At 70.0% G+C, this 57,545-nt stretch carries 49 protein-coding genes, 1 tRNA gene and 2 pseudogenes (2 of these 52 cut by a window edge); 15 read left to right on the plus strand and 37 right to left on the minus strand.

Going from position 1 to position 57,545, the window contains the following annotated elements:
* Together FB157_RS09695 and FB157_RS09700 are read left to right on the plus strand one after the other, a co-directional pair.
* Window positions 1–29, plus strand: partial view of a hypothetical protein gene (locus tag FB157_RS09695; protein ID WP_145878013.1) — the 3' portion only. 1,099 nt of this gene lie to the left of the window's left edge; only the last 29 of its 1,128 coding nucleotides appear in the window; its start codon lies off the left edge, out of view; it ends in the stop codon at window positions 27–29.
* A 204-nt stretch (window positions 30–233) separates the two neighbouring features.
* Window positions 234–3,662, plus strand: a complete 3,429-nt coding sequence (locus FB157_RS09700; protein WP_186581429.1) for an ATP-binding protein — start codon at window positions 234–236, stop codon at window positions 3,660–3,662.
* A gap of 245 nt (window positions 3,663–3,907) precedes the next feature.
* On the opposite strand, the gene FB157_RS09705 is transcribed toward FB157_RS09700, so the two are convergent.
* Together FB157_RS09705 and FB157_RS09710 are read right to left on the minus strand one after the other, a co-directional pair.
* A complete protein-coding gene (locus tag FB157_RS09705) occupies window positions 3,908–4,447 on the minus strand; it encodes a SigE family RNA polymerase sigma factor (protein ID WP_261386235.1) in 540 nt (179 codons plus the stop codon).
* 252 nt (window positions 4,448–4,699) lie between these two features.
* Window positions 4,700–5,179 carry a peptidoglycan-binding protein gene (locus tag FB157_RS09710; protein WP_261386236.1) on the minus strand — a complete coding sequence of 160 codons (480 nt, stop codon included), beginning with the start codon at window positions 5,177–5,179 and terminating at the stop codon, window positions 4,700–4,702.
* Window positions 5,180–5,659: 480 nt separating this feature from the next.
* On the opposite strand from FB157_RS09710, the gene FB157_RS09715 reads away from it, so the two are divergent.
* Entirely contained in the window at window positions 5,660–9,352 is a 3,693-nt protein-coding gene (locus FB157_RS09715; RefSeq protein WP_261386237.1) for a WD40 repeat domain-containing protein, read from the plus strand.
* Between the two features lie 345 nt (window positions 9,353–9,697).
* On the opposite strand, the gene FB157_RS09720 is transcribed toward FB157_RS09715, so the two are convergent.
* The 9 genes and pseudogenes from FB157_RS09720 to FB157_RS09770 form a co-directional block, all read right to left on the minus strand.
* Entirely contained in the window at window positions 9,698–10,447 is a 750-nt protein-coding gene (locus FB157_RS09720) for a hypothetical protein (protein WP_145878023.1), read from the minus strand.
* Between the two features lie 615 nt (window positions 10,448–11,062).
* Window positions 11,063–11,413 carry a hypothetical protein gene (locus FB157_RS09725; protein ID WP_186581463.1) on the minus strand — a complete coding sequence of 117 codons (351 nt, stop codon included), beginning with the start codon at window positions 11,411–11,413 and terminating at the stop codon, window positions 11,063–11,065.
* Between the two features lie 63 nt (window positions 11,414–11,476).
* Window positions 11,477–11,995, minus strand: a complete 519-nt coding sequence (locus FB157_RS09730; RefSeq protein ID WP_145878027.1) for a hypothetical protein — start codon at window positions 11,993–11,995, stop codon at window positions 11,477–11,479.
* Between the two features lie 221 nt (window positions 11,996–12,216).
* Entirely contained in the window at window positions 12,217–12,582 is a 366-nt protein-coding gene (locus FB157_RS49610) for a transposase family protein (protein WP_145878030.1), read from the minus strand.
* A 6-nt stretch (window positions 12,583–12,588) separates the two neighbouring features.
* Window positions 12,589–13,394, minus strand: a pseudogene (locus tag FB157_RS09745) (IS5 family transposase); the annotation flags it as partial.
* Window positions 13,395–13,681: 287 nt separating this feature from the next.
* The gene (locus tag FB157_RS09755) at window positions 13,682–15,109 is read right to left on the minus strand and encodes a GH1 family beta-glucosidase (protein ID WP_145878034.1); all 1,428 of its coding nucleotides are present in this window, start codon (window positions 15,107–15,109) and stop codon (window positions 13,682–13,684) included.
* Between the two features lie 120 nt (window positions 15,110–15,229).
* Window positions 15,230–16,114 (minus strand): carbohydrate ABC transporter permease, encoded by an 885-nt coding sequence (locus FB157_RS09760; RefSeq protein ID WP_145878036.1) that lies wholly within the window; start codon window positions 16,112–16,114, stop codon window positions 15,230–15,232.
* Window positions 16,111–17,136, minus strand: a complete 1,026-nt coding sequence (locus FB157_RS09765; protein ID WP_145878037.1) for a carbohydrate ABC transporter permease — start codon at window positions 17,134–17,136, stop codon at window positions 16,111–16,113. The genes FB157_RS09760 and FB157_RS09765 overlap by 4 nt, the downstream gene beginning before the upstream one ends.
* Entirely contained in the window at window positions 17,133–18,461 is a 1,329-nt protein-coding gene (locus FB157_RS09770; RefSeq protein WP_145878040.1) for an ABC transporter substrate-binding protein, read from the minus strand. Before FB157_RS09770 ends, FB157_RS09765 begins: the two co-directional genes overlap by 4 nt.
* Before the next feature lie 311 nt (window positions 18,462–18,772).
* Between FB157_RS09770 and FB157_RS09775 the strand changes: the two genes are divergently transcribed.
* Complete coding sequence (locus FB157_RS09775) at window positions 18,773–19,828, plus strand: LacI family DNA-binding transcriptional regulator (RefSeq protein ID WP_145878041.1); 1,056 nt, start codon at window positions 18,773–18,775, stop codon at window positions 19,826–19,828.
* A 104-nt stretch (window positions 19,829–19,932) separates the two neighbouring features.
* Here FB157_RS09775 and FB157_RS09780 read toward each other — a convergent pair.
* The 4 genes from FB157_RS09780 to FB157_RS09795 all read right to left on the minus strand — a co-directional run bounded on the left by FB157_RS09780 (window position 19,933) and on the right by FB157_RS09795 (window position 22,719).
* Window positions 19,933–20,005 (minus strand) — tRNA-His (locus FB157_RS09780).
* Between the two features lie 107 nt (window positions 20,006–20,112).
* Window positions 20,113–20,715 carry an oligoribonuclease gene (orn, locus tag FB157_RS09785; RefSeq protein ID WP_145878042.1) on the minus strand — a complete coding sequence of 201 codons (603 nt, stop codon included), beginning with the start codon at window positions 20,713–20,715 and terminating at the stop codon, window positions 20,113–20,115.
* Between the two features lie 147 nt (window positions 20,716–20,862).
* Window positions 20,863–22,083 carry a helix-turn-helix domain-containing protein gene (locus FB157_RS09790; protein ID WP_145878043.1) on the minus strand — a complete coding sequence of 407 codons (1,221 nt, stop codon included), beginning with the start codon at window positions 22,081–22,083 and terminating at the stop codon, window positions 20,863–20,865.
* 378 nt (window positions 22,084–22,461) lie between these two features.
* The gene (locus FB157_RS09795) at window positions 22,462–22,719 is read right to left on the minus strand and encodes a hypothetical protein (protein ID WP_186581432.1); all 258 of its coding nucleotides are present in this window, start codon (window positions 22,717–22,719) and stop codon (window positions 22,462–22,464) included.
* A gap of 315 nt (window positions 22,720–23,034) precedes the next feature.
* Here FB157_RS09795 and FB157_RS09800 point away from each other — a divergent pair, with 315 nt between their 5' ends.
* On the plus strand, window positions 23,035–23,562 hold the full coding sequence (locus FB157_RS09800) for a universal stress protein (RefSeq protein WP_145878045.1): 528 nt from the start codon (window positions 23,035–23,037) through the stop codon (window positions 23,560–23,562).
* A gap of 125 nt (window positions 23,563–23,687) precedes the next feature.
* A complete protein-coding gene (locus FB157_RS09805) occupies window positions 23,688–24,248 on the plus strand; it encodes a GPR1/FUN34/YaaH family transporter (RefSeq protein WP_145878047.1) in 561 nt (186 codons plus the stop codon).
* 146 nt (window positions 24,249–24,394) lie between these two features.
* On the opposite strand, the gene glmS is transcribed toward FB157_RS09805, so the two are convergent.
* Both glmS and FB157_RS09815 read right to left on the minus strand, forming a co-directional pair.
* A complete protein-coding gene (gene glmS / locus FB157_RS09810) occupies window positions 24,395–26,212 on the minus strand; it encodes a glutamine--fructose-6-phosphate transaminase (isomerizing) (RefSeq protein WP_145878049.1) in 1,818 nt (605 codons plus the stop codon).
* A gap of 38 nt (window positions 26,213–26,250) precedes the next feature.
* The gene (locus tag FB157_RS09815; RefSeq protein ID WP_145878051.1) at window positions 26,251–26,508 is read right to left on the minus strand and encodes a hypothetical protein; all 258 of its coding nucleotides are present in this window, start codon (window positions 26,506–26,508) and stop codon (window positions 26,251–26,253) included.
* Between the two features lie 165 nt (window positions 26,509–26,673).
* Here FB157_RS09815 and FB157_RS09820 point away from each other — a divergent pair, with 165 nt between their 5' ends.
* On the plus strand, window positions 26,674–28,242 hold the full coding sequence (locus FB157_RS09820; RefSeq protein ID WP_145878053.1) for a metallophosphoesterase family protein: 1,569 nt from the start codon (window positions 26,674–26,676) through the stop codon (window positions 28,240–28,242).
* A gap of 55 nt (window positions 28,243–28,297) precedes the next feature.
* Here FB157_RS09820 and FB157_RS09825 read toward each other — a convergent pair whose 3' ends face one another.
* Entirely contained in the window at window positions 28,298–29,179 is an 882-nt protein-coding gene (locus tag FB157_RS09825; RefSeq protein WP_145878055.1) for a DUF4429 domain-containing protein, read from the minus strand.
* Window positions 29,180–29,241: 62 nt separating this feature from the next.
* Between FB157_RS09825 and FB157_RS09830 the strand changes: the two genes are divergently transcribed.
* Window positions 29,242–30,843 (plus strand): beta-N-acetylhexosaminidase, encoded by a 1,602-nt coding sequence (locus tag FB157_RS09830; protein ID WP_145878056.1) that lies wholly within the window; start codon window positions 29,242–29,244, stop codon window positions 30,841–30,843.
* 84 nt (window positions 30,844–30,927) lie between these two features.
* Here the strand turns inward: FB157_RS09830 and FB157_RS09835 are convergent, their stop codons facing one another.
* The 13 genes and pseudogenes from FB157_RS09835 to FB157_RS09895 all read right to left on the minus strand — a co-directional run bounded on the left by FB157_RS09835 (window position 30,928) and on the right by FB157_RS09895 (window position 42,571).
* The gene (locus tag FB157_RS09835; protein ID WP_145878058.1) at window positions 30,928–32,697 is read right to left on the minus strand and encodes an IucA/IucC family siderophore biosynthesis protein; all 1,770 of its coding nucleotides are present in this window, start codon (window positions 32,695–32,697) and stop codon (window positions 30,928–30,930) included.
* Window positions 32,694–33,233 (minus strand): GNAT family N-acetyltransferase, encoded by a 540-nt coding sequence (locus FB157_RS09840; RefSeq protein WP_145878060.1) that lies wholly within the window; start codon window positions 33,231–33,233, stop codon window positions 32,694–32,696. Before FB157_RS09840 ends, FB157_RS09835 begins: the two co-directional genes overlap by 4 nt.
* The gene (locus tag FB157_RS09845) at window positions 33,230–34,516 is read right to left on the minus strand and encodes a lysine N(6)-hydroxylase/L-ornithine N(5)-oxygenase family protein (RefSeq protein WP_145878062.1); all 1,287 of its coding nucleotides are present in this window, start codon (window positions 34,514–34,516) and stop codon (window positions 33,230–33,232) included. The genes FB157_RS09840 and FB157_RS09845 overlap by 4 nt, the downstream gene beginning before the upstream one ends.
* Entirely contained in the window at window positions 34,500–35,942 is a 1,443-nt protein-coding gene (gene desA / locus FB157_RS09850; protein WP_145878063.1) for a lysine decarboxylase DesA, read from the minus strand. Before desA ends, FB157_RS09845 begins: the two co-directional genes overlap by 17 nt.
* 114 nt (window positions 35,943–36,056) lie before the next feature.
* Window positions 36,057–36,911, minus strand: a complete 855-nt coding sequence (locus tag FB157_RS09855) for a siderophore-interacting protein (protein WP_145878065.1) — start codon at window positions 36,909–36,911, stop codon at window positions 36,057–36,059.
* Window positions 36,912–36,956: 45 nt separating this feature from the next.
* Window positions 36,957–38,003 (minus strand): ABC transporter substrate-binding protein, encoded by a 1,047-nt coding sequence (locus FB157_RS09860; RefSeq protein WP_145878067.1) that lies wholly within the window; start codon window positions 38,001–38,003, stop codon window positions 36,957–36,959.
* Window positions 38,004–38,142: 139 nt separating this feature from the next.
* Window positions 38,143–38,451 (minus strand): annotated as a pseudogene (locus FB157_RS09865) (acyl-CoA dehydrogenase family protein); the annotation flags it as partial.
* A 50-nt stretch (window positions 38,452–38,501) separates the two neighbouring features.
* Entirely contained in the window at window positions 38,502–38,954 is a 453-nt protein-coding gene (locus FB157_RS09870; RefSeq protein ID WP_145878069.1) for an NUDIX hydrolase, read from the minus strand.
* A complete protein-coding gene (locus tag FB157_RS09875) occupies window positions 38,920–39,768 on the minus strand; it encodes an STM4013/SEN3800 family hydrolase (RefSeq protein WP_145878071.1) in 849 nt (282 codons plus the stop codon). The genes FB157_RS09870 and FB157_RS09875 overlap by 35 nt, the downstream gene beginning before the upstream one ends.
* Entirely contained in the window at window positions 39,765–40,262 is a 498-nt protein-coding gene (locus FB157_RS09880) for a hypothetical protein (protein ID WP_145878072.1), read from the minus strand. The genes FB157_RS09875 and FB157_RS09880 overlap by 4 nt, the downstream gene beginning before the upstream one ends.
* Window positions 40,255–40,893, minus strand: coding sequence for a thymidylate kinase (locus FB157_RS09885; RefSeq protein WP_261386238.1), 639 nt, complete (start codon window positions 40,891–40,893; stop codon window positions 40,255–40,257). Before FB157_RS09885 ends, FB157_RS09880 begins: the two co-directional genes overlap by 8 nt.
* Window positions 40,890–41,906 (minus strand): radical SAM protein, encoded by a 1,017-nt coding sequence (locus tag FB157_RS09890; RefSeq protein ID WP_145878074.1) that lies wholly within the window; start codon window positions 41,904–41,906, stop codon window positions 40,890–40,892. The genes FB157_RS09885 and FB157_RS09890 overlap by 4 nt, the downstream gene beginning before the upstream one ends.
* Window positions 41,907–42,124: 218 nt before the next feature.
* Window positions 42,125–42,571, minus strand: a complete 447-nt coding sequence (locus FB157_RS09895; RefSeq protein WP_145878075.1) for an ATP-binding protein — start codon at window positions 42,569–42,571, stop codon at window positions 42,125–42,127.
* A 235-nt stretch (window positions 42,572–42,806) separates the two neighbouring features.
* Between FB157_RS09895 and FB157_RS09900 the strand changes: the two genes are divergently transcribed.
* Both FB157_RS09900 and FB157_RS09905 read left to right on the plus strand, forming a co-directional pair.
* Window positions 42,807–44,090, plus strand: a complete 1,284-nt coding sequence (locus FB157_RS09900; RefSeq protein ID WP_186581433.1) for an XRE family transcriptional regulator — start codon at window positions 42,807–42,809, stop codon at window positions 44,088–44,090.
* Entirely contained in the window at window positions 44,087–44,626 is a 540-nt protein-coding gene (locus tag FB157_RS09905) for a GNAT family N-acetyltransferase (RefSeq protein ID WP_186581434.1), read from the plus strand. The genes FB157_RS09900 and FB157_RS09905 overlap by 4 nt, the downstream gene beginning before the upstream one ends.
* A gap of 101 nt (window positions 44,627–44,727) precedes the next feature.
* Here the strand turns inward: FB157_RS09905 and FB157_RS09910 are convergent, their stop codons facing one another.
* The 4 genes from FB157_RS09910 to FB157_RS09925 are packed head-to-tail and all read right to left on the minus strand — an operon-like array spanning window position 44,728 to window position 50,400.
* Entirely contained in the window at window positions 44,728–45,888 is a 1,161-nt protein-coding gene (locus tag FB157_RS09910) for an acyl-CoA dehydrogenase family protein (protein WP_145878651.1), read from the minus strand.
* Window positions 45,889–45,893: 5 nt separating this feature from the next.
* Complete coding sequence (locus tag FB157_RS09915; protein WP_145878078.1) at window positions 45,894–46,835, minus strand: hydroxymethylglutaryl-CoA lyase; 942 nt, start codon at window positions 46,833–46,835, stop codon at window positions 45,894–45,896.
* Window positions 46,832–48,772 (minus strand): acetyl/propionyl/methylcrotonyl-CoA carboxylase subunit alpha, encoded by a 1,941-nt coding sequence (locus FB157_RS09920; RefSeq protein ID WP_145878080.1) that lies wholly within the window; start codon window positions 48,770–48,772, stop codon window positions 46,832–46,834. The genes FB157_RS09915 and FB157_RS09920 overlap by 4 nt, the downstream gene beginning before the upstream one ends.
* 11 nt (window positions 48,773–48,783) lie before the next feature.
* Window positions 48,784–50,400, minus strand: coding sequence for a carboxyl transferase domain-containing protein (locus FB157_RS09925; protein ID WP_145878082.1), 1,617 nt, complete (start codon window positions 50,398–50,400; stop codon window positions 48,784–48,786).
* Window positions 50,401–50,497: 97 nt separating this feature from the next.
* On the opposite strand from FB157_RS09925, the gene FB157_RS09930 reads away from it, so the two are divergent.
* From FB157_RS09930 to FB157_RS47210, 4 genes are all read left to right on the plus strand, one after another.
* Window positions 50,498–51,097, plus strand: a complete 600-nt coding sequence (locus FB157_RS09930; RefSeq protein ID WP_145878084.1) for a TetR/AcrR family transcriptional regulator — start codon at window positions 50,498–50,500, stop codon at window positions 51,095–51,097.
* Window positions 51,098–51,288: 191 nt separating this feature from the next.
* Complete coding sequence (locus FB157_RS09935; protein ID WP_145878085.1) at window positions 51,289–52,446, plus strand: acyl-CoA dehydrogenase family protein; 1,158 nt, start codon at window positions 51,289–51,291, stop codon at window positions 52,444–52,446.
* A 35-nt stretch (window positions 52,447–52,481) separates the two neighbouring features.
* Entirely contained in the window at window positions 52,482–53,348 is an 867-nt protein-coding gene (gene tesB / locus FB157_RS09940) for an acyl-CoA thioesterase II (RefSeq protein ID WP_145878087.1), read from the plus strand.
* Between the two features lie 428 nt (window positions 53,349–53,776).
* On the plus strand, window positions 53,777–54,133 hold the full coding sequence (locus tag FB157_RS47210; protein ID WP_186581435.1) for a hypothetical protein: 357 nt from the start codon (window positions 53,777–53,779) through the stop codon (window positions 54,131–54,133).
* 73 nt (window positions 54,134–54,206) lie between these two features.
* Here FB157_RS47210 and FB157_RS09950 read toward each other — a convergent pair whose 3' ends face one another.
* Window positions 54,207–54,995, minus strand: a complete 789-nt coding sequence (locus FB157_RS09950; RefSeq protein WP_145878088.1) for a phosphatase — start codon at window positions 54,993–54,995, stop codon at window positions 54,207–54,209.
* A 67-nt stretch (window positions 54,996–55,062) separates the two neighbouring features.
* Window positions 55,063–56,835 carry a PucR family transcriptional regulator gene (locus tag FB157_RS09955; protein ID WP_145878090.1) on the minus strand — a complete coding sequence of 591 codons (1,773 nt, stop codon included), beginning with the start codon at window positions 56,833–56,835 and terminating at the stop codon, window positions 55,063–55,065.
* A gap of 195 nt (window positions 56,836–57,030) precedes the next feature.
* Here FB157_RS09955 and FB157_RS09960 point away from each other — a divergent pair, with 195 nt between their 5' ends.
* Window positions 57,031–57,545, plus strand: the start of a protein-coding gene (locus FB157_RS09960; RefSeq protein ID WP_145878092.1) for a sodium:solute symporter. 946 nt of this gene lie beyond the right edge of the window; only the first 515 of its 1,461 coding nucleotides appear in the window; the start codon lies at window positions 57,031–57,033; its stop codon lies beyond the right edge, outside the window.

The following is a 57,545-nucleotide window of genomic DNA, read 5'->3' on the forward strand; positions in this document are numbered from 1 at the left end:
GCTGGTCCGCCTCACCGGAGTCCCCGTGACCATTCCCTGCCGCGCGCCCGCATCCGCGCAGCGCATCGGCCCGGCGGTCCAGCGAGCCACGGGCGAAGCCCGCCGTCGCGGAAGGCCACTGATCCGCCGCGATGGTGACCGGCCATGGCGGACCGGCTCCTTCGTCCGCCCGCCGACACGCCGGTCCCGCACCCGCGGCAGCCATTGACGACCCCACGCATGCCGGAGCCACGATGACGTCCAAGCCCCCAGCCGTCCCCGGACCGCTGCCTCAGCCTCCCGTTCAGCTCGCTGGGCCCGGCGGACACGAGAGCCCGACCGCAACCGCCGGCCCGCTGGTGGGGTCGGCCGGCTTCGCCGAGGCCATGCCGCACCTGCTGCTCGGCCTGCTGGAACGCCGCTACCTCACCGACTTCGATCCCACCCGATGGACCGTCAGACCGCCATCGGGAGACGGGCCCCGACCACTGCTGCACGAGATCCGCGCCCTGGGCCGCCCGTCGTCCGAGTCGGGCTGGGCTGCCGCTGTCCCCCACGTCCTCACCGCCTGCCACAGCGGTGGCCATCTGCTCAGTGTCGCGGTCCACGGTGACGGCAGCAGGCACCGCATCCACTGGGGCGGGCGCCGCCTCGCAGGCATTTCCAGGGGCTCCACCGAGGACTTCCTGCAGGGCCAGGCCGGGGTGCTGCGCGCCCACGTCCCGGGACTCGAACTCGGGCCCCCCGACTCATTCGAGGAGGGTTCCCACGCCGAGCTGGCCGCGTTCGTCCGCAGCGCTCCGGCCCTCGCCCTGATCACCGGTATTCCCGCCCCCGTCCACGGCCGCAGTCCCGCCGCGTTCCAGTCACTCGACCGCCTTGCCGCAGCCGTCGGCGACCGCCGCTACGCCGTGCTGGTCGCAGCCGAACCCCTATCCGCCGGGGAGCTCGACCGCACCCTCGAGCACTGTCGTCGCCTGCGCAGCGAAATCCACGCGCTGGTCCGGCACACCGTCGGCAGCCAGCAGGGAGAGAGCAGTACCACCTCCACCACCGAGACCGCCGGAGCCGAACCGGGCCTGCCGGCCTGCCTCACCGCCATCGCGGTCTTCTGCTCCATGGCCGGCGTCTTCCCGTCCGTGCGCCCGCTGGCAACCGCTGCCCCCTCGGTCCTCCAGCTCGCTTCGCTCACCGGCGGCCCGCGCAACACCTCCCAGTCCAAGGGAGTCTCGACCCTCCGCAGCCACAACGCGGAGCTGCTCGACGCCACCGCCGAGGCCTGCGAGAAACTGCTCCAGCAGCACATCGACCGGCTGGAGACCGCGCGCGCCCAGGGCTGGTGGCGCACCGCCGTCTATCTGGCGGCCGAAAGCGAGGGCACCCTGGAGTCACTGGCGGGGGCGCTGCGCGGCACCTGCAGCGGCGAGGCCACCGCCCTCGACCCACTGCGGGTGCTACGGCTCCCGCCGGCCACCCTCCGCAACGCGGCCCTGCACGGCCGCGTCCTTCCCCTGGCGCCCGCGTCCGGCGGCGTCGGTCATCCCCTGGGTCCCGCATTCGACGCCCTGGCGACCTGCCTCACCTCCGCCGAACTCGCCGTCCTGGTGAGCCTTCCTAGCGGGCCGATGGCCGGACTGCCGATGCACGAGGTCGCCGAGTTCTCCCTCTCCGCCCCGCCACCGGAGCCGAAGGCCGTGACCGTCGGCCGTGTCACCGACGCCCAGGGCGGTGAACACCAGCAGGTCACCGTCTCCGACCGGGCGCTGAACCGGCATGTCTTCATCACCGGCATGACCGGTTACGGCAAGACCACCACCGCCAAGAACCTGCTGGTCGAGGCGTACACCGAGCTGGGTGTGCCGTTCCTGGTCATCGAGCCTGCCAAGGCCGAGTACCGTCGGCTCGCCCAGCATCCGGCCCTCAAGGGCAGACTGCGTGTCTACGGCATCGGCCCGGACGCCCCGCTGCCGCTGCGGCTCAACCCGTTCGCGCCGGTCCCCTCCGTGCCCCTCTCGCGCCACATCGACCTGCTCAAGGCCGTGTTCAACGCGTCCTTCCCCATGTTCGCCGGCATGTCCTACGTCCTCGAGGACGCGATGCTCGAGGTCTACACCGAGCGCGGCTGGGATCTGCACACCTCCGCCAACGAGCTGCTCGGCGCGCGCCCCTCCGCACCGGACGTCGCCGCGCTCACCCCGACCATCAGGGAACTCCAGGACAAGATCGAGGAAGTCCTGGAGCGGCGCGCCTACGGACGCGAGGTCCATCAGAACCTCGGCGCCGCACTGCGCTCCCGGTTGGGCAGCCTGGTGGTGGGCACCAAGGGCATGGCCCTGGACACCCGTCGCTCGGTGCCCGTGGACGAGCTCTTCGCCCGGCCGGCACTGATCGAGCTGCGGAACCTCGGCGACGACGAGGAGAAGTCCTTCGTCATGGCCCTGCTGCTGTGCCGCCTGTACGAGTACGCCGAGTCACGCGCGGGGGCGTCCGCGCCGGAAGGCGAGGAGCTGCGCCACCTGACACTGATCGAGGAGGCCCACCGGCTGCTGCGCGCCGCCCGGCCGCCGTCCGGTGCCGAGACCCCCGATGCGCAGGCCAAGGCGGTGGCGATGTTCACCGACATGATGGCCGAGATGCGGGCGTACGGTGAGGGCTTCATCGTCGCCGACCAGGTGCCCACCAAGCTCGCGCCGGAGATCGTCAAGAACTCGAACGTCAAGATCCTGCACCGGCTGGTCGCCGCCGACGACCGCGCGGTCGTCGCCGCGACGGTCAATCTCACCGAGCAGCAGAGCCGCCATCTGGCCACTCTGCCGCCCGGTGAGGCCGTCGTCCACGACGAGCGGATCGGCTCTGCCGTGCTGGCCAGGATGCGGCCGCCCGAGCCCGTGGCCGTGCGGGTGCAAGGGGCACTGGGCGCACCGGCCGAGGCCGACCGGGCGTATCTGCACCGTCACGGCGGCTGCCGCCGCTGTCCTGCACCCTGCACGGTGCTGCACCTCGCCGACCGGGACAGCGCACGAGCCGCCGCGGACCAGGCGCTGTCCCCCTTCTTCGACCGTCTGCTGCTGGGCACGGCGGAGCAGTTGTGGGATGCCTGGACGGCCTGGCGCTCGTCCGTGCCCGGGGGTGGCCTGGCGTACTGCACCTATACGCAGGCCGCCAGGCGCCGACTGGAGGGCGTCGGCGGACCGTACGGCGGCGCGGAGTTGCTCGAGCGTGACCGTGCCGCGCGGATCCTGGCGCGACTGGCGGAGGGCTGGCTGAAGGCGGAGCACCTGGACGGACCGGCACGTGAGCTGCTCTCCGAGATCCGTGGGGACCTGAACCGGACCATGGGCTCCCGCCCGCCACGTGAGCTGCCAGGGTGCGCCACCTGCCCGAGCCGCTGCCGGGTGCTTCCGCTGGTCGCCCCGGCCGTCCCGGCCCTCGCCGCTCCCGTTAGCGCCTGCGCCGACCGCCCGGTCCCTCTCGACACCCGACTTCGCCAGCTGGATGCCCTGGCCGAGGAACACCTCCCCGACGCCTGCCAGATACTCTCCGAAGGCCAGAGTCGACGATCCCTCCTCTACTGCATGATCGTCAACGCCACCGCCGCAATCTCCCGTTCCCGGCGGCCGACCCCGGCCACGGACGCCGTTGTCGCCGAAACCCTCGCGGCGCTGCGCGGTGAAACCCCGTGAACGGACCGTTCCTTACACGGCAAGTGCCGCCGGTCCCGCTTGTGCGGGCCTACTACGCGAGCGGGCGGCAGGCAGAGGCCCTCCCCCTGGCTGGATGAGGCCGGCGGCGACCATGTCGCGCCCGCGCCAAATCCCGTCGTCTGAGGACCGGTGGGCCGATCTCGCTTCGCTGGGGCTTCGTTACGGGCGGCACCTGGGCGAGGAAGCGGTAGCCGGTCCTGGGCCGGGTCATTTGTTAGGAGCTCTTATCGCGCCCGGATGCTGGCCGCTGCGCTCCCGTGATCGGCGAGTGACGCCGTGGCTGCGTGGAAGCCACGGCGCTCCAGCTCCTGACGGAGCCGGGCGAGGGACCGGTGCAGTGTGCTCTTGACTGTTCCGGCCGCCATGCCGAGGGCGGCGGCCGTCTCCTCAGTGGACATCTGCTCGAAGTGGCGTAGCACCACAACGCTGCGCTGCTGGGGCGCCAGTGTCTTCATGAGGTCCAACAGCAGGGCGCGGTCGTCATGCTGGGCCGCAAAGTCCTCGATGCCCACGTCCGGCAATTGCTCGGTGGGCAGTTCCTGCAGCCGCCGGGCCCGCCACCACTCCGTGCGGGTGTTGATCATGACGCGGCGTAGGTAGGCGTCCGCGAGCCGCTTGTCCGCGATTCCCTCCCAACGAAGGTACGTCCGTACCAGCGCGGTCTGCAGCAGGTCCTGGGCGTCGAGCGGGTCGCAGACCAGGCGCCGGGCGGTGTGCAGCAGTGTGTCATGATTCGTCCGGACGTACTCGTCGAAGTCCAGCACCGGGTCAGGGTGTGTACGCGCATGCACGGTTGGATGCCTTTCGTGGATGGCCGTGAACGGTAGGAGAACCGCGGCGCGGCCGATGCATACCCCCGTAAGACATCGGCCGCGCGTCGTGCGGTCTGGTGGAGAGGAACTCGTCGCCCGGCTCGCCGATGCCCCTTGCATCGGCGAGCCGAGGCTCAGACCGGCACTTGCCTGCCTGTCACCCCTCGTGCGGCCGCGAGGCCGCACGAGGGGTGCGTGCAGGGTTCAGCTGCAGGTCCGGTAGTCGTAGCCGGCGATCCGTCCGTTGCCGTCACCGTCGTAGAAGTGATACCGGCCTTGGTCGTCTCGGCTGACGCTGATCGAATGGGCGGTGCCGATGTACGTGTCGACGGCTCCGTCGCCGTCTGTGTCCCGCAGCCAGTCGCCCGCCTTCCCGAAGGTCTCCTTTCCGACCACCCCGTCGGGGTTGGCCTCCCAGTCGCTCTGCCACGCCTTGGTGGCGGCCTTGGTCTGGGAGCCGAAGACGCCGTCGATGTCCGAGGCGGAGGTGAGGTTGCCGTCCGCCCACAGGATCTTCTGCCACAGGCAGGTGGCGTTGGAGGCCGTGTTGGTGCCCGTCGACAGGATGCCTTCGTCGTCCCAGTCGTTCGAGAAGGCACCGGCACCGTAGACGTAGGCTTGACCGCTGTAGGTACCGCTTGCGGAGGCCGGGGAGGCGCTCAGCGCCAAGGTTGCGGCGGTCAACGCTCCGATCGAGCATCCGATCAACTTGGCCCGCGTCGCACGTGAAGTCACAGTGCTGCTCCTTTGTCGTAGTTCCGATTGCCTCGAGCGGGCGCGGTGCCGGGCCGGCCGACTCGGCGTCGAACCGGGCCTACGGTCGCCGCGCTGCTCGCTGCGAGGCTTTACGTCATCGAGTTCAGCGGGCCGGGAATTGAATGGGCAGCCGCCTCTGCCGCCCTGATCAATGGCGCCATTGCAGGTCACGTCCCCGGCTCTGCGACGGTGACCAAAGAAGGCGCCTCTCGTTTGCCCTCCTGTCACAGGCGTCGTAGCGTGCCGGCGATCGCGCCGCGTCCACGGGGGACGGGCGGGCAGTTGGGGGTGCTATCGATGGCGGGGCGTCCGGAAGGCCCACTGGACCCGAGCGCGGGGCCGGTTGCGCGGTTTGCCGCCGAGTTGCGCAAACTCCGAGCGGAGGCAGGGAGTCCGACCTACCGAGTGATGGCGCAGCGCTCGGGTCAGGGGGCGAGCACCCTGTCGCAGGCCGCCGCGGGTGAGCGGCTGTCGACGTTGCCGGTCGCGCTTGCCTATGCGCGTGCCTGTGGTGGCGATGAGACGGAGTGGGAGGAGCGGTGGCGTGAGACGGCCGCCGAGTTAGCGGCCGAGCCTCGTCCCCAGAACGAGGACGACGAGCCCCCGTACCGGGGGCTCGTCCGATTCGAGCCCGGCGACGCCGACTTGTTCTTCGGCCGCGACCAGCTCACCAACCGCCTGCTCGAGCTGACCCGCTCCCGCCGGTTCACTGCTGTGTTCGGTCCGTCGGGCAGTGGCAAGTCCTCTCTGCTGCGCGCCGGCCTCATCCCGCGCTTGCGCAGCCCGGAGACGACCGGTCCACAGCCGGCCGCCGTACGCATCCTCACCCCCGGCGAGCACCCTCTGCGCATCCACGAGCAACGGCTGATACCCAAGGACGCCGACGGTGACACGTGGCTGATCGTCGACCAGTTCGAAGAGCTCTACACCCTCTGCACCGACCCTGCCGAACGCAATCAGTTCATCGACCGACTCATGGCCGCGGCCGATGCCGCGAGTCGTCTGCGCGTCGTCATCGCCGTGCGGGCCGATTTCCTCGGCCGCTGCGCCGAGCACCCCGCCCTGACCACAGCGTTACAGGACGCGACCGTGCTGGTCGGCCCGATGAACCGTGACGAGTTGCGCGAGGCCATCACCAAGCCCGCCCAGGCAGCAGGGGTGATCGTGGAACGCGGACTGACCGCGCGCATCCTCGACGAGGTGCAGGGCGAACCTGGCGCCCTGCCGCTGATGTCCCACGCCCTGCTCGAGACCTGGCGCCGCCGCAAAGGCCGCGCGCTGACCACCCGGGCATACGAGGCGAGTGGCGGTCTCCACGGTGCCATCGCCCGCACCGCCGAAGACGTTCACGCTCATCTGACCCCGTCGCAGGCTGACCTCGCCCGCCGTATTCTGCTGCGCCTCATCACCCCGGGTGAGGGAACCCCGGACACCAGAAGGCCCGCTCCACGTAAGGAATTCGACTTCAGCAAACCTGCCGACACGGTCACCGTCCTCGAACACCTCGCCCGCGCCCGCCTGCTCACCCTGGAGCACGACGCCGTCGACCTGGCCCACGAAGCGTTGATCACCGCCTGGCCCCGCCTGCGCGCCTGGATCGACACCGACCGGGAACGCCTGCGCATCCACCGCAGCCTGACCGAGGCCGCACGCACCTGGGACGATCTCAAGCGTGACCCAGGAGCCCTTTACCGGGGTACACGCCTGGCCGTCGCCGAAGAGCACTTCGCCGCGCCTGAACCATTCGCCACGCTCACCGGGCTGGAACAGACGTTCCTGACCGCCGGCCGTGCCGCTCGCACTGGAGAACACCGCCGGCGACGTGGCTTCGTCGCCGGCTTGGCCGTACTGGTCACGTGCGCCCTCATCGCGGGAGTCGTCGCCTGGCAGCAAACTCGCACCAGCGGCCGCCGCCACCTGGAGGCCGAGTCCCGCCGCCTTGCCGCGGTCGCCACGAGCATGCGCTTCTCCGACCCGGTCACAGCGATGCAGCTCAGCCTGGCCGCTTGGCGTCTGAATGATTCGACCGAGACCCGGTCTGCCCTTCTCGGGGCCGTGACACAGCGCGAGGAAGACGTCTTCTCCGTGCCCGGCACGAAGTTCGACTACAACGGCGGCATCCCGACCGTATTACGCGCCATGACTGCGGAGGGACGGTCACTCGTATCCGTTACAGCGGACCGGGTCAACACCTGGGACCTGCACACCCATCGCCTCTCGCACTCCTTTCCGGGGCTCGGCAAGCTGCTGGACGGCGACACCTCGGTCGTCGTCGCTCCGAACGGTCTCACGCTCGCCCTGGTGACGCTCGAGGGCACAGTCAAACTGTGGGACGTGCGCACTGCACGTGTGACGGCGACGCTCAACCTGGACACACCCCACACGGCGTCGTTCAGCCCCGACGGTGGGATGCTCGTCGTGGAAGACGACGGCCCGGACGGATCAGACCCCTCCCTCCAGGTGTGGAACCTGCGCCACCACCGGGTTCAGTTGCGAATACCCGAACATGAGGGTGAGTCCCTGCAGTTGGCATCCATCAGCAGCGACAACCAGTGGCTCGCCCTGTGCACGGACGCCCGCCCGCTGCAGGTCTGGGACATCTCGGCCGGCCGGAAGGCGCTGCAGGCACCATGGGAGTCAAGCGGCCATCACGCGTGCTCGGCGACGGCACTCACCATCGCTCCGGACAACATGACCCTCACAGTCCTCGCTCAGAACAAGATCCGTCGGTGGGACATCTCCACGGGACACAGCCTGCCCTCCCTGGAAGCCGACGGGATGACCAAGATGCAGTTCGACTCACACGGCTCGTTCCTTGTTGCCGTCGGCGCCCGCCAACTGCTCGTCTGGCGTATGGCATACCCAGATGCTCCCGTGCTGAGCCAAAAACTGACCACCGACACCCAGGTCGGCCTTGCCTTTGACAGCGCGGCAGGAGCCGTGCGCTACCTCAACCAGGGCGGCACGATCGTCCGGACACTGAGCCTGGGGCGCACCACGACCAGCCAGTGGGACACCAAGCAGCCCGACAAAGCCACGCTGTCCCAAGACGGCCGGACCCTGGCCCGCCTGCGTTCCGCCGATGGCACGGAGAAGCTCCAAATACTCGACACCCGCACCGGCCGGGTCGTCTTCGAACCGACCACAGAGCACTGCCCCGAGGGGGGCCGACCGGACACACCCGAATGCGCCGACCTCATGGCACTCAGCCCCGACGGCCGGTACGTCGCCAGTGGTGTCGTCCGGGAAGCAGACCAGTCAGGAACGCCGAGTCGACCACACCTCACCGTGTGGGACATCGCCACCCACCGCCCGTACGCGACCATCACGCTCCGCCCCAAGTCGGCGGACATCTTCGGGCTCACCGGGCTCGCCTTGGACGCCCATGCCCGCACCCTGCTGGCCTACCGGGACACCACACCACCGTCCGTGGAGGTATGGGACCTGCACCACAAAGAGCTCATCACCTCGGTCCGCAGCGATCAGCACACGCTCACAGGCCCTACCACCGAGGGTGGAATGGACATGGCCCTACGCCCTGATGGCCGCATGCTGGTGACCCAGCCCGGCCTGGTCGTGGACGTTGCCTCACGAAGGATGGAACCCCGTGAGCTTGGTGAGGGCCTGATCACCGCAGCAGCGTTCGGACCGCACCGCACCTACCTGGCGGTGGGCGACGACCTGGGGCGCGTCACCCTCTGGGACGGTGCAGCGCGCCACCGCCTCGGCGTGCTGACCGGCACCACCGCCGACAGCGAGGCGGCCGAGAGCGGGGAGGTGACGGCCCTCGCCTTCTCCCACGACGGCAGCACGCTTGTCGTCGGCGGCGAGGGCGGCACCGTGCAGTTGTGGGACGTGGCGTCCCGCCGACTGCTCGGATCCGCCCTGCCCACCCCAGGAGACCTCGTGGGCAGCCTCGCCTTCAGCTCCGATGACTCCACTCTCTACGCCGCAGGTGCTCACGTGCCCGCGCAGACCTACTCCCTCGACCCCGACCGCCTTGCCCGACAGGTGTGCCAGCGCGTCAGGTCTGGACTGTCCGCAAGGGATTGGCACACGTACCTGCCCGATGTGCCGTACAGGCGTACTTGCCCTCGGTGACGCTGAGGGACAGCAACTGGCCGACGGTCTCCCTCAAGTGCCGGGCGAGGGCATCGGTGTGGTGGCTCATGGCGAGCAAACCGATGCAAACGCCAGCCGGAGCAACCGTCGCTTTCGTGCCAGCCATGCAAGCAGGTGACGGAGGGCCGTGCGGGAGGAGGGCTTCGGCCAACGTCTCCATGCCAACTCCACGCAGCAGCGCAGCGTATGCCGGACTGGTAGGTGCCCCGCTCAGTTGCTGGCCTCTTACGAATCAGCCGCGACCGCTGCGGGCCCGGCTGCCCTTCATCCATGACTGCGGCCGTCCCCTGTCCGACTGGACAGGGGGCGGGCGCAAGCCGGGTGTCACTTCTTCAGTTTGTCGAAGTCCAGGACCTCGTCGGCCGGCGGGGGCGTGACGGTCACAGGCTCGTTGAACGCCGAGTACTCGAGCGAGCCGGGCGCAGTGCCGCCCTCGACGGTCACCCTGAGCGGGTAGGGCTCTGCCTTGGCGGATACGAGGATGGTTCGTGTCCCCCCGGAGCCTTCCTTCCCCGTGAGCGTCACAGCAGGTATGCCATCGACCTCGGTTTCCGCGCCTCTGTGGAGGGGGCTGTCCTTCTCGAATGCGTTGAAGTCGCAGGCGTAGAAGTCATCGCCCTCCTTCGCGGCCTGTTCCGGCACCGCGAACCATCGTCCCTTGAACATCTCGGCGAGGGCGTTCGTCTCCTGGGGTGACGAGCCCTTCCTTCTCCCTGACTGCTGCCAGAACTTCTTGTCGCCCTTCATGTACCTGTGACCGCCGACCACACGGAGTTCAGTGTGCGCGCCTGCGACAGTGAAGGTCCCCTGACAGCTGCCTTTCCCGGCGACAGTGAAGTCGACGGTCATCTCCACGCCGTGGCTGGTTCTGCCGCCCTTGACCCTGAACGACTTCAGCTTCGTCATGGCCAGCCGTGACTTCCCGGCAATCTGGGCGGCGCTCAACCCCTCGAACAGCTTCGCAGGCGACGGCGCTGCAGAAGCAGAGTGTCCTGCCACTTCGGCATTGGCCTTCTTGTCGTCTCCGCACGCGGTGAGCGTCACCGCTGCCGTCACGCACAGGGCCGCTGCCACCAGAAGAGTACGATTAGTCACCTTTATTTCCCCTTAAACGATCCGACAAGGGGATACCGCCACCAGTGCCTGATACAGCTGACTAGTGGCGCGATGCCCCCCAACTTACCCAAAGCGTTGCCCGCCGGCGGAAGCGGCTGCCGCCTGTCGCGCCGCCAGGCGCCATAGAACCGAACCGGGCGGCGGCCTCCACCGTGATCTTGTACTCGGTCACACCGACGGAAAGCCTGCGCGCACGCCCAGACGCCATCAAGCCCCCTCCCGCACGCCGCTCCCCCGGATCACGTGAATGGGGAACCGGCGACCCAAAAGCAACAAAGGCAGACCAACGAGCCGAACCGACTGGCCATAGCCCAGTATCCAGTCGACTCGACCGAGAGTTGATCAGTGAAGCAAGACTGTAGACGTCATGAAGAAGCCGTGAACAGGAGGAATGCTGAACGGCCCCCACACGGGCAGGTGATGTCGATCACGACAGGGGAGGGCCCCGAGGTAGCCCTCCCCCTGGCAGCGCAGGTATCCGCTGGCGGGATTCACGGATCACACGCGAACCTTCAAACGATCGCCATCCTGCTTGTCGCGCTGATGGCCATGACCGCCGCTGCTTGAGGTAGCTCAGACAATGCTCGACGACGCTACGACGACGGTAAACAGCCCTGCCGAAGCCGCACCGACGGTCGCCGCGGTCCATCCAGCCGCCACCGGTCGAAGCGCTCGCCGGATGTGCGCCTCGACCGCGAGCGGGGTGCCGTGCCCGTCGGTGATCAGGTGGCGCTTGAAGCCGGCCCGTCGCCGGTCGACGCGGGCGCCGGGGATGAGGCGACCGCCGATGGTGGCGGGTCCGTCATAGATGACGTGGATGCGGGCCTGGCACCCCTCGTACAGAACGGCCTCGAGGGCGGCAATGGCCGGGGACCGCTTCGGGTCGTGCTCGTGCCGCAGCGTGTCGTCGGCCCATTCGATCACGACTGGCAACAAGGCGGCCGCCGCCCGCTCCTGCGAACGGCGGCCGCGAACGGGATCAGACGGTCAGAGCTTGGTGAAGCACATCGTGGAGCTGCTGCCCCGGCGGGTGACCTTGATGCCGTAGTCGTACTCGGACCCGCACTGCTGGCCCGCGACCAACAGGTCGCCCATCTTGTATTCGGCCTCGGGAGAGTCGCAGTCGACAACCGTCGGAACCGGACTGCCCTGAGGGTCCTCGACCTTGACGCAGTCGCCGATGGTGGGGTTGTGCGATGCCGCCTCGGCCTCCTTCTTCGCCTTGCCGCCGTTGGGGTCGGTGTTGTAGTCCCAGACCCAGTAGCCGAGGGCGCCGAACACCGCGATGACGATGACGGCGGACTTCAGCATCCGCCCCAGACCGCCCGGCTGCGGTCGCTGCGGTCCACGGGCAGGCTGCGGTTGCTGGGGGTGTCCGTACGGGGCCTGTGGCTGTGGCTGCTGCGGGTATCCGACCGGCGCCTGTGGCTGCTGCGGGTATACGTAGGGCTGCTGCGGCTGCCCGTACGGCGGCTGATTCTGGTACTGCGGAGGAGGCGTCGACATGCCTGGAGATCCCCGTTGTTGAGTGTCGGATGGTGATCAATGCGAGCGCGAGACTACCCCTCGGTATCGCACGGTCGCCAACGGCGGTTGCCGCCGCCGGCGCAGACAGTGCCGGGAGACACGGGCGCCGGTCCCGAAGCCCTGGAACGCGACAAGGAGGTGGAACTCCTCGGGGGAGCTTGTCTCCTGCAGGTACATCAGGTAGCACGAGCTCAACCGCACTAACGTCGACGCCGTGCACACCGGTGAGTACTGGGCAGCGGCCAAGAGCGGCCGGTGCCGGCCGGACACGGCCCTCGGCATCCTCGACTAGTAGCTGTCGTAGCGCAGAAGTACCGGCGCACCCGCAGCCGGATGATGACCGAGCGTGAGCCCAACGGCCTCTCATTCAGGGAGCGTTGATACGTACTGTGCACGCGACGGGCCTGCTTGCGGCACTTCGGGCACCGGCCTGGACGAGCCGTCGACACCGCCCCGACCACCAGGACGCCGGAGGAGTCGCTCACCCCCTCCACCCGCACATCGATCCCGGGCCCTGCGCCATGTGGGCACCAGCGTCCCGCCGACGCTGGATTCTGAAGATCCACTCCGGCTCAGGTGCGGAGCCAGATGACGAGGGCTGCTGCCGTGGAGGTGCCGAGAAGGACGTAGCCGCGCTTGTCGTAGCGGGTGGCGACGGCTCGGGCCTGCTTGAGGCGGTTGATCGCCCGTTCGATGGTGTTGCGTCTCTTGTAGCGGTCTTCGTCGAAGCCGGGCGGCCGTCCGCCGCGCGATCCTTTGCGCAGGCGGGCGGCCTGGCTGTCAGTCTTCTCCCGGATGGTGTGCCGGATGCCCCGGCGCCGCAGGTACTCGCGGACTGGGCCGTTGCTGTATGCCTTGTCGGCCGCCAGGCTGTCGGGGTTCCTGCGTGGTCGGCCTGGGCCGATCCGCGGCACTCGGGTCTTCTCCAGCAGGGCAATGAACTGGGTGCAGTCCGCCCGCTGCCCGCCGGTGATGACCAGGGACAGAGGTCTGCAGCGGCCGTCCGCACTCGGGTGGAGCTTGCTGGTAGATCCGCCGCGCGAGCGGCCCAGGCCCCCACCTCCAGCACCACCTCCACCAGGCGGACGACCCGGCTCTGCCACGGCGTTTCGCCCTGGTGTTCTGGCTGCTCGGCCCCCTTTGAAGCGGGTGCCGGCGGAGGGCCGGTTCGGGCACCAGCCGCATGTTGGTGAGCGCGGACGATGGTGGAGTCGACTGAGATATCCCAGTCGATCGCACCTTTCGAGTCAGCCGCGGCCTGGGCCTTCTGAAGCAAACGCTCCCACGTGCCGTCCGCGGACCACAGCCGGTGGCGTTCATAGACGGTCTTCCATGGCCCGAACCGATCGGGCAGGTCCCACCACTGAACACCGGTCCGTTACCCGGTGCAAGTACCTAGATGAGGTGACGGTCCATGTGTTGTGGCCCACTGTGCCGAGGGCTGCTGCGAACAGCCACAGGGTTCATTGAAGGCCCGGGTGCCGCTGCCGCTAGGTCCTGTCGTCAAATTCCCGTCGTCGCCCGAAGGGCGGCCTCGCGGCGTCTGGTGCGTGCTCTCGGTGTGCCGGGCGGAAGTCCTCGTACTGGACGTACTTGGGCTTTCGCCCGGTGCGGCGAGAGTGCGTGCCAGGCGTCGTGGGGCAGACGGGAATTTGACGACAGGGCCTAGTGGGCCTGCGCCGTCGGCAGCGCCCCCGTCCGGGCGGCCTCGCCGTACCAGCGCGCACTCGACTTCGGCGTCCGCTCCAGCGTCGCGTAGTCGACGTACACCGCCCCGAACCGCTTCTCGTAGCCGTACGCCCACTCGAAGTTGTCCAGCAGGGACCACAGGTAGTAGCCGCGCACGTCCGCGCCGTCGGTGAGGGCGCGGCGGACCGCCGAGAGGTGGCCGCGCAGGTAGGCGATGCGCTCGGGGTCGTGCACCCGGCCGTCCGGGTCGGGCTTGTCGTCGTAGGCCGCGCCGTTCTCCGTCACGTACAGCGGCAGGCCCGGTGCCTCCCGCGTGTACCGCATGATCAGCTCGTGCAGGCCCGTCGGGTCGATCGTCCAGCCCATCTCGGTGCGCTCGCCCGGGGTCTGGTGGAACAGCACGTCGTCCGCGGCCGGCCAGGGGGAGTGGTCGCTGGCGCCGTGGCCGTCCGCCCGCAGGCCCCCGGCCTTGTCCGGGGCCGCCGAGACCAGGGTCGGTGTGTAGTAGTTCAGGCCCAGCGCGTCCAGCGGCACGTTGATCGCACTGACGTCGCCGTCGAGGACGTACGACCAGTCGGTGACCGAAGCCGTCGAGGACAACAGGGTCTCCGGGTAGGCCCCGTGCAGCATCGGGCCGTGGAAGATCCCGTTGGCCAGGTCGTCGATGCGGCGGGCCGCCGCCAGATCGGCCGGGTCCTGCGAAAGGGGCCGTACCACCGAGGAGTTGAGGCTGATGGCGATCTGGTTGCGGGCCGGCATCGCCGAGCGCAGGGCCGCCGCGCCCAGGCCGTGGGCCAGGTTGAGGTGGTGGGCCGCGCGCAGGGCGGCGGCCGGGTCGGTGCGGCCCGGGGCGTGGACACCGGAGCCGTAGCCCAGGAAGGCGCTGCACCAGGGCTCGTTGAGGGTGATCCAGTGCTCCACCCGGTCGCCCAGTGCCTCGCCGACCAGCTGTGCGTACTCGGCGAACCGGTGCGCGGTGTCCCGCTCCGGCCAGCCGCCCGCGTCCTCCAGCTCCTGCGGCAGGTCCCAGTGGTAGAGGGTGAGCGCCGGCTTGATCCCGGCTTCCAGCAGCTCGTCCACCAGCCGGCGGTAGAAGTCCAGGCCCACCTGGACCGCCGGGCCGCGCCCGGTCGGCTGCACCCGGGACCAGGAGACGGAGAAGCGGTAGGCGTTCAGGCCCAGCTCCGCCATGAGCGCCACGTCCTCGCGGTAGCGGTGGTAGTGGTCGACGGCGATGTCACCGGTCTCGCCGCCGGCCGTCCGGCCCGGCGTATGGCTGAAGGTGTCCCAGATCGAGGGGGTGCGGCCGCCCTCGCGCACCGCCCCCTCGATCTGGTAGGCGGAGGTCGCGGCGCCCCAGAGAAAGGCGGGAGGGAAGGTCACGGACGTAACGGGTTCAGGCATGGAAGCGCTCCCATTGGGGTCGTGGAAGACCGACGAGACGAGTGGGGGGAGAGGGCGGAGAGAGGAGGGGCGAGGGCGGAAGGGGCCGGGGCGGCGGTGGCCCGGCCCCGCGAGGAGCGGTCAGCCCTTGATCGCGCCCTGCATGATCCCGCCCACGATCTGCTTGCCGAACAGCAGGAAGGCGATCAGCAGCGGCAGCGTGCCGAGCAGCGCACCCGCCATGATCACCGCCTGGTCCGGGACGTAGCCGGTGCCGAGCGAGTTCAGGGCCACCTGCACGGTCGGGTTCTGCTGGTTCAGGGCGATGATCGGCCACAGGAAGTCGTTCCACGCGAACACGAAGGTCAGCAGGCCGAGCACCGCCATCGCGGGCCGGGCCGCCGGGAACACCACGTGCCACACGATCCGGATGCTGCTCGCCCCGTCCACCCGGGCCGCCTCGATCAGCTCCGACGGCAGCGCCTGCAGCAGGTACTGCCGCATGAAGAACGTGCCGAACGCGGTCACCAGGCTCGGCAGGATCACCGTCTGCAGCTGGTTCGACCAGCCGAAGTCCGCCATCCACAGGTACAGCGGTACGACGGCCAGCTGCGGCGGGATCATCATCGTGCCGACGGTCAGCAGCAACAGCAGACCGGAGAAGCGGAACCGCAGCTTGGCGAAGGCGAAGCCGGCCAGCGTCGCGAACAGCACGGTGCTCACCGTGATCGCGCCCGCCACGATCACCGAGTTGAACATCGCGGTACCGAGCCCGGCCTGGTCCCATGCGGCCTGCATGTTCTTGAACAGGTTGCCGCCGAACCACAGCGGCGGCGGGGTCTGGGCGAGACGCCGGTCGGTGCGCGAGGCCGCGATCGCCGTCCACACCAGCGGGGCCAGCGAGACCAGCGCGAAGACGGCCAGGACGACGTACGTCATCGGGCCCGCGTGCAGCTGCTTGCCCGCGCCCGTCACCCGGCGCCGCTTCGCCTTCGTCGCGGGCAGAGTCAGTTCACTGGTGGTCATTGGGACTTCCTCAGCCGTCGGGTGAGCAGCAGGTTGACCGCGGCGACGATCAGCAGGATCAGGAACATCGACCAGGCGATCGCGGACGCCTTGCCGAGGTTGCCGATGATCCAGCCCTGGTCGTACATGTACAGACCGAGCGTCTGGTACTGGTGCTCGGAGCCGCCCTTGGACCCGCTGACCCCGCCGAACAGCAGCGGCTCACCGAAGAGCTGGGTGGCGCCGATGGTCGAGACGACGATCGTGAAGAGGATCGTGGGCCGCAGCTGCGGGATCGTCACGTGCCGGAACTGCTGCCAGCGGTTGGCGCCGTCGATCGCCGCCGACTCGTACAGATCCGTCGGGATCGCCTGCATCGCGGCCAGGTAGATCAGCGCGTTGTACCCGGTCCACCGCCAGATCACGATCGAGGACACCGCGAACTGCGAACCCCAGTCCGACTCGCGCCAGTTGACCGGATCCACCCCGAAGAAGTGCAGGACCCAGTTGACCATGCCGCCGTCCCACGAGTACAGCAGCGTGAACACCAGGGTCGCGGCGGCCACCGAGGTGGCGTACGGGGTCAGCATCACGACCCGCCACACGGTCGAGCCGCGCAGCTTGTAGTTCAGCAGATGGGCGAGGCCGAGCGCGGCCAGCAGCTGCGGGACCGTGGAGATCAGACCGATGGTGAACGTGTTCTCCAGGGCGTTCCAGAAGAAGTCCGAGGAGAGCAGGTTCTGGTAGTTGTCCAGGCCCGCCCAGGTCTGGTGGTCCAGCGCCGAAAGCTGCACGTTGTGCAGCGAGTACCAGGCCGTGTAGAGCAGCGGGACCAGCGTGAAGGCCCCGAACAGGACGAAGAACGGGGCGACGAACGCGTACGGCGACGCCTTCATGTCCCAGCGGTACAGCCGGCTGCGCCAGGAGTCGGTGCCCGCCGGCGTACCGCGACCGTGAGCGCCCCGGGCCGCGCCCGGCGAGCTGCCGGACGCGGCCTCGGCGCTCGACGCGGTGTGCGCGAGAGCCTGCTTGGAGCTGGTCACTGGCCGAGCACGTCCTTGATCTCCTTGGACGCGGCGTCCCAGCCCTGCGAGGGGGACTTGCCCTTCTGCTCGACCTGGAGGATGCCGACGTCACTGATCGCGTTGTCGATCGGCTTGTCCTTGGGGCCGAGGGGCTGCGCCGGGATGGTCTTCGCCGAGTCGGAGAAGATCTGGGTGAGCGGGGCCCCGGAGAAGTACGCGGTGGTGTCGGCGGCCGGCTTCAGGTTCGCGTACGCCGACGGGGTGGACGGGAAGCTCGCCTGCTTGGCGAAGACCTTCTCCTGCTGTGCGGGCGCGGTCAGCCACTTGGCCAGCTCGACGGCCTCCTTCTGGTGCTTGGTCGCCGTCGGCACACCGAGGAAGGAGCCGCCCCAGTTGGACGCCGCCGGCGCCGCCGCCACGTCCCACTTGCCCTTGCCGGAGTCACCGGACTTCTGCTCGATGTAGCCGATCATCCAGGCCGGGCAGGCGACGGACGCGAAGGTGCCGTTGGCGTAGCCCTGGTCCCACGTGGGGTCGAACTGCTTCAGCTTCGCCGACATGTTGCTGGTCGCCGCGGTCATGGCGACGTCCCAGGCCTTCTTCACGCCCTCGGACTTGTCCCAGACGACGTTGCCGTCCTTGTCGTAGTACCGCTCGCTCGCGCCGCCCACGGCCGCGTTGTAGACGGAGGAGGCCGAGTCCACGAACTTGGTGCCCTTGGGCGCCTTCTTCATGTACTGCTTGCCGACGTCGACGTACTTGGACCAGTCGCCCTTCCACATCTCGGCGAGCTTGGTCCGGTCGGTCGGCAGCCCGGCCTTCTGGAACAGGTCCTTGCGGTAGCAGATGGCCATCGGACCGATGTCGGTCCCGAGCCCGATCAGCTTGCCGTCCTTGGTGGTGGCCTGGGCGTTCTTCCAGTCCAGCCACTGCGACTTGTCGACGTCCTTGCCGAGGTCGACGAACTTGCTCCCCTGCGTCTGGACGGCCTCGGTGATGTTGCCGACCTCGATGGCCTGGATGTCGTCGGTGCCGGAACCGGCCTGGAGGCGGGTGAGCACCTTTGGCCAGTACACGTCGGTACGGGTGGTGACGTTCTCCTTGATGTTGATGTCCGGGTGGAGCTTCATGTACTCGTCGTAGAGGCCGGCCTGCTTGTAGCCGAAGACGCCGAAGGTCCCGATGGTCAGCGTGATCTTGCCCTTGCCACTGCCGTTGCCGCCGTCCGCGTTGGACGAGCCGTCGTCCGAGTCGTTGGCGCAGCCGGCCAACAGCCCTGTGGTCAGCGCGGCGACGGCCACGAAGGCCCCCAGCCTGCGGGACCGGCGGATGCTCGTGCGCATTGCGTCCTCCTGTTGCCTGACGTGCCGACCCCCCGGCCAACTGCATGGTTGGGCCCGTTCTTACTCGCTGCGGCTCGGGCGGGGAACGTGCGGGACGTGTATGTGTCAGGTACTGTGGGAGCGCTCCCATCAGTGATGTGTTGAAGAGTCGTAGGTTCGGGGCGGGGTGTCAAGGGACCGGACGCGGAGTGATGTGTTCAGTTATCTGAGCGTTAACTGGCTTTCCCCGTAGGTCCGCTCACCGCTCGCCGCTCTGGCCAGGACTGTTAGATTCCAGCCAGCCGGATGTTGGTGCGAGGGAGGCGGAGCCCATGGCAAGCCACGGAGCGCGGGGCCGGAGCGGAGGGCGGCCCACGCTCGAGGAGGTGGCCGCCCGGGCCGGGGTCGGCCGGGGCACGGTCTCGCGGGTGATCAACGGCTCGCCGCGGGTCAGCGAGGCGACCCGGGCCGCGGTCGAGGCGGCGGTCGCCGAACTCGGCTACGTCCCCAACACGGCGGCCCGCGCCCTCGCGGCCAACCGCACCGACGCCATCGCGCTGGTCGTCCCCGAGCCGGAGACCCGTTTCTTCGCGGAGCCGTACTTCTCGGACATGCTGCGCGGTGTCGGCAGCGAACTGTCCGAGACGGAGATGCAGCTGCTGCTGATCTTCGCGGGCAGCGACCGGGAGCGGCAGCGCCTCGCGCAGTATCTGGCGGCCCACCGGGTGGACGGTGTGCTGCTGGTCTCGGTGCACGCCGACGACCCGCTGCCCGACCTGCTCGCCCAGCTGGAGATCCCGGCGGTGATCAGCGGTCCGCGCTCGGCCGGGGAGACGCTCACCTCGGTGGACTCGGACAACTACGGCGGCGGCCGCTCGGCCGTGGAGCACCTGCTCTCCCGGGGTCGCCGCACGATCGCCCACATCACCGGCCGCCTCGACGTCTACGGCGCCCAGCGCCGCGTCGACGGCTACCGCGACGCCCTGCGGGACGCCGGCCTGGAGGTGGACGAACTCCTCGTCGAGCCGGGGGACTTCACCGAGGAGGGCGGCAGGCGGGCGATGGCCACGCTGCTGGAGCGGTACCCCGACCTGGACGCGGTCTTCGCCGGCTCCGACGTGATGGCGGCGGGCGCCCGCCAGGTGCTGCGGGAGGCGGGCCGCCGGATCCCGGACGACGTGGCACTGGTCGGTTACGACGACTCGGCCATCGCCCGGCACATGGACCCGCCGCTGACCAGCGTGCGCCAGCCCATCGAGGAGATGGGCCGCGCGATGATCGACATGCTGCTCACGGAGATCGCCGACCGCCGCCCGGCCGTGTCCCGGGGGCTGGAGCGGCGGCATGCGGTGCTGCCGGCGGATCTGGTGGTGCGGGCATCGTCGTGACACGCGTCACAGTGCGAGGCTGCCCCCGACCGGGGGCGGTGGACGCGCAAAACGAATCAGCCGGTGACTCCGTCTTGCGACGGAGTCACCGGCTGATTACTCAGGGTGAGTGACGGGACTCGAACCCGCGGCATCCTGGACCACAACCAGGTGCTCTACCAGCTGAGCTACACCCACCATGACCGGTCGTTGACTTGGTGGTTTCCCCGACCGGCCGAGAAGAAGTCTACAGGGTCCGAAGGGGTGCTCGCGCACAGGTTTTCGCGGGGGCCTCCTGCGTGGTCCTACTGCGCAGGCAGGACGTGCTTGGCGGCGATCGTCCTGGCGGTGTCGGAGTCCGGTCCGGGCTGCGGGACGAAGACGGCCTCGCGGTAGTAGCGCAGCTCGGCGATCGACTCGCGGATGTCGGCGAGGGCGCGGTGGTTGCCGTTCTTCTCCGGGCTGTTGAAGTACGCCCGCGGGTACCAGCGGCGGGCGAGCTCCTTGATGCTGGAGACGTCCACGATCCGGTAGTGGAGGTAGTCCTCCAGGGTCGGCATGTCCCGCAGCAGGAAGCCGCGGTCGGTGCCGACGGAGTTGCCGCACAGCGGGGCCTTGCCGGGCTCCTTCACCCACTGCCGTACGTACGCCAGCACCTGCTCCTCGGCGTCGGCCAGGGTCGTGCCCCCGGCCAGCTCGTCGAGGAGACCGGACGCGGTGTGCATCTGACGCACCACCTCCGGCATCGTCTCCAGCGCCGAGTCCGGCGGACGGATGACGATGTCCACCCCCTCGCCGAGTACGTTCAGCTCGGAGTCGGTGACGAGGGCGGCCACCTCGATGAGAGCGTCGTCGGACAGCGAGAGGCCGGTCATCTCGCAGTCGATCCACACCATGCGATCGTTCATGCGACCACCCTAAAGCTGACGTCCGCTTTTGGGATGCCCCGCGTCGAAGCGGGACTCGCCCGCGGCAGCCGTCTCTGGGGCCGGACACGGCGGGAGAGAGAGAGGGGGGCGGGTGTGTACCCGCCCCCCTCTCTCTGTGCGCCTCGTTCAGTGGCCGGTGCGCGGCCCCGGCAGCAGGCTCACCGCGCCCGCGGCCTGGCGGCGGCTCTGCATCGGCACCGCGCTCTCCCGCTCCGGGTGCAGCACGGCGGGCGGTGCGCCCATCGGGCCGTGGCCGGGCAGGCCGACGGGTGCGCCCGCCGGGCCGGACTGGGCCAGCTGCGGCTCCGGGTCACCGGACCGCTCGCCCTGCGGCCGCCGGGCGCGGTAGGCGGCCCGGTAGGCGGCGGGGGACGAGCCGAGCTGGCGGCGGAAGTGCCCGCGCAGCGCGACCGGTGAGCGGAAGCCGCAGCGTCCCGCCACCTCGTCCACCGAGTAGTCCGACGTCTCCAGCAGCCGCTGCGCCTGCAGCACCCGCTGGGTGATCAGCCACTGCAGCGGTGCGCTGCCGGTGAGCGAGCGGAACCGGCGGTCGAACGTACGGCGGCTCATGTAGGCGCGTGCCGCCAGTGTCTCCACGTCGAACTGCTCGTGGAGGTGTTCCAGCGCCCAGGCGACGACCTCGGCGAGCGGGTCGGCGCCGATCTCCTCGGGTAAAGACCTGTCGAGGTAGCGCTCCTGACCGCCGCTGCGGCGCGGCGGGACCACCAGCCGGCGGGCCAGCGCGCCGGCCGCCTCGTTGCCGTGGTCCGTCCGCACGATGTGCAGACACAGGTCGATCCCCGCGGCCGTCCCGGCGGAGGTCAGTACGTCTCCGTCGTCGACGAACAGTTCGCGCGGATCCACGTGCACCGACGGATAGCGCTTGGCCAGCGTCGGTGCGTACATCCAGTGTGTGGTCGCCGGGCGGCCGTCCAGCAGTCCGGCCGCGGCCAGGACGAACGCCCCGGTGCACAGCCCGACGATACGGGCGCCCTCCTCATGCGCACGGCGCAGCGCGTCGAGCGCTTCCTCCGGTGGCGGTGAGGTGATCGAGCGCCAGGCCGGTACGACGACCGTCCCTGCGCGTGAGATCGCCTCCAGCCCATGCGGCGCGGTGAGTTCCAGGCCCCCTGTGGTCCGCAGTGGGCCTTCCTCGCCGGCGCTCACCAGCAGTCGGTAGCGCGGCACGCCGGCGTCCTGGCGGTCGATCCCGAACACCGACAGCGGAATGGAACTCTCGAAGATGGGGCCGCCGCTGAACAGCAGCACCGCGACGATCTCCTTGCGGCGTCGCCCGGAGAGTTTCCGGGCCACGGCTTCCGGTGCGGCAGTGGAGTCGTGGCTCATCCTGCTAAGCCCCCCTCGGTGGTCGCGGCTCCTCGGTTGTGTCGCTCCTGCACGTTTCCCCTCGGTCCTGCACGAGTCCCCCGCCGTAAGACAGTCAAGATCGAATCTACTGGCTACCGCGGTCTCACGGTGGCCGGTTAGACACGCCGGACATTGTCGACATGACAACTTGGCGTGAAGCATTCGATCACGAAGGGTTGCACTCGTGGGCCGTGCAGGGAAGTGCGCCTTGTCGCAGTGGCCAAACCGCGTAGGGTGCGCGGGTCCGCCCAGACCCTTTCCGTGCAGGTGGAACGGGGGTTGGGGGGTAGGTGGGACCCCCTCCGGGCGGTACCCAGAAGTTGGCTGAAAAGAGGCGTTCGGAGGCGCAAAAACCGGTCAGTCGACCGGTGTCTTCTGCTTGGTGTGACGTCCGCCTCTTTGCGTGGCGCAACGCTCGGACTGCCGCAGCAGGACGCGGCAGGCGGCCGTGACGGCGGCGAGGCCGAAGGCGGTGCCGGCGGCGCCGGCGAGCGAGGTGCCGTACCAGAGGAGGACCACGGGTACGAGAACGCAGCTGAAGGCCGCCCAGCGGATCACGTCGCTCGTGGTGTCCGGGGCGGGGTGCGGGTCGGAGGTGGAGCGGGGTCCGGACATCTCGTACTCCCTGTGGCGGTGACTCTCCGGGTTCAACGCCCGTTCGATCGGTCGGTCACCGGTCGTCGCTCCGGTAATCCCGTGCAAACCGCCTGTACGGGGCAGCAACCATTGCGTTACGGGCGCTGCTCGTGCATGCTCCGGGGAACCCCTACGGACACCGGGGGGCTGCTTACGGAGCGTGTGCGGGATCTGGGCAGAGGAGGCGTGCCGCCGTACCCTTGGGGGTATGGGGTTGGGAAGACGAATCCCGGACACAGCACCGCCACCCGATGTCACCCCCCACCCACAAAGGATCACAACGCCGAGACAGCCATGGCCGGTCACGAATTCTTCGAACCCGCGGACCGCAAGCGGCCCGTCGCCGATCCCACGGCGGCCGATCCCCTCGCGGCGGAAGAGTCAAGCCCATCCTGCGACCCCGCCTTCAAGCACGGTGTGGTCGTCGGCTTCGACGGCTCGACGTCCAGCGAGCGCGCCCTCGCCTACGCCATCGGCATGGCGCACCGCTCCCGGGCGGGCCTGATCATCGTCCATGTGGCCAACCGGCTGCCCACCACGGTGTGGGCCGGCTGCGAGCCGCCCGTCTTCGTCGACGTGCCGGACCACCGCACCGAGGTGCTCGGCCTGGAGCTGGCCTGCGCGGACTATCTGGCCGAGGTGCCCTGGATCCTGGTCGAGCGCGGCGGTGACATCTGCCACGAGCTCGAAGAGGTGGGGCGGGAGTACGAGGCCGACGCGATCGTGGTCGGCTCGACGCACGGCATCGTGGGCCGCATCTTCGGCTCCGTGGCCGGCCGGCTCGCCAAGCGCGCGCAGCGGCCCGTCATCGTCATTCCCTGAGCTTCCGACACTCTGTCAACTCCCTTGGTGCAAAGCGAAACTACTCGCGCGTAGAAGTGTTTGTGCTCTTGTGAAGGGCATATACCGGTCACCGCGCAACTGCACATGTATGAAGGGAGCCCGCTGTGGACAACGACGTCTCCGCGGGAAGCGGAAACACCGCCGTGGTCGGCCGACTCGCCCTGGGTGTCACCCTGTTGGCGTTCGGCCTCGGCACCACCGGCGTGATCGACGGCGTAGGGGCATCCGACGCCGTGTCACTGGCTCATTACGTGGGCGGCGTCGCCCTCTTCCTCGTCGGACTCCTGGCCTTCCGTACCGGTGACAGTGGATCAGGCACCGGTTTCGTCGCCCTCGGCGCGCTCTGGTTCACCTGGGCCGTCGCGGGTCAGATGTCGGCCGACGCGGCCGGCCTCTTCCTGCTGCTGTTCGCCCTCGTGGCGCTCACCCTCACCCTCGCGGGCGGGGACACCCTGGGCCAGGTCGTGCACGGGCTGCTGTTCCTGGCGATGCTGGTGCTCGCCGTCGCGGCCTTCGCCGACAGTTCCTCCCTCGTGAAGGTCGGCGGCTGGGTGGCCGCGGTCTCCGGCGCCGTCGCCTGGTACGCGGCGACGGCGGCGCTGGCCCACTGGCCGACGGCGCTTCCCGGACGTGCCGCCCGCCGGGGGGTGACGGCCACCGGCTGATCCGCAGCGGCACGGAGCGGACCCCCACGTGACTGGTGGCACACGTGGGGGTCCGTTCTGTTCGTCGCGCCTGTGCGGGTGCGTGGGGGCTGATCGCGCCCACGCGGCGGAGCCGCATGTCGATACAGCCCCGCGCCCCTAGGGGGTTACTCCACTGTCACCGACTTCGCGAGGTTCCGCGGCTTGTCGATGTCGCGGCCCAGGACCTTTGCCGTGTGGTACGACAGCAGCTGGAGCGGGATGCCCATGAGGATCGGGTCCAGCTCGTCCTCGTTCTTCGGGACGACGATCGTCTCGTCGGCCTTCTCCTGGTTCCGGTGGGCGACCGCGAGGATCTTGCCGCTGCGGGCCTTGATCTCCTCCAGGGCCGCGCGGTTCTTCTCCAGCAGATCGTCGTCCGGGACGATCGCCACCGTGGGCAGGGCGGGCTCGATGAGGGCCAGCGGGCCGTGCTTCAGCTCGGAGGCGGGGTAGGCCTCGGCGTGGATGTAGGAGACCTCCTTGAGCTTCAGGGAGGCCTCGCGGGCCACCGGGTAGCCCCGGACGCGGCCGATGAAGAGCATCGAGCGGGCGTCGGCGTACTGCTCCGCCAGCTTCCTGATCTCGTCCTCCTGCTCGAGGATCTCGGCGATCTGGCCCGGCAGCCTGCGCAGGCCCTCGATGATCCGCTTGCCGTCGCGGACCGAGAGGTCACGGGTGCGGCCGAGGTGCAGGGCGAGCAGGGCGAAGGCGACCGTGGTGTTGGTGAAGCACTTCGTGGAGACCACGCAGACCTCGGGGCCGGCGTGCACGTAGATGCCGCCGTCGGCCTCGCGGGCGATCGCGGAGCCGACCACGTTGACCACGCCCAGCACGCGGGCGCCCTTGCGCTTCAGCTCCTGCACGGCGGCGAGGACGTCGTACGTCTCACCGGACTGGGAGACCGCGACGTAGAGGGTGTCGGGGTCCACGACCGCGTTGCGGTAGCGGAACTCGGAGGCCGGCTCGGCGTCGGCGGGGATGCGGGCCAGCTCCTCGATCATCTGGGCGCCGATCATGCCCGCGTGGTACGAGGTGCCGCAGCCGAGGATCTTCACGCGGCGGATCTTGCGCGCCTCGCGGGCGTCCAGGTTCAGGCCGCCGAGGTGCACGGTGGAGAAGCGGTCGTCGATGCGGCCGCGCAGCACGCGGTCCACGGCCTCGGCCTGCTCGTGGATCTCCTTGTGCATGTACGTGTCGTGGCCGCCCATGTCGTAGGAGGCCGCCTCCCACTCCACGGTGGTCGGCTCGGCCGTCGTACGGGTGCCCTCGGTGGTGTAGGTGCGGAAGTCGTCGGCCTTGAGGGTGGCCATCTCGCCGTCGTCCAGCGTCACTATCTGCCGGGTGTGGGCGACCAGGGCGGCGATGTCCGATGCGACGAACATCTCCTTCTCGCCGATGCCGAGGACGACCGGGGAGCCGTTGCGGGCCACCACGATGCGGTCGGAGAAGTCGGCGTGCATGACCGCGATGCCGTAGGTGCCCTCGACGACCCGGAGGGTCTCGCGGACCTTGTCCTCCAGCTTCTCGGCCTGCGAGCGGGCGATCAGGTGGACGAGCACCTCGGTGTCGGTCTCGGAGAGGAACTCGACACCGTCCGCCTCCAGCTTGCGGCGCAGGTCGGAGGCGTTGTCGATGATGCCGTTGTGCACGACGGCGACCTTCTGGTCGGCCGACATGTGCGGGTGGGCGTTCACGTCGGAGGGGGCGCCGTGGGTGGCCCATCGGGTGTGGGCGATGCCGGTGGTGCCCTTGAAGCGCGCGGGGACCTTGGCCTCCAGGTCGCGCACCCGGCCCTTGGCCTTGACCATCTTCAGGCCGGCCGTCTTCGGGGAGGTGACGACGATGCCCGCAGAGTCGTAGCCGCGGTACTCCAGGCGCTGCAGGCCCTCCAGGAGCAGGGGCGCCACGTCACGCTTGCCGATGTATCCGACGATTCCGCACATATATAGGTATTCCTCAGTCCGTGGTTCCTGGCTGGTTCTCAGCCGTAGACCATGCGGCGCAGCTGCCGGAGCGTCAGCTCCGGCGGTGCGACCGCCCGGTATTTCAGGTCCGCCTCGATCCGTTCGAAGATCTCCGTGTTCTGCAGGCCCTGGACCTGCAGTTCTCGGTGGCGGCGACGGACGTAGTCCTGCGTCGTCTCGTCGAAGTAGGCGAGCACGTCCTGTATCACCCGCAGCGCCTCGCCCCGGTTCAGGGGCGTGGACCGCGTCAGGTGATCGACAAGTTCCTCGTGCACCCGGTAGATCCTGGGGCACCGGCGCGAGATTCGCAAGAATCGTGCCCGATTCCGGGCAAGGGCCTGTTGAAACTCTTATGGGGCTCTGTTCGCAAGCTGTCCATCCTGCGTCTTGTGCCGCGTCGCCCGGACCCACGAGTTTCAGACGTCATGGACATTCCACGTATGGGAGTACCCGAGAAGCTGGCCGAGCGCATGAGCATGGCCGAGCAGCATGAGTACCTGCGCGGCAGATTCTCGCGGCGCACCATGATCAGAGGCGGTGCCGTCACGCTGGGCGCCGTCACGGGTGGCGCGTTCGTCCAGGGCGGCACCGCCCAGGCCGCCGTGCCGACCCAGCGCACCGCCTCCGCCACCGAGGACGTCGACGGCGCCCTCGTCGCCCCCTTCGGCCGCCACCTCGCCTTCGGCGGCGACCCGCGCTCCGAGATGACCGTCTCGTGGCAGGTCCCGGTCGCCGTCAAGAACCCCTTCATCCGTATCGGCGCCAACCCCTGGGACCTCTCCCGCAAGATCGAGGCCGAGGTCCGCAGCCTCTACACCCCGGCCGGTGTCGGCGCGAGCGGCGACCACACGCAGTACTACCTGCACGCCCAGCTCACCCACCTGCGCCCCGGCCGCACGTACTACTACGGCGTCGGACACGACGGCTTCGACCCGGCCGAGAGGCACCTGCTGGGCACCCTGGGCACCTTCACCACCGCCCCGGCCCGTAGCGAGCCGTTCACCTTCACCGCCTTCGGCGACCAGGGCGTCAGCTACCACGCCCTGGCCAACGACAGCCTGATCCTCGGCCAGAACCCGGCCTTCCACCTGCACGCCGGCGACATCGCCTACGGCGACCCGGCCGGCCAGGGCAAGACCACCGACACCGGGTTCGACTCGCGCACCTGGGACCAGTTCCTGTACCAGACCGAGTCGGTCGCCAAGCAGATCCCGTGGATGGTCTCCTACGGAAACCACGACATGGAGGCCTGGTACTCGCCCAACGGCTACGGCGGCGAGGAGGCCCGCTGGACGCTCCCGGACAACGGTCCGGACCCGGAGAACCTCCCGGGCGTCTACTCCTTCGTCTACGGCAACACGGCGATCATCTCGCTGGACCCCAACGACATCTCCTTCGAGATACCGGCGAACCTGGGTATTTCCGGCGGAACCCAGACCAAGTGGTTCGAAGCCCAGCTGAAGAAGTTCCGGGCCTGCGACGACATCGACTTCGTCATCGTGTTCTTCCACCACTGCGCGTACTGCACGTCCAAGGCGCACGCCTCGGAGGGGGGCGTGCGCCAGGAGTGGGTGCCGCTGTTCGACAAGTACCAGGTGGACCTGGTCATCAACGGCCACAACCACCAGTACGAGCGCACCGACGTCATCAAGGGCGGCGAGGTCACCAAGAAGCTGCCCATCGGCGGCACCGCCTACCCCGAGACCGAGGGCGTGGTCTACGTCACCGCCGGTGCGGCGGGCCGCAGCCTGTACGCCTTCACCGCCCCGGACTCCTACGAGGGCAACGAGAACGAGGTCGACTCCGTGTCCTCGTTCATCTGCCTCAAGGACGGCGCCCGGCAGCCCGAGACCGTCACCTGGTCGCGCGTCCGCTACCTGAACTACTCCTTCCTGCGCGTGGACGTCACCCCCGCCCCGAGGGGCCGCTACACCACCCTGAAGGTCTCGGGCATCGCCGAGACCGGTGACCGGATCGACCACTTCACGGTGGCGCGCCGGGCCAAGTAGGGCCACACCCACGCCCGGAGGGCGGGGCGTGACGTCCCGGGGAGCAGGCGGTCCGCTACATGCGCCGCAGGACCGCCTGCTTGGCCAGGGTGAACTCCTCGTCCGTCAGCACCCCCGAGCGGTGCAGCTCGCCCAGCTCGCGCAGCCGCCGCAGCAGCGCGTCGTGGTCGTCCTCGGCGGGGGACGCCTTGGTGAGCCGCGGCGGCCCGGGGTGTGCGTCCGTCCCGGCGGGCGGCGCCGACGGGTGCGGCAGCCGGGCCTGCACGGCGGCCGCGACCAGGGCCATCAGCGGGTCCCTCTTGAAGCCCCACAGCTCGACGGCGTTGGGGTCGTACTTCGGCGGTGCGGTGGCGGGCGCGCCGCGCACGGTGAAGCGCAGATGGCCGTTCTCCAGCCCCGCCGCCGGCTGCCACTCCACGGCCGTGATCTCGCCGACCGGGATCGTGCGGGGCCCGGTGGCGGCCTTCGCGTCCTCCGTCTTCCAGTTCCACTCCAGCCGCACCTGCTCGCCGTCGAAGCCCGCCGTGCCGTCCCCGGCCGAGGCGGACAGCGGCACGGACGGCCCCGGCAGCAGGTACTCGGCGACCGGGCCCGGCGAAACCCCGTCCAGCAGCAGGGCGTTGCGGACCTCGTCCGCGAAGTACTCGGCGACGCCGTAGCGGTCGGACTCCACGGTCAGCTGATAGGGGTCGTGCGGCTCGGTGAGCCGGCCGCCGGTGGCGTGCAGCAGCGGGTCGGCGCCGTCGCGCAGCCGCAGCCTGAGCCGCCCGGACTTCTTCCCCTGCTCGAACGAGACCCCCGCCAACGCCCCCAGCGGTACGACGAGTTCACCCAGCGTCCCGCGCAACAGGCCGATGTTCCTGTCCCGGCCCGGAGTCAGCCTGAGCGCGTCGCCGTCGAAGGCCCAGGTGCCGTCCTTCTGGATGATTTCCGCCATGCGGGGATTGTTTCACCGGATCTGCGGGAGAGTGGTCTTTACCACTCGTGAAGGGAGCGCATGTGAGACAGAACCACAGCACGACTCCCCGATTCCCCCGGATCCTCGGGTCCCTGCTGCTTCTGGCGGCGGCAGGCGTGTTCACCGTCGGCGCGGGACCCCTCCCGAGCGCCGCCGCGACGACCCCGCTGGACCGGGTGGTCCCCGCGCCCGCCTCGGTCAGGCCCGCCGGATCCCCGTACCGCATCACCCGCGCCACCCGGCTCCGCGTCGACGACTCGGCCGAGGTCCGCCGGATCGGCGCCTACCTCGCCGGCATCCTGCGCCCCTCCACCGGCTATCCGCTGCCGCTCACCGGCCAGGGCGCCGGCGGCATCCGACTCCGCCTGGCCGACGGGCCGTTCGGCGCCGAGGGCTACCGCCTCAGCAGCGGACCCCACGGTGTCTCCCTCACCGCCGGCACCCCGGCCGGCCTCTTCCACGGCGTCCAGACCCTGCGTCAGCTGCTGCCGGCCTCGATCGAGAGGAAGACCGTCCAGTCCGGCCCCTGGCGGATCGCCGGCGGCACCATCGAGGACCGCCCGCGCTACGGCTACCGCGGCGCCATGCTGGACGTCTCCCGGCACTTCTTCACGGTCGCCCAGGTCAAGCGCTACATCGACCAGATGGCCCTCTACAAGATCAACACGCTGCATCTGCACCTCAGTGACGACCAGGGCTGGCGCATCGCCGTCGACTCCTGGCCGCGCCTGGCCGCCTACGGCGGCTCGACCCAGGTCGGCGGCGGCCCCGGCGGCCACTTCACCAAGGCCGACTACCAGGAGATCGTCCGCTACGCCGGCTCCCGCTACCTGGAGGTCGTCCCCGAGATCGACATGCCCGGCCACACCAACGCGGCCCTCGCCTCCTACGCGCAGCTCAACTGCAACGGCACCGCACCCCCGCTGTACACCGGCACCGACGTCGGCTTCAGCTCGCTGTGCGTGTCCAAGGAGGTGACGTACACCTTCGTGGACGACGTCATCCGCGAGCTGGCCGCGCTCACCCCCGGCCGCTACCTGCACATCGGCGGCGACGAGGCGCACTCCACCAGCCACGCCGACTACGTGAAGTTCATGAACCGTGTGCAGCCGATCGTCGCCAAGTACGGCAAGACGGTCATCGGCTGGCACCAGCTGACCGGCGCCACCCCCGCTCCGGGCGCCCTCGCCCAGTACTGGGGCGTGGACGGCACCAGCGCGGCCGACAAGGCCCAGGTGGCCAAGGCGGCCCAGAACGGCACCGGGCTGATCCTGTCCCCGGCCGACCGGGTCTACCTCGACATGAAGTACACCCGGAACACCAGGCCGGGCACGAAGTGGGCGGGCTACGTGGAGGTGAAGCGCTCCTACGACTGGGACCCGGGCGCCTACCTCCCCGGAGCACCCGCCTCGGCGATCAAGGGCGTCGAGGCACCGCTGTGGTCCGAGACACTCACCAAGTCCGCCGACATCGAGTACATGGCCTTCCCGCGCCTGGCGGGAGCGGCCGAGCTGGGCTGGTCCCCGGCGGCCACCCATGACTGGGACCGCTACAAGGTACGCCTCGCGGCCCAGGGCCCGCGCTGGACCGCCCTCGGCATCACGTACTACAGGTCGCCCCAGGTGCCCTGGCCGGCGAGCTGAACAGCGGCCCGGGCGAGACCCGGGCGCAGGCCGACGGGCACCCCCGGGGACCGTACTCCGGGGTGCCCGTCGGTGCGCGGGTCGTCAGAACCCGGCGATCGGGTTCCGCAGGTTCCCCACCAGCTGGAGCGCGCCCGACGGGTCGGCGAGGTCCACCATCTGCCGGTTGTCGCGCAGCTGGAGCCGGTTCAGGCACGACAGGGCGAACTCGGGCGCGAACACGTCGTACTGCGCGAACCTGTCGGCGAGTTCCGGCGTCGACTCCTGGTACTCGCGGGTGACCTCCGCGACCGTGCGCCAGAAGCCGTCCTCCTCCAGGATCCCCTCGGCGGCGAGGTTCGCCGCGAGGAACCGGAAGAAGCAGTCGAAGACGTCGGTGAAGACCGACAGCAGCTTCATCTCCTCGGGCACCTCGACGCGGATCCGCCGCACCTCCGGCGGCAGGATCGCGTCCGGGTCCATGACGACGACCTCCTCGGCGATGTCCTTGTAGACCGCCCGCTCGACGGCCCCGTCCTTCAGCACGAGGATCACGTTCTCGCCGTGCGGCATGAAGGCCAGGTCGTAGGCGTAGAAGCTGTGCAGCAGCGGGGTGAAGTAGGCCCGCAGGTACTGCCGCAGCCACTCGGCGGGCGCCAGGCCCGACCGCTCGATCAGCGCGCCCGCGAACGAGGCGCCCTCGTGGTCCACGTGCAGCAGGGACGCCATGGTCGCGAGGGACTCGCCCTCCCGCAGCGACGGCACCGGGCTCTCCCGCCACAGCGCGGCCAGCATCTTGCGGTACGGCGAGTAGCGGTCGGTGGCCTGCTCGTACTCCAGATGCCGGTAGCCGACGGCCGCCCGCTCCCGGATGATCGTGAGACCGGTCGACTTCAGCACGCCGTCGTTCTCGACGAGCTGGGCCAGCCAGTCGTTGATCGCCGGTGTCGCCTCCATGTAGGCCGCCGAAAGACCGCGCATGAAGCCCATGTTGAGGACGGACAGGGCCGTCTTCACATAGTGCTTGTGCGGGGCGGAGGTGTTGAAGAAGGTCCGGATGGACTGCTGGGCCAGGTACTCGTCGTCGCCCTCGCCCAGGCACACCAGGTGCCGGCGGGCCACCTCGGCGGCGAAGGTGACGCTGAGCTTGTTCCACCACTGCCAGGGGTGGACGGGTATGAGCAGGTAGTCGGCGGGGTCGAGGCCCTGCTCCGTGAGCCTGCCGTGGAACCGCCCGACGGTGGCCGCCCCCAGCTCCTGCCGGAAGAAGTCCTCGTACTCGATCCCGGCCCCCGCCGTGAACGCGGCCCGCGAGCGGTGCGCGGCCAGCCACACCAGCCGGACGGGGCTCGCGGTCTCCGGGGCGTACGACAGGTACTCGTGGATGCCGAAGCCGAGCCGCCCGTTGTTGGCGACGAAGCAGGGGTGGCCCTCGGTCATCCCGGTCTCGATCGCCTGGAAGCCGCTGCGCGCCAGCTCGGCGGAGGTGACCTTCGGCTTGGTCAGCTTGTAGCAGGTGCCGGAGAGCGTGGAGGAGATCTCCTCCAGGTAGACGGGCAGGACCTCGTCGCTCAGGCCCAGCGCCTGTCGCAGCTCGACGAAGAAGTTCAGCGCGGCCAGCGGGAGTTCCTCCCCGGCGCGACGACGGGTGATCGAGTCGGCGTCGACCGCCCAGTGGTCGAGGCCGCGCAGGGTGGCCGTGAACCGGTAGGCGGTGAGCCCGTCGTCGCTGCGTACGACGTACCGGTCGCCGTCCCGCTCCGGCGTGATCAGCCGCTCATGCGCGAACTCGGCGAGCGCCTTGCGCACCAGCAGCCGGTTGGCGGTGTCCCAGCGCTCCGGGGACAGGTGGGCCACGGCGTCGGCGAGGCTCATGCGGCCACCGCCTTCGTGAACTGCTCCCGCGTGCAGAAGCTAAGCAACGCCTTCTTCTCCGGCTTCTGTATCACCCGCTCGGGCACGAACCCGACCGCCTCGTTCAGGGCGTGCACGGCCTTGTTGCGGACGTCGGGCTCGACGACGACCCGCTCCACCTCCGGGTCCTCGAAGAGGTGGGCCATGACCGCGGTGATGACGGACCGGGTGAACCCGTGCACGGGCGTGTCGGTCGGGGGCGTGAGGAAGTGCATGCCGACATCGCCGGGCCGCGGCTCGTACAGGCCGGCCAGCTCGCGGTGGGCGGGGTCGTACACCTCCGTCAGGAAGGCGGGCACGCCGTCCCGCAGACCGAGCAGGGCGTGGTGGTGCTCGTCGGCGGCGATCTCCATGTAGGCCCGCTCGACGTCCACCAGTTTCGCGTCCTGCATCATCCAGAACGCCGCCTTGGGGTGCGTGACCCAGGAGTGCAGCAGCTCGGCGTCCTTCAGGGGGTCGAGGGGGCGGAACGTGAAGGTCATGGTCGGGCTGGTCATGCCGCGAACTCCTGGAAGGCGACGGTCTTCTCGACCGGGTAGTACTCCGTGCCGAGCAGCTCACGGATGATGTACGAGTTCCGGTACGCGCCCATCCCCAGGTCGGGGCTGGTGATGCTGTGGGTGTGGACGCCGGCGTTCTGGAGGAAGACGCCGCGGCCCGTCACGTCGATCGCGTAGTTGCGGGCGACGTCGAAGCGGCCGTGGCCGTCGAAGCGGAGACGGTCGCGCAGCGGGGCGAGGAAGGCCGGGGGCTCGTAGTGGTAGCCGGTGGCCAGCACCAGGCCCTCGGTGCGGATCTCGAAGTCCTTGTCCTGCTCGTCCTGGTGGAAGCCGAGCGTGTAGGAGCCGTCCTCGTGAGCGGCGCTGCGCAGGGAGGAGTTGGTGAGCAGACGGGTGGGGACCGGGCGGTCGCCGCTTTCGACGTTCTTCTGGTAGAGCAGGTCGAAGATCGAGTCGATCAGGTCCGAGTTGATGCCCTTGAACAGGCCCTTCTGCTGCTTCTCCAGCCGGTAGCGGGTCTCCTCGGGCAGCGCGCGGAAGTAGTCGATGTAGTCCGGAGAGGTCATCTCCAGCGTCAGCTTGGTGTATTCGAGGGGGAAGAAGCGCGGGGAGCGGGTGACCCAGTTGAGGGCGTAGCCGTGGACGTCGATCTCGGAGAGCAGCTCGTGGTAGATCTCCGCCGCGCTCTGGCCGCTGCCGACGACGGTGATGGACCTCTTGGCCTGGAGCTCGGCCTTGCGGTGCATGTACTCGGAGGTGTGGATCAGATCGCCGCCCAGATCGCGGCAGGGCTGCGGGACGAAGGGGACCGTTCCCGTGCCGAGCACCAGGTGCCGGGCGTGAAACGTTTCGCCGCCCCGGGTGCGGACGACGTACCGCTCGTCCTCGTACGTGACCTCGGTGACCGTGGTGCCGAAGCGGACGTTGCCGAGTCTGTTCGCCGCCCAGCGGCAGTAGTCGTCGTACTCGACACGCAGGGGATAGAAGTTCTCGCGGATGTAGAACGGGTACAGCCTGCCCTTCTCCTTCAGATAGTTGAGGAAGGAGTACGGCGAGGTCGGGTCGGCCAGGGTGACCAGGTCCGACATGAACGGGGTCTGCAGATGGGCACCGTCGAGGAACATGCCCGCGTGCCACTCGAAGCCGGGCTTGGAGTCCAGGAAGACTCCGTCCAGTTCGTCGATCGGCTCGGTGAGGCAGGCGAGGCCGAGGTTGAAGGGGCCGAGCCCGACCCCCACGAAGTCGTAGGTCTTGGTGGGTGCTTCAGGACGCGCGGTCAAGGGACTCTCCCAGGTACTGCTCGGCGTGGCCGGCGATCAGGTCGAGGACGGCGGCGATGTCGGCCGTCGTCGTCTCGGGGTTGAGCAGGGTGAACTTCAGGTAGTGACGGCCGCCGGCCTTGGTGCCCGCGACCACGGCGTCGCCGGAGGCGAACAGGGCCCCCCGGGCGTACAGGTTGGCGCGGTCGATCTCGGCCGGGTCGGTGACGGCCGCCGGGATGTAGCGGAAGACGAGGGTGGAGAGCGAGGGCTCCACGACGACGTCGTAACGGGGGTCGGCGGCGAGCAGCTTCCAGCCCTCCTGGGCCAGCTCGCACACCTGGTCGAACAGCTCGCCGATGCCGTCGGCGCCCATCACCCGCAGTGTCATCCACAGCTTGAGGGCGTCGAAGCGGCGGGTGGTCTGCAGTGACTTGTCGACCTGGTTGGGGATGCGCTCCTGCACCATGCGGCGGGGGTTCAGGTACTCGGCGTGGTAGGTGGCATGGCGCAGGGTCGCCGCGTCCCGGACCAGCACCGCGGAGGAACTCACCGGCTGGAAGAAGGACTTGTGGTAGTCGACGGTGACCGAGTCGGCGCGCTCGATGCCGTCGATGCGGTCCCGGTGCCTGAGCGAGGCGAGAAGACCGCAGCCGTAGGCCGCGTCCACGTGCATCCAGGCCCCGAACTGGGCGCACAGCTCCGCGATCTCCGGCAGCGGGTCGATGGAGCCGAAGTCGGTGGTGCCCGCGGTGGCGACGACGGCCATGGGGACGAGGCCGCCCTTCCTGCAGCGCTCCAGCTCGCGGGCGAGGGCGACGGTCTGCATGCGCTTGTCGTGGTCGACCGGGACGCTGACCACGGATTCCGGGCTGAGCCCGAGCAGTTTCGCCGACTTCTGCACGCTGAAGTGGCTGACCTCGGAGGCGAAGATGCGCAGTTCGGGGATGGAGCCGCTCTTCGCCTCCTCCCGCGCCAGCAGCAGCGCCTGGAGGTTGGACTGGGTGCCGCCGGAGGTGAACACGCCGTCGGCGGCCGGGCCGAGGCCGATGCGCTCGGCCGTCCAGTCGATCAGTTTCCGCTCGATCAGGGTGCCGCCGACGGACTGGTCCCAGGTGTCGAGGGAGGAGTTGACGGCGGAGAGCACGGTCTCGCCGAGCACCGCCGGGATGACGACGGGGCAGTTGAGATGGGCGAGGTAGCGGGGGTGGTGGAAGTAGATCGCGTCCCGGAGGTAGAGGTCCTCCAGCTCGTCCAGGACCGCGGCGGAGTCGCCCAGCGGCCGGTCGAGGTCGATCGCGTCGATGCGGGGGGCGAGGGCGTCCACGGTGACGCCGGTGAACGGACGTTCGGTGGTGGCGAGTTTGGCCGCCACCCGCTCGACTCCTTCGGTCACGGAGCGGCGGTAGTGCTCCGCGGTGAGGCCATTGAGCAGGTGCGAGCGCATGTGGGGGTCCTCCGAGGGGACTGTCCGTGCGGGGCGATGTACTTAGGTTAGCCTAACCTAAGTTCTACGAGGCGAGGCGTGGCTGTGCCATGACCGGCGTCACTTCAAAGGGAGTTACTCGGCGGCGCGGAGCTGTTCCTCCGTCATGCCCTGGCGCCAGTAGCCGACGAAGGTGACGTGCCGCCGGTCGAACCCGCGTTCGCCGACGAAGTGCCGGCGCAGCTCCTTCACCCGCCCGGACTCACCGGCGATCCATGCGTACGGCCGCTCGGCGGACGGCAGTCGAGCGGCTCGTACGGCGTCGACGGCCGTGGGGGCGGGGGCACCGCCCGCGTCCCTGGGGCGGTGCGGGGCCTCGTGCCGTACGAGCCACGTGATCTCCGCGTCCGCCTCGGTCGCCACGTCCTGGATGTCACCGGCGTGCGGCACCTCGAGCCAGGCGCGGGCGGGGGTGCCCGCCGGGAGGGACTCGAGGACGGCGGTGGCGGCGGGCACGGCGGTCTCGTCGCCGCAGAGGACGACGAGATCGGTGCCGGCCGGCGGCCGGAACCGGATCGCCCGGTTGTCCGCGAGCGCCGGCCCGAGCAGCAGGACCCGGTCGCCGGCGGCGGCCCGGGAGGCCCAGCCGGAGGCGGGCCCGGCGGGGGTGTGCAGGACGAAGTCGATGTCGATCTCGTCGGGATTCCGGCGCAGGGACCGGAGGGTGTACGAGCGCATCACCGCCCGTACGCCATCGGGCAGTTCACGCCACCCCTGCCACCAGCCGTCCCCGAACTCCAGCGGAACGACCGGTTCGGCCTGCCCCGGGTGCGGCAGGAAGAGCGACAGGGACTGGTCACGCCCGTCGGAGTGGAAGGCGTGCAGATCGGCACCGGTGAAGGTGACCCGGACCAGAGACGGCCCCAGCCGCCTCGTCCGTGCGACCTGAAGGGAGAAGAAGCGGAACGGGGCGGCTACGGCCGTGGTCATGGGGGGCTCCTGAGGCTGGGATTCAGGAAGGGATGTGAGGGGGTTTCAGCTGACCTTCTTGGCCTTCTCCAAGGCCTCCGCCAGGCTCGTCAGCAGCGGTACGCACTTGTCGTACGACAGGATCGGCTCGGGTGAGCGTGCGATGACCTGACCCGCCTTCACCGCGGGCAGCTTCTTCCAGGTGGCCTTGGTGATGTCGGCCGGCTGGATCGCCGAGGAGCGGTCGTCCATCATGATGATGTCGGCCTTGTACTTGTCGACGTTCTCCCAGCTCAGCGACTCGTACCAGCCGCCACCCTGCTTCTTGGCGCTCTCCGGGGGCTCGACGAAGTTCACGCCGAGGGCCTTGAAGCACTCCAGGTCGATGGAGAGGTTGGTGCCGGAGACGTAGAAGAGCTGGTCGCTCGCGGAGCCGGCCAGCACCTTGATGCCGGGCTTGGCCTTGGCCGCGGCGCGCAGCCGGGCGGCGGCATCCTCGAACCGCTTCTTCGCGCCGGCGACGGCGGCCGCCTTCATGTCGGCGCCGAGCGACTCGGCCAGCTCCCACATGCGCTGCAGCGGCTGGGTGAGCTGACGGTCGTAGACGGAGATGCCGACGCTGGGCGCCAGCTGGGCGATCTTCTTCTTGGACTCGTCCGGGACGTACCAGAGGGTGCCGGCGTCGTCGAACATCGTCGTGAGGAGCACGTCCGGCGCGAGGGCCGCGTACTTCTCGATGTTGAACTGGCCCCAGGTGTTGCCGAGGACCGTCAGCCTGCTGATGTCCATGTCGCCGGCCTGGACATCGGCCTTGCCCGCGGCGGTCTTCGTCGGGCCGAAGACGCCCTTGACCTGGATGCCGTAGTCGTACAGCGCGGCGCCGACACCGGTGAACGCGACGATGTTCGCGGGGACCTTGCCCAGCTTCACGGTCGTGCCGCGGTCGTCCTTGAAGGTCCAGGGGCCGGACTTGCCGCTCTTGGCCGCCTTCCCGGAGTCCGCGTCTTTCCCCTTGTCGTCCCCGCAGGCGGCGAGCGCCGTGCCGAGTCCGAGGGCGCCGCCCGCGGCGAGCAGTCCGCGGCGAGTGAAGTGGGTGGCACGGGCATGGGGCATGGGTGTGACTGCTTTCGAACGGGGCGGGGCAGTCCGCCGGACAAGTTCGAAGGTAGGTTAGCCTAACCTCAGTCGATGTCCAACGGGCGGAGCGCCCCGCACCCGAAACCGTGCGCGGCCTGTGGGCCGCCGGAGCTACTCAGCCCACCAGCCCCAACTCCCGTGCGATCAGCATGCGCTGGACCTCGCTGGTGCCCTCGCCGATCTCCAGGATCTTGGAGTCGCGCCACATACGGGCCACCGGATACTCGTTCATGAAGCCGTAGCCGCCGTGGACCTGGGTGGCCTCGCGGGCGTTGTCCACGGCGACCGTGGAGGAGTACAGCTTGGCCAGGGCCGCCTCCTTCTTGAAGGGTTCGCCCGCCACCAGGCGGCTGGCCGCGTCGCGCCAGGCGAGGCGGGCCGTGTGGGCCTTCATCTCCATGTCCGCGATCTTGAACTGGATGAGGTGACGCTCAGCGGCGGGTGCGCGAGGGCTGGCGCCAATGCCCCGGGGGTTCAGGGCCGGTCTTCGGTGGTCGTCCTGTTCGCGAGAAGCAGCGCCAGGGGGCCGCCCTGCAAGAGGAAGCGACCCTCACTGATGGCCTTGAGCGCGTCTCCCATCGACCACCACATGAGCTTGAAGTCCGCCTCCCAAGGCATGAGCTGCTGGGGGCCGCAGCTGAGTTGCGTGGCCTCGAAGAGGTGCACCCTGGCGGTGGAGCTGAGGGCCATGGCGTACGAGCCGAGGTGCCGCCAGGACTTGGCGGTGATGCCGGCCTCTTCGAGGAGTTCGCGGCGGGCGCACTCTTCCGGCGTCTCACCGGACTCCGCCTTGCCTCCGGGAAGGAACAGATACTCGCCCCCATGCCGGGGGAAGTCTGCGGTCAGGATGGCGATCTGTCCGTGATCGTCGCGGGCGACGATCACGGAGGCGTCAGGCTTCGAATCGCTGCCGTGGGCGTGGGTCATGCTCCGCGAGCGTAGCTGCGGGTTCCGTGAGCATGGCGGCGAACGGCACGTTCAGCACGGTGGGGTGGGCGATGCCACGGCCGTGGTAGCCGTCCTCGCCGAAGGCGTCGCCGTGGTCGGCACACATGACGACCAGCCACGGTCGTGCGCTGGTCAGTGTCCGGATGAGCCGCCCGAGGTGTTCGTCCGCGTACGCCAGGGCCGCAGCCTGCGACTGCCAGGAGTCCTCACTGCGGCCCACGTATCGCCCGTGGGGGACATGAGTGGCCGAGACGTTGACGAACAGGAACAGCGGTCGGTCCCGGTGCTCGTTCGCGACGATCAGGGCGTGGTCGACCTGGTGGCGCGTGGAGTCCACCTCGGGGGAACAGAACTCGGGCCGCCAGTGGTCCTCGTGGAACATGTCGGGCAGCACCGACCCGAGCGGGGTCTCCCGAGAGAAGTAGGTCACGCCGCCGATGCACACGGTGCGGTAGCCGTGCTGGGCGAGGCCGATGAGAAGGTTCGGCGCGTCGAAGACGAACGTGCCGGCGTCGACGGTCTTGAACGCGGGCGGGCGGCACTCCCACAGCCGCGGCGGCTGCACGGGCTGGGGGAGCTTGGGCAGGAAGCCGGAGAAGAATGCGATGTGCGCGGGGAGGGTGAAGGTGCCGGGGGTACGGCGTTCCTCCCACACCCCGCCGGGCAGGATCTTCGCCAGGTTCGGGGTCTGACCGGCGTGCAGGGCCGCGCGGGCGACGTCGTAACGCAGGGAGTCCAGGGTGACGAACAGGATGCTGGTCTCGCTTCGGATGACTTCGGCTGCGTTGATCACAGGGCCTCCACCAAGTCGTGGCGTTCGGTGATGCTGCCTTTGGCCTTGTCATTCACAGGGATGGGAATCCGGTCGGAGGCGATCATCTCCCGCAGCCCGGCCAAACCGGTGTCCTCGGCGACCGGCTGGCCGTCCGCGTCGTAGAGGCGGATCGTGACTGTCTGCCGCCCGCCGCCGTCGGCCGTGGTCAGCAAGGTGCCGGGGACGCCCCCGAGTCCCTTCATGGCGTGCAGGAGCTGGGCTTCGTCGGCAGTGCCCAGGCTGGAGACCTGGCAGCCGAAGTGCTGGGCGTTGACGGCCCCGAGGCAGAACCTCTGGTGGAACTCGGCCGTGGCGGGGTGACCGTCGTGGGCCACGGCCATCTGCCCGGCCTGGCTGAGCACGACGAAGCAGGAGCCGACCCACCAGGCCACGCCCTCGTGGATCTCGCCCGGGAACGCGCCGGAGATGCGGCCGTCACGAATGACAGCGTCGGCGTCGATCGGGTTAAGCACGCCCGTCCTCCAAGTGCTTGATGATGGTGTCGGCCAGGTCGCGGGGGCTGCGGCTATCGGTGGGGAGCACGACTGCGGTGGGGTCCTCGTCGGCGACGGCCTGGAAGTTCTGCCGCAGCCGGGCAAGGCGCCCGGGGACGTCGAACAGGTCGGTGTCGTCCTGCTTCACGTCCGTCTTGGTGCCCATCCGCTCTTTCAACGTGTGATCGGAGCTGACCAGGTAGAAGGTGGCGTCCGGTGCCACGAGGTAGGACCGGAATGGGGTGATCAGCTCTCGCACTTGGTCCAGGCCGACACGGCAGACGGCGGCGTGGCAGGCCACGACCGAAGAGGCGTACCGGTCCGCGACCACCGGCCCAACGCTGAGGGCGTGCCGTACGACGTCGGAGGCGTGCAGGAGACCGGAGAGGTAGAAGGCGAACTGCGGCAGCGGCCGAAGCTCCCGGTTGATCACGTCGGACCAACCGGTGTGCGGATCGGCGAGGGTGTGGATCGCCGTGCCTCCGAGCCGCTTGGCCAACAGGCGGCTGAGCGTGGACTTCCCGATCCCTGAGGCGCCTTCCAGAACCACGAACGGCCCCTGGCGCACGTCATCTGCCCCGGCCGTGTACGGGGCGTTCAGGGGGCTCACAGGGTGCCCTCGGTGAAGGCGGCGACATGTCGGGCCAGGGCCGCGGGGATCTGTTCCGGATCGCCCAGCAGCCGCCGGATGTCCATGCGCAAGTCCTCCCGCAGAAGGCAGGGCTGGATTCCGCCGGCGTGGTCCATGCGCAGGGCCCAGAAACCCTCCACGCATTTGGCCTTCACCGGGCAGGTGCCGCACTGGCCGACGTGGTGGCGGCCCAGCTCGCGTTGGATGACGTCGATCTCGATGCCGTCGATGCGGAAGATCCGCCTTCCCTGGCCCGTGCCGGAGACCTCTACCGCCTCCTCGCCGGTCAGGGTGCGCAGGTGGTCGATGATGCCCCGGGCTCCGATGGCCGAGGACTTCCGGTCGGCGTTGAAGTCGGTGTCGACAAGCTCAATGAACTGCACCGGCAGCCTGCGGCCGAGAGCGAAGACGAGGATGTCGCGCAGCTCGTGCTCGTTCTCGCGCTGGATGAGCGTGTTCAGCTCCACCCGCTCGAACATCTCGCGGGCGGCCTCGATGCCGTCCAGGACGGTCGCGACGCTGGAGCGGGTCTGCGCGATGGCCCGGAAGGACTCGTCGGAGAAGTAGTGCAGGGAGACCTTCACCCTGTCCAGGCCGGTCGTGGCGAGCCAGTCCTGATGCGTGCGCACCAGCATGCCGTTCGTGATCAGCGTGTAGGACACATCCGGGCCGTGGACGGGGAGCTGGGTTAGGACCGGTTGCGCCAACTTCGACGCCAGTGGCTCGCCGCCGGTGAAGTACACCCGCTTCAGGCCGACGCCGATCAGCTCACGCAGGACGTTCACGTAGTCGTCGGCGGTCAGTTCGCGGGCGCGGGGCTTGGCGTCCCGGTGCAGGTGAGTGAACGGCGGCGGGACGTCACCCTCGTTGTGGCAGAACCAGCACTTCAGGTTGCAGATGGGGGTCAGCGAGACCCTGAGCTGTCCGCGCAGTGCGGAGAAGTTCCGCAGCGCGGTCCAGTCCACGTCGGTTTTCGGGAGCGGAACGGTCAAGACCTGCTCCTTTCGTGGGGCGTACGTGGTTGCTTGAGTGCGGTGGCTCGCCCCCCGGGCGAGGGTCTGCGCGAGGGCGGGGCGTCCCCCGGGGTGGTCTGACGGAGCTGGAAACCGGCTGCCGGGCACAACCCGCTCCAGAGAGGGCGCCGCCGACAACGTGCCCTGGCGCGGCCGCTGGGTGGCCTGCTTCACTGCCTCGTCCAAGCCGTCGAGGATCAAGGGGCCGCCTTCAGCTCGGCCCACGTCTCCTTGCCCCAAGGGCCGCGTTTGGGGTGACTGCCAAGCAGCGTGTAGCCCCAGCGGTCCGCGAGCGTGTCGATGAGGACCAGGCCGCGGCCGGACTCGTCACCGACGTCGGAGGGACTGAGTACCGGCAGACGCGAGGGTGCACGGTCCACCACCCCGATGCGCACCCGTATCGCACTTGGCCGCCCGACAAGCAGGCGGATCGAGTGGCAAGGGGTGTGCCTGGCGGCGTTCGCGACGAGTTCCGAGATGATCAGCTCGGCGGGGTCGGTTAGGTCGTCGAAGTGCCAGGCGCCGAGGGCATCACGGACAAGCTTGCGGCCACGCCCGGCCGTCTCCGGCTCGCATGGGAAGGTCAGGCTGTGGACGGGGTGTCCGGTGAGGGCAACCTGAACTGGCGTACTGAGACTCGTCATAGAGGGGAAGCCTTCGTCGTTGTCTCGGCGTCCGGCTCGTCCTCTCGGAGGTCTTCGGGGGCGGTCCGGACTGTCAACAGCAGCCCGCAAGGCGGGGCGGGCGGCAGATAGCTAGACAACTCCCCTTAGCGGCAGGGCGGTTAGGGCCATCACGTGGCCATCCGGCGGAACGCCCTAGGGCGATTTGACGTTCCATTTACCTGACGGATCGGGTTCGTCGGGCTACGGTGCGTGCATGGACACCACGCGCAATACCGTTCTTGAGGCGTGGATGAACGAGCACGGACACAGCTCCAACAGTCTTGCTGACACCGTGAACATGGCCCTTGAGCGGCTTACTGGGCGTGCTGGTGGATTGGACGGCTCATCCGTCCGGGACTGGAAGGCTGGCCGGGTCAAGTGGCCCAAATCAGCCACCCGAAGGGCCCTTGAGGACGTCACCGGTCTGCCCGCCACCGCTTTAGGGTTCGAGCCACGGGGCCGGACTCCGTCGACCCCAGCCCCACCGCAGGAGGTCACCGACACCATGAAGCGCCGTACCCTCGTCGGCGGCATCGCGGCTGCCGCGGCCGCAGCAGCCGCTCCCGGTGCCGCCTCACCCCGCCGTATTGGCATGAGCGACGTCGACCGCCTGCAGAAGCGCTTCGCTGAGATCATCGCCAGCGACCACCGCCACGGCGGACAACTCGGCATCGAGCAACGGGCCGCCGCGCTCGCTGATGAGGCGCTGAATCTCCAGAATGCCGGGAGCGCCACCCAACGCGTACGCAGCAACCTGTACGCAGCCGCCGCTGCGTTCCGCTCCTCAGCGATGTGGGCAGCCATCGACGGTCGCCGCTACGACGACGCCAAGGCACACATGCGCGAGGCGCAGGCCCTTGCCGAAATGTCCGGCGACCAGGCGATCAAGTTCCGCATCTGGAGCCACACGGGAACCATGTACCGGCACATGGGCCGTCCCGCCGACGCCCTTGCCGCGAACGACGTCGCCCGTAACCTGCACATCGCGCGCCGAGACCCCATGTTCGCGAGCCTCGGTATGGCCCGCCAGGCGGCCATCCGCGGTGCGGCGCAGGACCGCACCGGAACCCGCCGCGCGTTCGACCAGGCGCAAGACGCCATGCTCCGTGCCGATCCCCACGCCTATCGGCCGCTGTGGATGCTCGCGTTCTACGACCAGGCAGAATTGGACTCCTTGGCCCTGTCGGCGTACCTGTCGCTCGGTGCCTACCAGACGGCCGAGTTCCACGCTCACCGCTGCCTGGCCGCCCTGCGGCCGCACATGGTCCGCTCCCGCGCCATCGCCACGACTCGACTCGCCCATGCCCAGCTCGCGCAAGGTGACGCCGACGCCGCCACGGCCACCGCGATGAAGGTCCCCGTCGACGCCGCTACCCAACACGCCCGCGTATCGCGCATGCTTCAGGAGTTCGGGGCTGCACTGCGCGCCACCGCGCCCGGTAGCCGCACCGTGCAGACCTGGACCGAGCACGCCGCCGCCTGGAGGACCACCGCATGACCTCGGCACCCGCTATCGAACTCCGCACGTTCACCGCGCTCGACGCCGCCCGCGGCGACCTGATCGACGTCTACGCAGATGTGCGCGCTCCGCTTCTCCACCTGCCGAACTACGCCGTGACCGCGTTTGGTGAGCGACTGGACCGGCACGGCGCCGAACCGGGGTTCATGGCTGTCCTCGCGTACGCGGCCGGGCATCCGATCGGCTACGCCTACGGCAACACCATCGAACACGGGGACCGGTACTGGCAGCGCACTACCCCGGCGCCGGCGGATGAGTACACCAAGCGTCCGGCCGTGGCCCTCAAGGAGATCGGCGTACGGCCCGCGTGGCGTGGCACGGGGACCGCGCGGCGTATCCATGACGCCCTTCTCGCCACCCGCGAAGAGCCATACGTGACGCTCATGGTCAACAAGGCGGCCGGTGACGGGAAGGTCCATGCGCTCTACCAGTCGTGGGGGTACGAGGACATCGGACAGAGCCAGCCGTCACCGGCCTCGCCGGTCCTCACGGTGATGATCCGCGCCACCCGCTGACCAGCACCCACGGCCGAGGCGGCCCGCCCCCATCCCCGGAGCAATGGGCGGGCCGCTACCGTCCTCGGGGCAGTCGATTGCTCCGCAAGAGCGGAGCTACCTCAGCCCACCAGCCCCAACTCCCGTGCGATCAGCATGCGCTGGACCTCGCTGGTGCCCTCGCCGATCTCCAGGATCTTGGAGTCGCGCCACATACGGGCCACCGGATACTCGTTCATGAAGCCGTAGCCGCCGTGGACCTGGGTGGCCTCGCGGGCGTTGTCCACGGCGACCGTGGAGGAGTACAGCTTGGCCAGGGCCGCCTCCTTCTTGAAGGGTTCGCCCGCCACCAGGCGGCTGGCCGCGTCGCGCCAGGCGAGGCGGGCCGTGTGGGCCTTCATCTCCATGTCCGCGATCTTGAACTGGATGGCCTGGTTGGCGCCGATGGGCCGCCCGAACGCGTGCCGCTCCTTGGCGTACTTGACCGACTCGTCGACACAACCCTGGGCCAGACCCGTCGCCAGGGCCGCGATGGCGATCCGGCCCTCGTCGAGGATGCGCAGGAACTGGGCGTAGCCCCGGCCCTCCTCGCCGAGCAGGTTGGCGGCGGGCACCCGGACGTCCTGGAAGGACAGTTCGCGGGTGTCGGAGGCGTTCCAGCCGACCTTCGAGTAGGGGGCGGCGACCGTGAAGCCGGGGGTGCCCGACGGGACGATGATCGCCGAGATCTGCGGCCTGCCGTCCGGCTTGCGGCCGGTGACCGCCGTGACGGTCACCAACCCCGTGATGTCCGTGCCCGAGTTGGTGATGAAGCACTTCGTGCCGTTGATCACCCACTCGTTGGTGTCCGGGTCCAGGCGGGCCGTGGTGCGGGTGGCCCCGGCGTCCGAGCCGCCGTCCGGCTCCGTCAGGCCGAACGCGCCCAGGATCTCGCCCGCGCACAGACGGGGGAGCCACTCGCGCTTCTGCTCCTCGGTGCCGAACAGGTGCAGCGGCATGGCGCCCAGCGAGACACCGGCCTCCAGGGTGATGGCCACGGACGAGTCGACCCGGGCCAGTTCCTCGAGGGCGATGCCGAGGGCCAGGTAGTCGCCGCCCATGCCGCCGTACTCCTCGGGGAACGGCAGCCCGAACAGGCCCATGCGGCCCATCTCGCGGACGATCTCGTACGGGAACTCGTGCCGCTCGTAGAAGTCGCCGATCTTCGGCGCCACGACATCGTGTGCGAACTCCTCCACCGTACGGCGGAGTTCCTCGAGCTCGGGGGAGAGGCGGTGGTCCACAGTGATCACTGCTCCTTGTGGGACAGGGCTCGGACGGTGCGGGACGGGCTGGGTCGGCCCAGGTGGGCGGCCATCCAGACGCTGGTGGCGACGAGGCGGCCGAGGTCGACTCCGGTGTCGATGCCGAGGCCCTGCAGCATCCACACGAGGTCTTCGGTGGCGAGGTTGCCGGTCGCGGACTTGGCGTAGGGGCAGCCGCCGAGACCTCCGGCGGAGGCGTCGATGGTCGTGACCCCGTGTTCCAGTGCCGCGTAGGTGTTGGCCAGTGCCTGGCCGTAGGTGTCGTGGAAGTGCACGCCGATGACGTCGGCCGGCACGCCCTCCTCGTTGAGCAGGGAGAGGAGTTCGAGGACGTGGCCCGGGGTGGCGACCCCGATGGTGTCCCCGAGACTCAGCTCGTCGCAGCCCATGTCCATCAGCGCCTTGCAGACGCGGGCCACCTGGTGGAGCGGGACCGCACCCTCCCAGGGGTCGCCGAAGCACATGGACACGTAGCCGCGCACGTGCCCGCCGGCGTCCTTCGCCTGCCGCACGACCGGGTCGAAGACGGCCAGCGACTCGTCCACGGTCCGGTTGAGGTTGGCCTTCGCGAAGGACTCCGTGGCGCTGGCGAACACCGCGATCCGGCGCGCGCCGAGCGCCAGCGCCCGGTCCAGGCCGCGCTGGTTGGGCACCAGCACGGGGAGTTCGGCACCGAGGTCGCCGATCAGCGGGTACAGCTGCTCGGCGTCGGCGAGCTGGGGCACCCACTTGGGGTGCACGAAGCTCGTCGCCTCGATGGTGGTCAGACCCGAGTCGGCGAGCCGGCGGATGAACTCCGCCTTGATCTCCGTCGGCACGGTCATCTTCTCGTTCTGCAGCCCGTCCCGCGCGCCGACCTCGTGGATCCGCACCCGCTGGGGCAGGTCCTGGGCCGGTACGACCATGGGCAGTCCGTCGGCGCTCATTTCGCCACCGCGCCTTCCTTGTCGTGCGGTGCGATCACGGCGAGTACCTGGTCCATGGCGACCGTCGCTCCCGGGGTCACGTCCAGCTCGGCGACCGTGCCGGCGTGCGGGGCGGAGATGACGTGCTCCATCTTCATCGCCTCGACCACCAGCAGGCTCTGTCCCGCGGCCACTTCGTCACCGACGGCCACCTTCACCACGGTCACCGTGCCGGGCATCGGCGCGGTCAGTGAGTCGGCGCCCGCGTGCGCGGCTCCGGTGAGGGAGGCGGCCACCGGGTCGTGGTCGCGCACCTGCCAGGCGTCGCCGTCCCGGCCGATCCAGTCACCGGCCCGGCGGAAGGAGTGCCGGACGCCGTCGAGGGTGACGGACACCCGGTCGTCGGTGACGGTGTGGGCGCCGCGCGGGGCGTACCTGACCGGGTCGGTCACCCGCAGGTCGAACGCGGGCCGCTTCGGCGTCCCGCCCAGGCGCCAGCCGCTCGGCACCGAGAAGGGGTCGGTCCAGCCCGCGGAGTCAGGCAGCAGCTCCGCCAGCCGTACGGCCGCCGCCGCCTCGTACACCTCCTCGGGGACGTCCGTGGCGACCAGCTCGTCCACCACCCGCTCGACCAGACCGGTGTCCAGCTCGCCCGACACCACGGCCGGATGGGCCAGCAGCCGCCGCAGGAAGCCCGCGTTGGTCTGCACGCCCAGCGTCACGGTCCCGGCGAGGGCGGCCCTGAGCTTGCGCAGCGCCGTCTCCCGGTCGGGGCCGTACGCGATGACCTTGGACAGCATCGGGTCGTACAGGCTGCCCACCTCGGTGCCCTCGCTGAGCCCGGAGTCCGTGCGCAGGCCGTCGCCCTGCGGCTCGTTCAGCAGCAGCACCGTGCCGCCGGACGGGAGGAACCCGCGCGCGGGGTCCTCGGCGCAGATCCGGGCCTCGACCGCGTGCCCGGTGAGCCGGACGTCCTCCTGCGCGAAGCCCAGCCGCTCCCCGGCCGCCACCCGCAGCTGCCACTCGACCAGGTCGAGTCCCGTGATCAGCTCCGTGACCGGGTGCTCCACCTGGAGACGGGTGTTCATCTCCATGAAGTAGTACGAGGACGGGTCGCCGCCCGGCACGATGAACTCCACCGTGCCCGCGCCCCGGTACCCGCACGAGCGCGCCGCCTGGACGGCGGCCTCACCCATCGCGGCCCGGGTCTCCTCGTCGAGGAGCACGCTCGGCGCCTCCTCGATGATCTTCTGGTGCCGGCGCTGCAGCGAGCACTCGCGCTCACCGAGGTGGACCACGTTCCCGTGGCCGTCCGCCAGCACCTGGATCTCGATGTGCCGGGGACGGTCGACCCACCGCTCCACCAGGAGCGTGTCGTCGCCGAAGGAGGCGCGGGCCTCGCGGCGGGCGGCCGCGATCTCCTCCTCCAGCACGGTCACGTCCCGCACCAGGCGCATGCCCTTGCCGCCGCCGCCCGCCGAGGGCTTGAGCAGCACGGGGGTCCCGATCTCCCGGGCCGCGTCGGCCAGCTGGGCGTCGGAGAGCCCGCTGCCGCTGGAACCCGGCACGACCGGCACCCCGGCCGCCTTCACCGTCTCCTTGGCCCGGATCTTGTCGCCCATCAGGGCGATCGCGTCCGCGGACGGGCCGATGAAGACCAGCCCGGCCTCCTCGCACGCGCGCGCGAAGCCCGCGTTCTCGGCGAGGAAGCCGTACCCGGGGTGGACGGCCTGGGCGCCGGTGCGGGCGGCGGCCTCCAGCAGCCGCTCCACCGACAGATAGCTCTCGGCCGCGGGCGCCGGACCGATCCGTACCGCCGTGTCGGCCTCCCGCACATGCCGCGCGTCCGCGTCGGCGTCGGAGAAGACCGCCACCGAGCGCACGCCCAGCGAGCGGAGCGTACGGATGACGCGTACGGCGATCTCGCCCCGGTTGGCCACCAGCACTGTGTCGAACACGGTTCCCCTCCTCACATCCGGAAGACGCCGAACTGGGGTTCACCCAGGGGCGCGTTGGCGCAGGCCGTCAGGGCGAGTCCCAGCACCTGACGGGTCTCCAGCGGGTCGATCACGCCGTCGTCCCAGAGGCGGGCGGTGGCGTAGTAGGCGTTGCCCTGGCGCTCGTACTGCTGCCGGATCGGCGCCTTGAAGCTCTCTTCGTCCTCGGCCGGCCAGTCCTCGCCGCGCGCCTCCAGCTGGTCGCGCTTGACGGTGGCGAGGACGGAGGCGGCCTGCTCGCCGCCCATCACGGAGATCTTGGCGTTGGGCCACATCCACAGGAAGCGGGGGGAGTAGGCCCGGCCGCACATCGAGTAGTTGCCCGCGCCGTACGAGCCGCCGACCACGACGGTCAGCTTGGGGACCCTGGTGCACGCCACGGCCGTCACCATCTTGGCGCCGTGCTTGGCGATGCCACCCGCCTCGTAGTCCCTGCCGACCATGAAGCCGGAGATGTTCTGCAGGAACACCAGCGGGATGCCGCGCTGGTCGCACAGCTCGATGAAGTGCGCGCCCTTCTGGGCGGACTCCGAGAACAGGATGCCGTTGTTGGCGACGATGCCGACCGGGTGTCCGTGGATCCGGGCGAAGCCGGTGATCAGAGTCTGCCCGAACTCGGCCTTGAACTCCGCGAAGCGGGAGCCGTCGACCACGCGCGCGATGATCTCGCGCACGTCGTAGGGGGTGCGGGAGTCCACCGGGACCGCGCCGTAGAGCCCGTACGGGTCCACCTTGGGCTCCGCGACCGGCGTGACCTCCCAGGGGAGGGACTGCCGGGCGGGCAGGGTGGCGACGATGTTGCGCACGATGCGCAGGGCGTGCGCGTCGTCCTCGGCGAGGTGGTCGGTGACGCCGGAGATCCGGGAGTGGACCTCGCCGCCGCCCAGCTCCTCCGCGGTGACGACCTCGCCGGTGGCCGCCTTCACCAGCGGCGGGCCGCCCAGGAAGATCGTGCCCTGGTTGCGGACGATCACGGCCTCGTCGCTCATGGCCGGGACGTACGCGCCGCCGGCCGTGCACGAGCCGAGGACCGCCGCGATCTGCGGGATCCCGGCGCCGGACATCCGCGCCTGGTTGTAGAAGATCCGCCCGAAGTGCTCCCGGTCGGGGAAGACCTCGTCCTGCATGGGCAGGAAGGCGCCCCCGGAGTCGACCAGGTAGAGGCAGGGCAGCCGGTTCTCCAGGGCGACCTCCTGCGCCCGCAGGTGCTTCTTCACCGTCATCGGGTAGTACGTGCCGCCCTTGACGGTGGCGTCGTTGGCGACGATCACGCACTCGCGTCCGCTGACCCGCCCGATCCCGGCGATCACGCCGGCCGCCGGTGCCTGCCCGTCGTACATCCCGTCGGCCGCCAGGGGGGCCAGCTCCAGGAAGGGCGACCCGGGGTCGAGCAGTGCGTCCACCCGGTCCCTCGGCAGCAGCTTGCCGCGCGCGGTGTGCCGGGCGCGGGCCTTCTCGCCGCCGCCGAGAGCCGCGGCGGCCAGCTTGGCGCGCAGCTCGTCGACGAGTGCGAGATGGCCTTGTTCATTGGCCCGCCAGGCCTCCGACGCGGGATCTGCCGCGCTCGTCAGCTCCGGTGCCTCCTGCATCCTGCGGTCCCCTCACCCAGTGGTCCTACTGGTTAATGAGCGTTAACCATTTCCTCCAGGTTAACGACCGCTAACCTCGCTGTCTAGAATTGCTTGCATGGTCACCAGAACCGACGCCCCCACCCGTCGCGAGCAGATCCTCAAGGAGGCCGCCCGGCTCTTCGCCGAGCGCGGCTTCCACGGTGTCGGCGTCGACGAGATAGGCGCCGCGGTCGGCATCAGCGGCCCCGGTCTGTACCGGCACTTCCCGGGCAAGGACGCGATGCTCGCGGAGCTGCTGGTGGGCATCAGCGGCCAGCTGCTCACCGGGGCGAAGCGGCGCCTGGCGGAGTCCGACGGGGACACCGGCCCCGCCGCCGTCCTGGACTCGCTGATCGAGGGCCACATCGACTTCGCCCTGGACGACCGTCCGCTGATCACCCTGCACGACCGTGAGCTGGACCGCCTGCGCGACAGCGACCGCAAGCTGGTGCGGCAGCTGCAGCGGCAGTACGTGGAGCTGTGGGTCGAGGTGGTCCGCGAGGTCTACCCCGCCCTGACCGAGCCCATGGCCCGCTCGGCGGTCCACTCGGTCTTCGGCCTGCTGAACTCGACCCCCCACCTCGGCCGCGCCGGCACCCTGCCCGGCCGCGGTGCCACCGCGGAGCTGCTGCACCGGATGGCGCGGGGCGCGTTCGCGGCGGCGGGCTCCGACTGAGCCGGCGAGCGGACATTCCCGTGCCGTGATGCGGGATCTGTGCGGTCGGCGGGAACGTGGGCGCATCGATCACCGGCGCGCTGGAGTGACGAGCGTTACCCCCGGCGAACCCTGGACCCTGCTGCCTACTCACCGGTACGCTCGATTCTGAGCAAGCGCTTAGACATGCCGAGGTACGTGGAGGTGGCGGCGTGCGCCGTACGGTGTTCAACGAGGATCACGAGGCGTTCCGGGAGACCATCCGCGCCTTCATCGAGGCCGAGGTCGTGCCCGTCTACGACGACTGGTTCGCCGCCGGCCAGGCCCCGCGCGACTTCTACTACAAGCTCGCCGAGCTGGGCGTCTTCGGTATCCGGGTCGACGAGGAGTTCGGCGGCGCGGGCATCGACTCGTACAAGTTCGAGGCCGTCATCTACGAGGAGACCGCCCGCGCGGGTATCTCCTTCGGCGGCTCCGGCGTGCACGTGCTGCTCGGTCTGCCCTACATCAAGCTGCTCGCCAGCGACGAGCAGAAGAAGCGCTACCTGCCCAAGTTCGTCTCCGGCGAGGAGATGTGGGCCATCGCGATGACCGAGCCGGGCACCGGCTCCGACCTCGCGGGCATGAAGACCACCGCCAAGCTCTCCGAGGACGGCACCCACTACGTCCTCAACGGCGCCAAGACCTTCATCACCGGTGGCGTGCACGCCGACCGCATGATCGTCTGCGCCCGCACCGCCGCGCCCACCGCCGAGGACCGCCGTCACGGCATCTCCCTCTTCGTCGTGGACACCAAGGCCGAGGGCTACTCGGTCGGCCGCAAGCTCGACAAGCTGGGCCTGAAGACCTCCGACACCGCCGAGCTGGCGTTCGTCGACGTCAAGGTCCCCGTCGAGGACCTCCTCGGCGAGGAGAACAAGGGCTTCTACTACCTCGGCCACAACCTCGCCTCCGAGCGCTGGGGCATCGCCTTCGGCGCCTACGCGCAGGCCAAGGCCGCCGTCCGGTTCGCCAAGCAGTACGTCCAGGACCGCGTCGTCTTCGGCCAGCCCGTCGCCGCCTTCCAGAACACCAAGTTCGAGCTGGCCGCCTGCCAGGCCGAGGTGGACGCCGCCGAGGCCGTCGCCGACCGCGCCACGGAGGCCCTGGACGCCGGTGAGCTGACCCCGGCCGAGGCCGCTTCCGCGAAGCTCTTCTGCACCGAGGTCGCCCACCGCGTCATCGACCGCTGCCTCCAGCTGCACGGCGGCTACGGCTTCATGAACGAGTACCCGATCGCCCGCCTGTACGCGGACAACCGCGTCAACCGCATCTACGGCGGTACCAGCGAGATCATGAAGACGATCATCGCCAAGGACATGGGTCTGTAAGGTCACCGCAATCACTGGCCGGTACAACTAACGCCATGAGCCAGGCACTCCAGAACCTCCTCGAGCTGCTCGACATCGAGCAGCTCGAGGAGGACATCTTCCGCGGCCGGTCCCGCTCCGCCGTCGTCCCGCGCGTCTTCGGCGGGCAGGTCGCGGCGCAGGCGCTGGTCGCCGCCGGGCGGACGGTCCCCGCCGACCGGCTCGCCCACTCCCTGCACGCGTACTTCCTGCGCCCGGGAGACCCCGGCGCGCCGATCGTCTACAGCGTCGACCGCATTCGCGACGGCCGGTCGTTCACGACCCGCCGCGTGGTGGCCGTCCAGCACGGCAAGCCGATCTTCCACCTCTCGGCGTCCTTCCAGACGCACGAGGAGGGCCTCGACCACCAGGCCCCCATGCCGCCCGCCCCGGACCCGGAGACCCTGCCCACCTCCCAGGAGCGGCTGCGCGGCTACGACCACCTGGACCCGGCGGTCGTGGAGAAGTTCATCGAGGCCCGCGAGGCCATCGACCTGCGCTACGTGGACGAGCCGCCGTACGGGAAGTTCGGCGAGCCGCGCGAGCCGCACAGCCAGGTGTGGTTCCGGGCCAACGGCAAGCTCGACGACGACCCCCTGCTCCATGTCGTCCTCGCCACCTACGTCTCCGACATGACCCTCCTGGACGCGGTGCTGCTCGCGCACGGGCGCGGCGGCTGGGCCGTCGGGGACGTCGTCGGGGCGTCCCTGGACCACGCGATGTGGTTCCACCGGCCCTTCCGGGCCGACGAATGGCTGCTGTACGACCAGGAATCGCCGTCCGCGCACGGCGGCCGCGGCCTCGGCCAGGCCCGCATCTACACCCAGGACGGACAGCTCGCCATCTCCGTCATCCAGGAGGGCGTGGTCCGCGTCCCGCGGTGACCCGAACGCAGCTGTTTAAGGCTGAACGCATGTGGCACGCAGCGGAGTTGAGGATCCGGACGCGGACCGCGTGCCCGGCCGGGGGACGGGTGCGTCCGGGGTCCCTCCCGGGGCCCGGGAAACAGATGGTCGCTCGAAGTGACGAGTGGTGCATGGGGTACTAGGCTTTTTGGGTGAAAGCCGCAGCGCACGGCTTGCCCGGTCGACGAGGCCCCGCACCCGACGGGCCTCAGCCGCGGAGCCCGATGGTGCGACCACGCACCGGTGGCAGCAGGTGTCGACATCGTTGGCATACACCGTGCCGCTCAACACGCTGCGGCGACATCTGAAGACCGCGCCGCATCTTCCCCCTGGTCGCGGCGTCGGCCATCACCTCGCGCCCCCTCTCCGGGAGCCGCGGGAGACGATGGAGATGGAAGGTATATCCCATGCGATCACAGCGCACGAGGCGTCTTGTCGCGATGTCCGCAGCCGGGGTGCTGCTGGCCGGCGGAGCCGCCATCGGCACGGCGGGCACAGCCTTCGCGGGCTCGTCCCACGACGACCACGGTTCCTACAGCAGCAACTGTGACGATCACGGCTGGTGGGGCGACGACGACGGCGGCTACGGCGGAGACCACGGCGGCTACGACAACGGCGGTGACCACGGCGGCTACGGCGGTGACAACGGCGGCTACGGCGGCGGTGACCACGGTGGCAACGGTGGCGGTGACCACGGTGGCAACGGTGGCGGTGACCACGGCGGTGGCGGAGGCTACGGCGGCGGCGGGGGAGGAGGCTACTGATCCGACGAGCTGAGAGTGAGGTGCGGCCCTGCCGACAGGGCCGCACCTCGTGTGCGGGGGCGCCGGCGGCGCCTTATGCCAGGCCGGCCTCCGCCAGCAGATACGCCGTCATCGGGTCGTAGTGGCGCGGGCTCACCACATGGTCGTCGAGCGGCACCGCCACCTGGACGGTGCCCTCTGACTCGGCGAGGAACAGCGCGGGGTCGTTGCAGTCGGCGTACCCCACGGAGTCGACGCCGTGCTGTCCGGCGTACCCGGCCCAGCCGTGGTCGGCGACCACCAGGTCCGGCAGCGGACGCCCCGCGCGCTCAAGTCCGGTCAGGACGGCCCGCATCGGCTCACCGGAGTGGGTGTGCCACAGCGTCGCGCCGTGCTCCAGGACGGCCACGTCCGCGAACTGCATGACGTACCCCTCGTCCGTCTGCAGCCCGTCCGGGATGACCACGATCTCGCAGCCGGCGGCACGCAGCGCGGCGGCCGTGGCCCGGTGCACGTCCAGCAGACCGCCCGGGTGGCCGGTCGCGAACAGCACCCGCTGCTGCCCGTCGGCCGCCTTGCGCAGCCGGAGCGCGAGGCGCTCCAGCGCGTCCAGGGTCAGCTCGGGGTCGATGGTGTCCTGCCCGTACCGGTATTCGGGATCGTCGTTGACACCCACCCGTTCGGCCATGACCGCGAGCACGTCCTGCTCGTCCGACCACCGCTCGCCCAGCTCCAGACCGAACCAGTAGTGGCGGTCGCCGTTGGCCAGCTTGCGGTAGTGGGAGAGGTTGTTCTCGCGGGGTGTGGCGACGTCCCCCGCGATACGGGTCCTCACCAGGTGGTCGACGAGCTGGGCGCGGCTGGGTGTCCCGGATATCGGCATGCCTCCCATTGTGAGGGCAGCGGACGGGGCACGTCCTCGGCATGCCGCACCCTGGGACGTGGCTCACTCACCCCTGGCGCAGCGCGAACCACAGCTCCATCCGTACGTCCGGGTCGTCCAGGTCCGCCTCCAGCAGGGCCGCGCACCGGGAGATCCGCTGCCGCACGGTGTTGCGGTGCACGTCCAGCGCCACCGCCGTGCGGTCCCAACTGCCGTGCAGGGACAGCCACGAGCGCAGGGTCTCGGCGAGCGCGGGCTGTGCGGCGAGCGGGGCGAGCAGCGCCCGGGCGTGGGCCTCGGCGTCCGCCCGGGGCACCAGGTCCTCCAGGCCCGGCCGGGCGCCGTGCCGGACCAGCGGGCTGCGGGTGGCGCGGGCGCGGGCCAGGGCGCGGGCCGCCTGGGTGTCGGCGGCCGGCCACTCCCGCGGGCCGACGGCCGCGCTGACCCCGAGGGTCCAGCCGGGCTGCGGGACCGGCTCGCGCTCGGCGGGCACCAGCACCCGTACGACGTCCCGCGCGAGGTCGACCAGCGGCGACCCCAGCGCGGCGCCCAGCGCGGAGGCGGCCACGGCATCCGGCGCCTGGGCCTCCGGCCGGGCGTGCACGACGACCCACCGCCCTTCTCCCACGAGCGGCGCCACCTCCTCCGGCGCCGAACCGAGCAACAGCCGTACGAGCGCGGAGGACCGGGCGGCACCGGCACCGCTGTGGTGCTCGCCGGTGAGCAGGGAGAGCAGCACGGAGGCTACGGAGGCGATGGTGTGGTCCCCGGGTTCCCGGCGCGAACCGGCCACACCGAGCACGAACCCCTCCCCGGCGCCGAGCGCGTAGGCGGCGAGGTGGAGGTCGCCGTGGGTGTCGGTGGCGGAGGTGGGGACCGGGCGGGTGGCGCCGGCCGTGGCCGGCCGGGCCGTTGCCGGGTCGGTGGCCGACGGCGAGGCGGTGACGCGGTCGAAGGGGTGCCGGCCCGCCGGCGGGCGGGAGCCCATGGGTGCCTCGGCATCCGCCCCGCCGCTCGTACGGCGGCCGGCCTGCCTGCCGGCGCCGCCGCCCGCCGGGCCGGCCGTGCCTTCGGCGGCGGGGCCACCGGTGCCGGTGCCCGCCGGACCCGCGGCCGCCCCGGGGGGCTGTACCGGCTCGCGGGTACTCGGCGGGCGCACCACCCCGGCCAGTGCCGCCAGCGCCTCGCGGGCGCCCTGCGCCGGCTCCCGGCCCGCCGCCGCGATCTCGGTGCCGTCGGGGCCGTAGAGGATCGCGTGGCCGTGCAGGCGGCCGGCCAGCTGGCGCAGGACCGAGGGCACCGGATCGGGGCGGGAGGCGGCGGCCGCGAGGCTCTGCTGGGCCTCGGTGACCCGGCGCAGCTCGGCGAGGCGGGCCTGTGCCATCAGCTGCCAGACCGCGCGGGCCACACCCGAGAAGGTCGTCTGCGGCGGGACCTCCAGGAGCGGCAGGCCGTAGGCGTCACAGGCGGCGACCAGGGCGCGCGGGACCGTGTCGTGCACGGGCGCCAGACCGAAGCCGAGGGCCGCCCCGCCCGCGGCCACGATCCGCGAGACGTAGCCGTCGAAGTAGTCCGCCAGGTTCTGGGCTTCGCCCGAGGAGGGGGGACCCTCGGCCGGTGCCGCCGCCTCCGGGACGTGCACCCCGGCCGTGAGCAGCAGCTCGCCGCCGAGCAGATAGGGGTACGGGTCGGCCATCTCCGAGGTGTGCGCCCAGTGGATCACGGTGTCCCGGTCCGAGGGCCCCGCGATCTGGCGCAGCGCGAGATCCTCGCGGGCCAGCAGGGCCGAGAGCGGTACCGGTGGGGTCGGTGGGACGGCTGGGGTGATCGACTCCGGCATGGTGTGCATTCCCTCCACCCCACCCCGTTCGTATGGATGAAACGTACACTTCGCAGTCTCTTTCCGGCCACCTAGTGTCAAGTCAGCACGGCAGCCGCGGGTACGGGCGGATGTCCCCGCGATCCGCTGCCTGCACCTCCACCCCCCATGTATCTGCACGACACGCCACCGACAGTGCGCGAAGGAGGGCCCCACATGGCCGTTGACTACACAGTGATCGTTCTCTACTTGGCCGGCATGCTGGCCATGGGCTGGTGGGGCATGCGCCGCGCCAAGTCCAAGAGCGAGTTCCTGGTGGCCGGGCGCCGCCTCGGGCCCGCCATGTACTCCGGCACCATGGCCGCGATCGTCCTCGGCGGCGCGTCCACCATCGGCGGCGTCGGCCTCGGCTACCAGTACGGCCTCTCCGGCGCCTGGATGGTCTTCACCATCGGCCTCGGCCTGCTGGCCCTGTCGGTCTTCTTCTCCGCCCGCATCGCCCGCCTGAAGGTCTACACCGTCTCCGAGATGCTGGACCTGCGCTACGGCGGCCGCGCCGGTGTCATCTCCGGCGTGGTCATGTGGGCGTACACCCTGATGCTCGCCGTCACCTCGACCATCGCCTACGCCACCATCTTCGACGTGCTCTTCGACATGAACCGCACGGTCGCGATCGTTCTCGGCGGCTCGATCGTCGTCGCGTACTCGACGCTCGGCGGCATGTGGTCCAT

The sequence above is a fragment of the Streptomyces sp. BK340 genome (assembly GCF_007827595.1).
Classification (GTDB): Bacteria; Actinomycetota; Actinomycetes; order Streptomycetales; family Streptomycetaceae; genus Streptomyces.

Coding starts and splice junctions, on each gene's coding strand:
- FB157_RS09715 (WP_261386237.1), top strand. CDS start 5,660: ATGGCGCAGCGCTCGGGTCAGGGGGCGAGCACCCTGTCGCAGGCCGCC.
- FB157_RS09915 (WP_145878078.1), bottom strand. CDS start 46,835: ATGAGCGCCGACGGACTGCCCATGGTCGTACCGGCCCAGGACCTGCCC.
- FB157_RS09775 (WP_145878041.1), top strand. CDS start 18,773: ATGGCAAGCCACGGAGCGCGGGGCCGGAGCGGAGGGCGGCCCACGCTC.
- FB157_RS09755 (WP_145878034.1), bottom strand. CDS start 15,109: ATGCCTGAACCCGTTACGTCCGTGACCTTCCCTCCCGCCTTTCTCTGG.
- FB157_RS09835 (WP_145878058.1), bottom strand. CDS start 32,697: ATGAGCCTCGCCGACGCCGTGGCCCACCTGTCCCCGGAGCGCTGGGAC.
- FB157_RS09800 (WP_145878045.1), top strand. CDS start 23,035: ATGGCCGGTCACGAATTCTTCGAACCCGCGGACCGCAAGCGGCCCGTC.
- FB157_RS09840 (WP_145878060.1), bottom strand. CDS start 33,233: ATGACCAGCCCGACCATGACCTTCACGTTCCGCCCCCTCGACCCCCTG.
- FB157_RS09795 (WP_186581432.1), bottom strand. CDS start 22,719: ATGTCCGGACCCCGCTCCACCTCCGACCCGCACCCCGCCCCGGACACC.
- FB157_RS09900 (WP_186581433.1), top strand. CDS start 42,807: ATGGACACCACGCGCAATACCGTTCTTGAGGCGTGGATGAACGAGCAC.
- FB157_RS09870 (WP_145878069.1), bottom strand. CDS start 38,954: ATGACCCACGCCCACGGCAGCGATTCGAAGCCTGACGCCTCCGTGATC.
- FB157_RS09855 (WP_145878065.1), bottom strand. CDS start 36,911: ATGACCACGGCCGTAGCCGCCCCGTTCCGCTTCTTCTCCCTTCAGGTC.
- FB157_RS09825 (WP_145878055.1), bottom strand. CDS start 29,179: ATGGCGGAAATCATCCAGAAGGACGGCACCTGGGCCTTCGACGGCGAC.
- FB157_RS09820 (WP_145878053.1), top strand. CDS start 26,674: ATGGGAGTACCCGAGAAGCTGGCCGAGCGCATGAGCATGGCCGAGCAG.
- FB157_RS47210 (WP_186581435.1), top strand. CDS start 53,777: ATGCGATCACAGCGCACGAGGCGTCTTGTCGCGATGTCCGCAGCCGGG.
- FB157_RS09925 (WP_145878082.1), bottom strand. CDS start 50,400: ATGCAGGAGGCACCGGAGCTGACGAGCGCGGCAGATCCCGCGTCGGAG.
- FB157_RS09895 (WP_145878075.1), bottom strand. CDS start 42,571: ATGACGAGTCTCAGTACGCCAGTTCAGGTTGCCCTCACCGGACACCCC.
- FB157_RS09700 (WP_186581429.1), top strand. CDS start 234: ATGACGTCCAAGCCCCCAGCCGTCCCCGGACCGCTGCCTCAGCCTCCC.
- FB157_RS09955 (WP_145878090.1), bottom strand. CDS start 56,835: ATGCCGGAGTCGATCACCCCAGCCGTCCCACCGACCCCACCGGTACCG.
- FB157_RS09770 (WP_145878040.1), bottom strand. CDS start 18,461: ATGCGCACGAGCATCCGCCGGTCCCGCAGGCTGGGGGCCTTCGTGGCC.
- FB157_RS09905 (WP_186581434.1), top strand. CDS start 44,087: ATGACCTCGGCACCCGCTATCGAACTCCGCACGTTCACCGCGCTCGAC.
- FB157_RS09930 (WP_145878084.1), top strand. CDS start 50,498: ATGGTCACCAGAACCGACGCCCCCACCCGTCGCGAGCAGATCCTCAAG.
- FB157_RS09790 (WP_145878043.1), bottom strand. CDS start 22,083: ATGAGCCACGACTCCACTGCCGCACCGGAAGCCGTGGCCCGGAAACTC.
- FB157_RS09760 (WP_145878036.1), bottom strand. CDS start 16,114: ATGACCACCAGTGAACTGACTCTGCCCGCGACGAAGGCGAAGCGGCGC.
- tesB (WP_145878087.1), top strand. CDS start 52,482: ATGAGCCAGGCACTCCAGAACCTCCTCGAGCTGCTCGACATCGAGCAG.
- orn (WP_145878042.1), bottom strand. CDS start 20,715: ATGAACGATCGCATGGTGTGGATCGACTGCGAGATGACCGGCCTCTCG.
- FB157_RS09860 (WP_145878067.1), bottom strand. CDS start 38,003: ATGCCCCATGCCCGTGCCACCCACTTCACTCGCCGCGGACTGCTCGCC.
- glmS (WP_145878049.1), bottom strand. CDS start 26,212: ATGTGCGGAATCGTCGGATACATCGGCAAGCGTGACGTGGCGCCCCTG.
- FB157_RS09730 (WP_145878027.1), bottom strand. CDS start 11,995: ATGTCGACGCCTCCTCCGCAGTACCAGAATCAGCCGCCGTACGGGCAG.
- FB157_RS09950 (WP_145878088.1), bottom strand. CDS start 54,995: ATGCCGATATCCGGGACACCCAGCCGCGCCCAGCTCGTCGACCACCTG.
- desA (WP_145878063.1), bottom strand. CDS start 35,942: ATGCGCTCGCACCTGCTCAATGGCCTCACCGCGGAGCACTACCGCCGC.